The sequence below is a fragment of the Micromonospora sp. RL09-050-HVF-A genome (genome assembly GCF_019374995.1).
GTDB lineage: Bacteria > Actinomycetota > Actinomycetes > Mycobacteriales > Micromonosporaceae > Micromonospora > Micromonospora antibiotica.
In genome coordinates, this window is the sequence record NZ_JAGKQP010000002.1 from 6228927 (window position 1) to 6285867 (window position 56941).

Genomic DNA, 56941 nt, shown 5'->3' on the forward strand with positions numbered 1-56941 from the left:
TCTTCGAATCCGCGTTGACCCCGTTCTTCTTCAAGACGGTCATCATCATCTCCACCATCGGGCAGTTCTTCTGCGGGATGAGCTGCGTGACCTCGATGAGCCGGATGACGTACGCCTTCAGCCGCGACCGCGCGGTGCCCGGCTGGCGGCTGTGGTCGAAGGTCGACCGCAACGGCACCCCGGCCAACGCGATCATCGGGGCGACGCTGGCCGGCCTGGTGCTCACCCTGCCGGCGCTCTACCAGCGTGACGGCGTCCCGGTCGCCTTCTACGCGGTGGTGTCGGTGGCGGTGATCGGGCTCTACCTGTCCTTCGTCATCCCGATCGCGCTGCGGCTGCGCCTCGGCGACCGGTTCGAGCCAGGGCCGTGGACGCTCGGGCGCAAGTACAAGGTGTTCGGCTGGATCGCGGTGGTCGAGATCGTGATCATCTCGGTCTACTTCGTGCTGCCGATCGTGCCGGCCGGGGTGCCCGGCAACCCGGAGTTCAGCTGGTCGGCGGTGAACTACGCGCCGCTGGCCGTCGGCGGGGTGCTGCTCGGGGTCGGCATCTGGTGGTACGCCTCGGCCCGCACGTGGTTCACCGGCCCGCGCCGCACCGTCGACGTACCCGGGCCGGGGTCGCCTGCGGCGGTGGACGCCGCGCGGGCCGACGAGCCGGCCTGACCGCGACCGTCCGGGTCTTACGGTGGGCAGCCCCGGGCGGGGACCTCCTCCGAGGAGGGTCCCGCCCGGGGCTGCCCGGTCGCCTGCGGGCGTTTCCGCCGGTGCGGGGCAGGTCAGAGGTTGATGCTGTTGCTGAAGGTGAGCGGAATGAAGCTGGTCGGCCCGCCGTAGGTCCAGGTGATGTAGGCGTCCGCGCCCGTCTGGTACTGGCCGCTGGACCGAGGGTATTCGGTGTCGGCGGTCGTGGTGGTGGTGCTGTAGTTCGTGTGGGTGCCGTACGTGATCTGGGTGCCGTAGCGGAACAGGGCGACCTCGACCTGGGCCGCGTAGACGGGGTAGGTGCACCGGACCGTCGCGAGGCCCTCCTCGCCGCCACCGTACAGGCCGCCGTAGTAGATGAACGGGGTGCTCGGCGTCAGCGTGCAGGTGACGGTTATGGAACCGACGGTTCCCGTTATCGAGGTCGAGGCGAGCGTGCCGTAGGAATTCGCCGACCGGCCGGCGGATCCGCTGGAAAGGGGAATCAGGTGGCCGGTCGACTCGGCACCGGAGGCGGGTGCTGCCTGGGCCGGGGCGGCCACCGCGAGCATTACGGTGGACAGGGCGATCGCCACCAGGGCGGCGAAGGAGCGGGGCGTGCCACGCAGACGTACTCTCGTCATTACGCGTCCTTTGTGCGTCGTGATGGAGCAGTTCGGGCGGTGCGGAATTACCGTCGGGTGTCACCGGTGCGCCGACCAGCCGTTTTCCCGACGAACGCACCTGCGCATCGCGCGCACCCGCGCAGGTGGTCGACGGAAAAGACGGACGGGCCATTCGGGAAAGTGCCGAGCGTCGCACCCGATCGGTCAGATTCTGGCAACGCGGCGACTCTCCCGCAAGGTCACTGCGTGATTACGGATAGTTGTGTCGATGGTTTGTCCGAACGGATGAACGGCTTGTCGCCGCAGTTCTTTCCCGCGCGCGGAATAATTGTTTCCGGTGTGCCGCGCTTCTGCAATTCCCGTCCGGGTCGCCTGGCGTCGGGGCGCGGCGGGGAACACGAGGGCCGGCAGGAACGTCCTCACCGGACCGGTGCGTCCAGGTGCGGCCCCGGCCACCCGCCGGTGCGGCCGGCGACGTGACCCGGACCGGGTCGGCGGAACCCCGGGCGGGGGTTTGCCGGGACGCCCGAACGGGGCATTGACGGTGATCCGCTAGGCCCGGTAGACCTTGGTGATGGAGGCGCACGGATGAGGAAAGCCCCGCTCACGCTGGAACAGCTCCGGGTCGCCGTCGCCGATGGCGAGATCGACACGGTGGTGCTCGCCCTGACCGACATGCAGGGCCGCCTGCAGGGCAAACGGTTCCACGCCCCGTTCTTCCTCGACCAGGTGGTCGCCAACGGCAGCGAGGGCTGCAACTACCTGCTCGCCGTGGACGTCGACATGAACACCGTCGACGGGTACGCAATGTCGAGCTGGGAACGCGGCTACGGTGACTTCGCCATGCGCCCAGACCTGTCCACCCTGCGCCGGATGCCGTGGCAGCCGGGCAGCGTGCTGCTCCTGGCCGACCTGGAGTGGCTCGACGGTTCCGGCCCGGTGGTCGCCTCGCCCCGGCAGATCCTGCGCCGGCAGCTCGACCGGCTGGCCGACCACGGGCTGACCGCGTACGCCGGCACCGAGCTGGAGTTCGTCCTCTACCGCGACTCGTACGAGGAGGCGTGGCGGCGCGGTTACCGCGACCTCACCCCGGCCAACCAGTACAACGTCGACTACTCGCTGCTGGGCACCGCCCGGGTGGAGCCGCTGCTGCGGCGCATCCGCACCGAGATGGCCGGCGCGGGGCTGACCCCGGAGAGCGCCAAGGGCGAGTGCAACCTCGGCCAGCACGAGATCGCCTTCCGTTACGACGAGGCGGTGGCCTGCGCCGACCACCACGTGATCTACAAGAACGGGGCGAAGGAGATCGCCGCCCAGGAGGGCGTGTCGATCACGTTCATGGCCAAGCCCAACGCCCGGGAGGGCAACTCCTGCCACATCCACTTCTCGCTGCGTGACGTCGACGGCCGCTCGGCGATGCTCGGCGACGGGCCGGCGCAGCTCAGCGTCACCGGGCAGCGGGTGCTGGCGGGGCTGCTCGCCACCATGCGGGAGATGAGCGTGCTGTTCGCCCCCAACATCAACTCCTACAAGCGTTACCAGCCCGGCTCGTTCGCGCCGACCGCGCTGCGCTGGGGCACCGACAACCGCACCTGCGCGCTGCGGCTGGTCGGGCACGGGCAGGGGATGCGGGTGGAGAACCGGGTGCCCGGCGCGGACGTGAACCCGTACCTGGCGATCGCCGCCCTGGTCGCGGGGGCGGTGCACGGCATCGAGCAGGAGCTGGAGCTGGCCGACGAGTGCACCGGCAACGCCTACGACGACCCGGCCGCCGAACGCGTCCCACCCACCCTCCGCGACGCCCTGACCCTCTGGCAGAACTCCGACATCGCCCGCACCGCCTTCGGTGACGAGGTGCACGCCCACTACGCCAACCAGGCCCAGGTCGAGCTGGCCGCCTTCGACGCCGCCGTAACCGACTGGGAACTGACCCGTGGCTTCGAACGCCTCTGACCTCCACCCCCTGTCTGCGTCGATCTTGGAGTTGTGGTGGACGATGTGTGGCGGTATGTGGTCTGTGCGGGGCACCACAACTCCATGATCGACGGGGAAAGGGGTGGGGCGTGACGCAGGTGGTCGATCCGGCTAGTGGGGATGTGGTGGGGGAGGTGGCGGCCACCGGGCAGGGGGAGGTGGATGCGGCTATCTCGCGGGCGGCTGTTGCGTTCGAGGCGTGGCGTCAGGTTGCGCCGGGGGAGCGGGGGCGGGTTCTGCGGCGGTTCGCCGGGCTGGTGGACGCGCACCTGGAGGAGTTGGCCCAGCTGGAGGTGCGTAACTCCGGGCACACCATCGGTAATGCGCGGTGGGAGGCGGGCAACGTCCGTGACGTGCTCGACTACTACGCGGGGGCGCCGGAGCGGCTGACCGGGCAGCAGATCCCGGTGCCCGGCGGCTGGGACGTCACCTTCCACGAACCGCTCGGCGTGGTCGGGGTGATCGTGCCGTGGAACTTCCCGATGCCGATCGCCGCCTGGGGTTTCGCCCCCGCGCTGGCCGCCGGCAACACGGTCGTGCTCAAGCCCGCCGAGCTGACCCCGCTGACCGCGCTGCGGCTGGCGGAGTTGGGGCGCGAAGCCGGCCTGCCGGAGGGCGTGTTCACCGTGCTGCCCGGTCGCGGCGACGTGGTCGGCGAACGGTTCGTCACCCACCCGGCCGTGCGGAAGGTCTGCTTCACCGGCTCGACCGAGGTGGGCACCCGGATCATGGCCGGCTGCGCCGCCCAGGTGAAGCGGGTCACCCTGGAGCTGGGCGGCAAGAGCGCCAACCTGGTCTTCGCCGACGCCGACCTGGAGAAGGCGGCGGCCACCGCACCGTACGCCGTGTTCGACAACGCCGGGCAGGACTGCTGCGCCCGCTCCCGGATCCTGGTCCAGCGCCCGGTCTACGACCGGTTCCTGGAGTTGCTCGAACCAGCGGTGCAGGCGCTGCGGGTGGAGGACCCGGCCGCCGAGACCGCCGAGATGGGCCCGCTGATCTCCGCAGCCCACCGGGACCGGGTCGCCGGCTACGTCGACGGCGCGACTGTCGCGTTCACCGGCACCCGCCCCGACGGCCCCGGCTTCTGGCACGCGCCGACGGTGCTGCTCGCCGACTCCCCGGCCGACCGGCACTGGCGGGAGGAGATCTTCGGGCCGGTCGTCTCGGTGCTCCCCTTCGACGACGAGGCCGACGCGGTCCGGCTCGCCAACGACACCGAGTACGGCCTGTCCGGCTCGATCTGGACCCGGGACGTCGGGCGGGCGCTGCGGCTGGCCCGCGCGGTGCAGGCCGGCAACCTGAGCGTCAACTCGCACTCCTCGGTGCGCTACTGGACCCCGTTCGGTGGGATGAAGCGTTCCGGGCTCGGCCGTGAGCTGGGACCGGACGCGCTGCACGCCTTCACCGACGTCAAGAACGTCTTCATCAGCACAGAGGAGTGAGGCGCGTGCAGGGTCGGCTACAGGACCGGGTCGCCGTGGTGACCGGGGCGGGCAGCGGGATCGGGTTGGCCACCGTGCGGCGGTTCGCCGCCGAGGGGGCCCGGGTGGTCTGCGTCGACATCGACGACGAGGCCGGCGGGCGGGCCGCCGAGGAGGTCGGCGGCGAGTACGTGCACACCGACGTCGCCGACGAGGCGGCCGTCCGGGACCTCTTCGACGGGGTCGTGCAGCGGCACGGCCGCCTCGACGTGGCGTTCAACAACGCCGGCATCTCCCCGCCCGACGACGACTCCATCCTCGACACCGGCCTGGACGCCTGGGAACGGGTGCTGCGGGTCAACACCACGAGCGTCTACCTGTGCTGCAAGTACGCGATTGCGCACATGCGCCGGCAGGGCAAGGGCTCGATCATCAACACCGCCTCGTTCGTGGCGCTGATGGGGGCGGCCACCTCGCAGATCGCGTACACCGCGAGCAAGGGCGGGGTGCTGGCGATGACCCGGGAGCTGGGCGTGCAGTTCGCCCGGGAGGGCATCCGGGTCAACGCGCTCTGCCCCGGCCCGGTCGCGACCCCGCTGCTGATGGAGCTGTTCGCCGCCGACCCGGAGCGGGCCGCCCGTCGGCTGGTGCACGTGCCGATGGGCCGGTTCGGCGCACCGGAGGAGATCGCCGCCGCGGTGGCGTTCCTGGCCAGCGACGACGCGTCGTTCATGACCGCCGCGCAGTTCGTGGTCGACGGCGGCATCACCGGCGCGTACGTCACCCCGCTGTGAGCGGGCCGGCGGGTGGCGGCGCCGGGCCGTCCGGCCGGCGGGCGCGTCCGCTGATCGGCATCACCGGGTACGTCGAGCCGGCGAGCTGGGCCGTCTGGCGGGACGTGCCGGCGTCGTTGGTCCCGCAGGCGTACGTCCGCTCGGTGACCGCCGCCGGGGGTCGGGCCGTGGTGCTGCCCCCGGACGAGCTGGACGCCGACGTGGTGGACGTGCTCGACGGGTTGCTGCTGGCCGGCGGCGCGGACGTCGGCCCGCAGCGCTACGGCCAGCCGGTGGACCCGCGTACCGAGCCCCGCCCCGACCGGGACGCCGGGGAGTCGGCCCTGCTGGCTGCCGCCCTCGCCGTGGATCTGCCGGTGCTGGGGGTGTGCCGGGGCATGCAGTTGCTGGCCGTCGCGTACGGCGGGTCGTTGCACCAGCACCTGCCGGACGTGGTGGGTCACGACCGGCACCGCCCCGCCCCGGGGGTGTACGGGGCGCATCCGGTGCGGTTCGCGTCGGGGACCCGGACGGCGTCGGTGCTGGCCGGGGTGGACCGGGTCAACTCGTACCACCACCAGGCGGTGGCCGATCCGGGGCGGCTCACGGTCACCGGCTGGGCCGACGACGAGGTGGTGGAGGCGGTGGAGGACCCGGCGCGACGGTTTCTGCTCGGGGTGCAGTGGCATCCGGAGAACGACGACGACCCGCGCCCGGTTACCGCCCTGGTGAGGGCGGCCCGGGACCGCTGACGCTTCCTGCCAGGCGGGAAATCTGTCTCGAAATGCGGTCGGCGGCGGGAGGATGGCAGCATGGGGACCGTATATCCGGCGCTGGACGGGCGACTGCGGGAGTTCGTCGAGGCGCAGCCGATGTTCTTCGTCGCCACCGCGCCCACCGGCGGTGACGGGCACGTCAACCTCTCCCCCAAGGGCATGCGGGGCACCTTCGTCGTGCTCGGCCCGCACCGGGTGGCCTGGCTCGACTACCACGGCAGCGGCGCGGAGACGATCGCCCACCTGCGGGAAAACGGCCGGATCACGCTGATGTTCTGCGCCTTCGACGGCCCACCGAAGATCGTCCGACTGCACGGGCGGGGCGTCGCCACCCCGGTCACCGACCCCGACTTCGCGGCCCGGCTGGCCGACTTCCCCGAGCCGCCCGACGTGCACGCCGTCCGCGCGGTGATCGGGGTCACGGTGCAACGGGTCAGCGACTCCTGCGGCTACGCGGTGCCCCTGATGGACTATCGCGGCGACCGCGACCTGTTGCTCACGTCACACTCCCGACGGACCACCGAGGATCTGGTCACCTACCGCGCGACCAAGAACGCAGCCAGCATCGACGGACTCCCGGTCTTCTGAGCCCACCCCCTCACCGTGCGCTGTCGGGCAGATGACGGCAGGATGAGGCGAGAGTTACCAGCGTCCGTCCGAACCCGTGCGTTACGTTCCTGATCCGTCGGGGTAAAAGACGGACGCGACCGGCGTCAGCCGAGGCGTTCTGGGGGGCACGACCGGCCGAAGCAGGGGGCGCGGATGAGCTCGGCCCGTGGGGGCGAGGACGGACGAGGGCTGTCCGCCCTGTCCGCCGACCGCACACTCCCGCCCTGGCTGGCCGGGGCGTTCACGGCGGGCGGCGAGATGGGTCGCCGGCTGCGCGGGCACGACTGGGCGGACAACCCGATCGGCCCTCCGGACACCTGGCCGGCGGCGCTGAGCCACGCCATCGGCATGATGCTCTCCTCGCGGGCCCAGATCGTGCTGTTCTGGGGCCCCGACCAGCTGGCCTTCTACAACGACACCTACCGGCCCACCATCGGCGTCAAGCACCCGCAGGCGCTCGGCCGGCCGGCCCGGGAGCACTGGGCGGAGACCTGGGACGTGCTCGGCCCCCTGCTCGACGGGGTACGCCGCACCGGCGAGTCCTACCGGGGGGAGAACCACCCGTTCCTGCTCGACCGGCACGGCTTCGTCGAGCAGGTCTACTTCGACATCTCCTACGACCCGATCCGGGACGACGACGGCAGCGTCAACGGTGTCTTCTGCTTCGTCAACGAGACCACCGGGCGGGTCATCGGGGAACGCCGGCTGCGGGCCCTGGCCGAACTCGGCTCCCGGCTCGGCGCGGCGAGCAGCATGACCGAGCTGGGGCAGGCCACCGCCGCCGTGCTCGACGGGCACCGGGCCGACGTCCCGTTCGCCCTGATCTATCTCACCGACGAGACCGGTCGGCCGGTACCGGCCGGGGTCAGCGGCGTCGACCCGGACCAGGTGCCGGCCGAGTTGCCGACGGTGCTGTCCCGGGTCGCCGCCGGTGGGGCCGGCACCGAGATCGAGGTGGCCGACCTGTTCGGCGCGGTACCGGACGGCGTCTCCGACCGGGCCCTGGTGCTGCCGCTGACGGCCACCAGCGAGCCCGCCGGGGCACTGGTCGTCGGCCGTAGCTCCCGCCTGCCGTGCAACGACGAGTACCGCGACTTCGTCGGCCTGATCGCCGCGCAGGTGTCCCGGGTGGTCGGCCAGCAGCGGGCGTACGAGCAGGAGCGGGCGCGCGCCGCCGAACTGGCCGCGCTGGACCGCGCCAAGACCAACTTCTTCGCCAACGTCAGCCACGAGTTCCGTACCCCGCTGACCCTGGTCCTCGGCCCGCTGGAGGACATGCTGGCCGATCCGACGCTGCCCACGGCGCACCTCGACCGGCTGACCGTCATGCACCGCAACGCGCTGCGCCTGCTCAAGCTGGTCAACACGGTGCTCGACTTCTCCCGGCTGGAGTCCGGCCGGCTGGCCGCCCACTACCAGCCCACCGACCTCGCCGAATACACCTCCCGGCTGGCCAGCACCTTCCGCTCCGCGACCCAGCGGGCCGGGCTGCGGCTCGTGGTCGACTGCCCGCCGCTGCCCGCGCCGGTCTTCCTGGACCGTGACATGTGGGAAAAGATCGTCTTCAACCTGCTCTCCAACGCGCTGAAGTTCACCTTCGACGGCGAGATCCGGGTCCGGGTGGTCGCCGTCGCCGGCGCGGCGCGGCTGGAGGTGACCGACACCGGGGTCGGCATCGCCGCCGGGGAGGTCCCGCACGTCTTCGAGCGGTTCCACCGGGTGCCGGGGGTGCGCTCGCGTACCCACGAGGGCACCGGGATCGGCCTGGCCCTGGTGCGTGAACTGGTCGACATGCACGGCGGCGCGGTGGCCGCCACCAGCCGGGTCGACCACGGCACCACCTTCACCGTGACCGTCCCGTTCGGTTCGGCGCACCTGCCGCCCGACCGGGTCGCCTCCGCCGCGCCGCTGCCCACCACCGAGTCGTCACAGGCGTCGCTCTACGTCGCGGAGACCGCCCTGTGGACCGACGGGTCCGACCCGGCCGGCGACGGGCGGTCCGCCCCGGTCACCGGCGACCCGGGCCGGGCGGGCCGGGTCCTGCTCGCCGACGACAACGCCGACCTGCGCGAACACGTCACCCGGCTGCTCAGCCCCGAGTACGAGGTGGTGGCCGTACCGGACGGCGTGGTGGCCCTCCAGGAAGCCACCGGGAGCCCGTTCGACCTGGTGCTCACCGACGTGATGATGCCCCGGCTGGACGGTTTCGGCCTGGTCACCGCGTTGCGGGCCGACCCGCGCACCCGGCACGTGCCGATCGTGCTGCTCTCCGCGCGGGCCGGGTCCGCCGAAGCGGTCGCCGGCCTGTCGGTCGGGGCCGACGACTACCTCACCAAGCCGTTCTCCGGGGCGGAGCTGATCGCCCGGGTCCGGGCCAACGTCCAGCTGGGTCAGCTGCGGGGGCAGATCATCCGCCGGCTGCGGGCGCTCGCCGACGCCGCCGTGGCGGTCAACACCGCGAAGTCGACCGCCGAGGTGGTCCAGGTCGCCGCCCGGCATGCCCTGCGCCTGGCGGAGGCGGCCCGGGTGTCGGTCACCACGGTCACCGGCGCGCGGCACGAGGCCGACGGCGGCGGCACCGCGCCTGACCAGCCGTCCCAGGTGCTGCCGTTGACCGGCACCACCGGTGGGCAGCTCGGCGAGCTGCGGGTCTGGCGTCGCGAGGGCGACGGCACCGACCAGGCGGCCGTCGCGGAACTGGCCCGGCTGGTCGGGGTACGACTGGAGAACGCCCAGCTCTACGAGGCCGAACACCGGATCGCCACCACCCTGCAGCACAGCCTGCTGCCCCGCTCGCTGCCCCAACTGCCCGGAGCCGTGGTGGCCAGCCGCTACCTGCCCGGCAGCACCGACGTCGAGGTCGGCGGCGACTGGTACGACGTGATCGGCATCGGCGACGACGAGGTGGTGCTGGTCATCGGCGACGTGGTCGGCAAGGGGGTCGGGGCCGCCGCGGCGATGGGTCAGCTGCGCAACGGCCTGCGGGCGTACCTGCTGGAGGGCTACGACCCGGGGCAGTCGTTGACCCGGCTCAACCGGCTGGTCGGCTCGACCGAACGGCAGTCGTTCGCCACCGTGTTCTGCCTCTCCTTCTCTCCCCGCACCGGCCGGCTGCGGTACGCCAGCGCCGGTCATCCGTCCCCCCTGCTGATCCGAGGAGACGACGTGGCATTTCTGCACGAGCGGGCCCTGGGGCCGCCGATCGGTGCGATCGCCGGCACCGACTTCCGCACCGTCGAGGGTGAACTCGCCCCCGGCGGTCGGCTGTTGCTCTATACCGACGGGCTGATCGAGGACCGGCAGGCCGGCATCGACGCGGCGCTGGCCCAGCTGCGGGCGGACGCCGGCACCGGCGGTGAGCACGTCACCGACCTGGTGGACGCGGTGGTGCAACGGGTCGACGGGCGCAACCGGCACGACGACGTGGCGGTGCTGGCGCTGGAGGCCGCCGAGCTGAACCGCTTCACCCTGCGGCTGCCCGCCGACCCGACCCGGCTCAGCGTGCTGCGCAAGCGGCTGGAGGACTTCCTGGTGGCGCACGGCGTGGGGGAGAACGACCTGTTCGACCTGATCGTCGCCGTCTCCGAGGCCGCCGCCAACGCCATCGAGCACCCGGTCGCGCCGGTGGAGCCGACGATCGGGGTCGAGGTGTCGATCGTCGACCACACGGTGGTGGCGACGGTGCGGGACAGCGGTCGCTGGCGCGAGTCGACCGGGGCCGGGTTCCGGGGCCGGGGCCTCGCGTTGATCGAGGCGCTGGGCGAGCTGACGGTACGTCGTACCGCGGAGGGGACCGAGGTGTCGCTGCGCCGCCGGCTGGCCGACTGAGCCGGCCCGGCGCGGCCCCGGGTCAGACCGGGCGCAGCCACTCCTGGTCGCCGAGGCCGGAGATCTCCAACACCCGGTTGACCTGCCGGGACGGGAACACCGTCAGGGCACCGGGAAACCGGCGGGCGAGCTGGACCACCGCGTGGATGGCGGCGGAGTCGAAGAAGGTCACCGCGCGCAGATCCAGGGTGACCTGCCGGGCCGGCTCCCGCAGCGCGGTCTGCACCATCGTGTCGGCGGTGGCCATGTCGACCTCACCGGTCACCGTGACGTGGACGTGGTCACCTGCCAGCTCCGCGCTCGCGGAGAAAACGGGAGATACGCCCCCTAGATCCACGAAGCCACAATGGCACAGCCCGGTGGGCACGGCAACAACCGACGGGCCGGCCACGCCACGGCCCGCCGACCGCCCGGAGATAGGCTGTCGTCATGACCGTTCGTGCCCCGCTCACCCCAGGCACGCTCTCCCCCTGGCGAGCGGTCCCTGGCCACATCGCCCGACCGGAGTACGTGGGCAAGAAGCAACCCCGGCAGTGGCGCGGCTCGCACGTGCAGACCCCGCAGACCATCGAGAAGATGCGGGTCGCCGGCCGGTTGGCGGCGCAGGCCACCCAGCTCGCCGGTGAACACTGCAAGCCGGGGGTGACCACCGACGAGATCGACCGGGTGGTGCACGAGTTCCTCGTCGACCACGACGCCTACCCCTCGACGCTGGGCTACAAGGGCTTCCCCAAGTCCTGCTGCACCAGTGTCAACGAGGTCATCTGCCACGGCATCCCCGACTCCACCGTGCTCGCCGACGGCGACATCGTCAACGTCGACGTCACCGCCTACCTCGACGGGGTGCACGGCGACACCGACGCCACCTTCTGCGTCGGCGAGGTCAGCGAGGAGGCCCGGCTGCTTGTCGAACGCACCCACGAGGCGATGATGCGGGGCATCCGGGCGGTCCGCCCCGGCCGGCAGATCAACGTGATCGGCCGGGTCATCGAGTCGTACGCCAAGCGGTTCGGCTACGGGGTGGTGCGCGACTTCACCGGCCACGGCATCGGCGAGGCGTTCCACAGCGGCCTCTACGTGCCGCACTACGACAGCCCCCGGCCCACCGACATCATGGAGCCGGGGATGACCTTCACCGTCGAGCCGATGATCACCCTCGGCACCTACCAGTACGACATGTGGGACGACGGGTGGACTGTCGTCACCAAGGACCGGAAGTGGACGGCCCAGTTCGAACACACCATCGTCGTCACCGACGACGGTCACGAGATCCTCACCCTGCCGTGACCGACACCCCGGCCGCCCTGCGGGAGGCCCACCACGCGGACGTGTCCGGCGGGTGGCTGCGGCCTGCCGTCTTCGGTGCGATGGACGGGCTGGTCACCAACATCGCGCTGATCGCCGGCGTCGGCGGCGGCGGCGTCTCCGCGCACAGCATCGTGCTCACCGGCACCGCCGGCCTGGTCGCCGGCGCCATCTCGATGGGCCTGGGCGAATACACCAGCGTCCGCTCGGCCAACGAACAGGTCGCCGCCGAGGTGGCCAAGGAGCGCCGCGAGCTGGAACGCCACCCGGAGGCGGAGGCCCGCGAGCTGTCCGACGCCTGGGTGGCCCGGGGCCTGCCCCGCGACCTGGCGAACCAGGTCGCCGAGGCGGTACGCCGCAACCCGGAGGAGGCGCTGCGGGTGCACGTCCGGGAGGAGTTGGGCGTCGACCCCGACGAACAACCCAGCCCCTGGGCGGCGGCGATCTCGTCGTTCCTCTGCTTCTCCGTCGGCGCGCTGATCCCGCTGCTGAGCTACCTGCTCGGCTCCACCAGCCTCGCGTTGGCGCTCGCCGTCGGCGGGGTGGGGCTCTTCGTGGCCGGTGCGGTCGTGGCCCGGTTCACCCACCGCCCTTGGTGGGCGGGTGGGCTGCGGCAGCTGCTGCTGGGTGCGGCGGCGGCCGGCGCGACCTACCTGATCGGGATGCTCATCGGGGTCCAGGGCGGTCTCGGCTAGACCGTCGCCGCCGGCAGGGTCGCTCGTCGTGGCCGACCCGTTGATCCGCCGGTGCCCGGTGCCCGGTGCCCGGCCCGGTGCCCGGTGCCTGGCCCGGTGCCCGGTGCCCGGCCCGGTGCCCGGTGCCCGGCTCAGCGGGTGAGCAGGTCGTCCACCGTGCCGTCGACCGGGCGGCCCCGGGCGGCCAACTCCTCGGCCTGCCCGGTGAGCACCCGACCCACCTCGGTCATGTCCGCGCCGGCCAACCCGGTACGCCGCACCGCGTCACCCGGGTCCCGGAAGTAGGTGCGGCCGAGCAGGCCGCTGACCGTGGCCGCCGCCAACCGGGCCTCGCCCAGCATCACCAGCGCCTGATCGGTCTCGTACCACTCGGCGAGCCGGGCCGCCCGGGCGTGCGCCGCCCAACCCCGGAACCAGGCGTCCCGCGCGGCGGTGCTGAACTCCGCCGGCCGGGCCCGCGCCAACCGGCCCAGGTGCTCGTCGCGCAGGGTGCGCAGCCAGCCGGTCGGGTCGTACAGCGCGACGGTGGTGACGTAGCGGTCGGCGGTCAGCGGCCAGGCCGGGGTCAGCGTCCGGGCCCGCCGCAGGTGCTCGTCGGCGTCGGTGACGGTCAACTCGACCAGCACCCCGTCGATCCGTCGGGTCGACGTCGGCGGCCCACCGCCCACCCGGTAGGTGACCAGCAGCAGCCCGACCTCGGCGTCCCCACCGCCGTCGTCGTCGCCGTGCGCCAACGGCCCGTGCACGGCCACCGCGAGGACGTCCGCCGGGAAACGTCGCCGCGCCGCGTCGGCCGTCCGCCCGGCGACCTGCCAGCGCGGATCGTCCAGGTCCACCCCGGTCGCCGGCTCCGGCCCGGTCACGGCAGGTCGGCACCGGTCGGGACCAGCCGGAAGATGTGGATCTCCCGGCCACCGGCCCGCTGCACGTACGTGCGGTACGCCGGCCACTCGGTGACCAGCAACTGCCAGAGCCGCTCCCGCTCGGCCCCGGTGGCCAGATCGGCCCGCACGGTGAGCCGACGACCCTTGACGGCCACCTCCGCCCGGGGCCGGGCACGCAGGTTGAGCACCCAGCCCGGCTGGCGCGGCTGGCCCCAGTTGGAACCGATCACCACGAACCCCTCGCCGTCCGGCACATACAGCAGGGGGTTGCTGCGCGGCAGGCCGGAGCGGTGCCCGGTGGTCGTGATGATCAGCGAAGGGACCAGGCCCAGCGCCACCACCCGACCCCGGGTGAGCCGCCCGACCATCCGGTCGACGGGGACCAGCAGGCGCATGGTGGCACCGAACCACTCGTGGTGACCGAGCCGGCGGGTGAGGGTTCCGATGACGGGCACCCGGACAGTCTGCCTGGTCGACGCGGTGTCCGCACCCACCGACCCGGCCACCGGCTCCCGGCGGGCCGCTCAGTCCAACCGGCGTTCGACCGCGAGGCGGGACCGGGTCAACAGACCGGCACCGAGCATCGCCACCAGCGGCACCACCACCAGCACACCGAGGGTCTGCCAGGGCACCACCACCGGGTACGGCGACTGGGCCGGCCAGGTCTGCGCATACTGGCGGTTCATCGAGGTCAGGATGATCAGGGCGGAGCCCAGCCCGGCCGCGATGCCGAGCACCGAGCCGACCACGGCGATCACCCCGGCCTGGCAGAGGGACAGCACCCGGCGTACCCGGGGACTGGCCCCCACCGCGGCGAGCGTGGACAGGTCCCGGCGGCCCTCCGCCGCGGCGAGACCGGTTGCCACCCCGGCCGCGCCCAGGGTGATCATCCCGGCACCGGCGGCCAGCAACAGCAGCACCGGCCGCTGCTGCGAGCGGGGCGGACCCTGTTCGGTCTGCACCGACACCGGCAGCAACGGCCGCAGGGCGGTGACCACCCGGTCGAGCTGTGCGGTGGTCGGCGTGGTCCGGGTGTCGACGGCGAAACCGGCCGGCTCCGTGCGCAGGCCGACCCGGGCGGCGGCGGCGGGGGAGAGCACCATCCGGTCGACCGGCAGCCCGTCGCGCAGCAGGTGACCGGGGAGGGTGACGCTGGTCGCCACCGACGGGCGGGAGTCGCCGACCCACCGTTCGACCCGGACCGTCACCTGACCGTCGACCAGGTAACGGGGATCGGTCACCACCACGCCACCGGCGTGCAGCACGACGGCCGCCGCCGCCACCTCGGCCGCCGGCGCACCGCTGAGCACCCGCAGGACGGCGCCGTCGTCCACCATGGCGGGCAGGTAGAAGCCGCTGACGATGCGGACCGGCGGGACGCAGCGCGGGTCGGCCAGCGCCGCACGGCGGACCTCGGCCGTACCGTAGGACTCCGCGTCGTACGGGCAGGCCCGGTCCTCGGGCAGCACCGCCGTGACCGTGCAGTAGTCCTCCGGGCGTTGCGGGTCGACGCAGCTGGGCACCGCCACCGGCAGCACCGCGTCGGTGCCCAGCTCGGCCCGGACCCGCTCGGTGATCAGCGGTAACGGGGGCAGCGGGCCGGTGCCGTCCCGGTCGGCGCGCAGCAGCAACACCTGGCCCGGCGGCATCCCCGGTTGCCAGTCGGCCCGGTCGCGGGCGTCGTTGCTGGCCACGTAGACGCCCAGGGCGACGCTGCCGGCGACGGCGGCCATCACCGCGGAGATGGCCGGAGCGGCCGACGAGCGGTTGCGGCTGGCGTCGCGCAGCGCGATACGGGGCGCGGGCGGCAGCAGCGGACCGAGCCGGGCCAGCAGACCGATCAGTGCGGGCGTGCAGAAGACCAGGCCCAGCTCACCCAGGACCAACCCGGCGAGGATCACCGGGCTGTCGCCCCTCGCGGCACCCAGCGCGGCGGCCCCGCTGCCCAGCGCGGTCAGCGCCACCCCGAGGAGCAGCCAGCGGCGGCGGTGCGGGGGTGCGGTCCGGCGACCGGCCAACCCGGCCGCCACGTCCTGCCGGGCCGCGGCCAGCGCCGGGGCGAGCGCGGCCAACACCCCGGCCAGCACCGCGACCGCCGCGATCGCGACGAGCGCCGCCGGGAAGACCCGGTAGCCCCCGCTGCGCGCCCCCAGCAGGTGCTCCTCGACCAGCGACCGACCGGCGAGCGCGGCGGTGACCCCGAGCAGCAGCCCGCACGCCGCCCCGAGCCCACCGAGGACCACCCCGTCGGCGAGCACGATCCGCCGCAGGTGCACCGGGTCACCGCCGGCCACCGCGACCAGCGCCAGGTCCCGCCGCCGCCGCCGGACCCCCACCGCGAAGGCCGGGCCGACCAGCAGGACGACCTCCAGCAGACCGAGGCCGCCGACCAACACCGTGTTGCTCGCCAGCACCGGATCGGGCAGGTTGAGCGTCGACCCGTCGGGGGACCGGGCACCCGGCACCGGGTCCCGGGCGCTGACCAGGATGCCGTGCGCGTTGAGCCGGTCCACCAGCGCGGCGTCCAACGGGCCGGGAAGGTCGACCAGCCAGCTCTCGTCGTAGCTCCGCCCGTCCCGGGACGACCCGGTCGGCGTCAGGGCGGCGATCTCCCCGAGCTGGTCGGGAAACTCCACCACACCGACCACCCGCCACCGGCGGGTGCCGTCGGCCGCGTCGACCGACCCGCCCACCCGTACGCCCATCCGGGCGGCGGCCTGCGCGCTGACCGCGACCTCGTCGGGTGCGGTGGGGACCCGCCCGGACCGCAGGCGCACCATCGAGCGGGCCAGCGGGTCCGTCAGGTCCAACGCCCGCCCGTCGATGGTCCTGGTCCGGTCGCCGATCCGCACCTCGAACGGCACCCACCAGGTGACCCGGCTGGCCCGGCTGCCGGCCGGCAGGAGCGCCTCGACCTCCGCCCGACCCACCGGCCGTTCCCGGGCCACCAGGTCACCCGTGCGGGCCCAGTTCGTGTCCCCCCGGGAGTCCTGGTGGAGCGGGTTCTCCGCCACCCAGTGCAGCTCGACGTCGGCGGCACCGACCCGCTGGACGAAACTCTCCTCCGGGGTGAGCTCGGCCATGTCGTAGGTGACCGCGACGAAGCTCAGCACCAGTACCGGCAGCGCGATCATCGTCAGCACCAGCGCGGTGCGCCCCCGTGCCCGCCAGGCCTCCCGCCGGGCGATCCGCAGCGCGGCCCGCCAGGACCCGAGCGTCCCGGCGAGCCGACCGGGCAGTCCCACCGGGCCCCCCGCGTCGGGGTGGGCCGGCCGGGTCGCTCTGCCGGCTCCTGCCGGCCGGGCCGGGTCGTCGGGGTGAGCCGGGTTCTCGGGGTGAGCGGGCCCGGCCGGGTGAGCGGGGCGGGCCGGGCTGTCGGGGCGGGCCGGGTGAGTGGGGCGGGCCGGGTCGTCGGGCCGGGCCGGTGGGGTGCGGGCGGACAGGCCGTCGGGGCCGGAGGGTCCGTCCGGATGGGGCGGGGCGCTCACCGGCCGATTCCGGAGAGCAGGTGCTCGACCCCGGCCAACGGCGCGGTGGAGTCGACCATGACACCGTCGCGGAGGAAGACCACCCGGTCGGCCCAGCCCGCGTGCCGGGCCTCGTGGGTCACCAACACCCCGGCCGCCCCCGCGTCGACCCGGCGGCGCAGCAGGTGCAGCACGGCCTCCCCGGTCTGCGAGTCCAGGGCCCCGGTCGGCTCGTCGGCCAGCACCAACCGCCGCTCACCGACCAGCGCCCGCGCGATCGCCACCCGCTGCTGCTGCCCCCCGGACATCTGGTCGGGGAAGCGCGCACCGAGCCCGCCCAGGCCGACCTCCTCCAGTGCCGCCAGGGCCGCCCGCCGGGCCTGCCGTACGCCGACCCCGTCGAGTTCCAACGGGAGGGCCACGTTCTCCGCGGCGGTGAGGCTGCCGAGCAGGTTCAGATCCTGGAAGACGTAGCCGATCCGGCGACGGCGCAGCCGGGCCAGCCCCCGCCCGTCGAGCGTGCCGAGGGCCTCCCCCTCGACCAGTACCTCCCCGCCGGTCGGCCGGTCGAGCCCACCGGCCAGGGTGAGCAGGGTCGACTTGCCCGAGCCGGAGGGACCCATCACGGCCACCAGCTCGCCCGGTCGTACGGTGAGGCTCACCCCGCGCAGCGCGTGCACGGCGGCCTCCCCGCCCCCGTGGGTGCGGTGGACGTCGCGCAGTTCGAGCACCGCGCCGTCGTCCGGGCCGGTCACCGGTGTGCCTCCTCGTCGGCCCGCTCCACCACCTCCGGCGGTGACCCGCTGCGGGCTGTGGGGGCCGCCGGCCGATGCCGGACCAGGCTGGTCTCGCAGTGGTCGAGCCAGCGGATCTCCGCCTCGGCCTGGAACATCATCGCGTCCAGCACCAGTCGCCAGGGCAGGTCCTCCGGCCGGTCGCTGGTGTACTTGAGCCGGGTCAGCTCCTGCAACGTGCGCATGGTCGCGCCACGCTGGGTCTGCACCACCGCCCGCACGTCCACCCCGGGGGTGGTCAACGCCAGGGCCAGCTTGATGGACAGCTCGTCGCGGGGGCGGTCGTTGCGGCTGATCGGGGTGACGAACCACAGCGCCAGGTCCGCCCGCCCGGCGTCGGTGATCTCGTACGGCCGCTGCCCGCCCTCGTGCTCGGGCAGCGAGCGGACCAGGCCGTCGCGTTCCAGCCGGTTGAGGGTGGTGTAGACCTGACCGATGTTCAGCGGCCAGGTGGAGCCGGTCGACTCCTCGAACGCGGCCCGGAGCTGGTAGCCGTACATCTGGCCGCGCTCCAGCAGGGCGAGCAGGCCGTGACGGATGGACATGCGACGGAGTATGCATACCCCGTATGCGGACCGCAACCGCAGGGTACGGGCGGTGGGTCAGGTGGGACTGCCGGGGAACGGGACGGTCAGTGGGGTGAGGCCCGCGCTGCGCCGCCAGCGGGTGGCCCGTACCGCGCAGTCGGTCAGCGCGTTGAGCGCCCGGGTGCGGTCCGCGCCGGTGGTGACCGGCAGCGCCGCCCGCCAGAACGCCGCGGTGCGCTCCTCCACCTGCACCGCCAGCCGCAACGCGGCGGCCCGGTCGGTGACCGGGAACGGCAGGGCGTAGCCGGCCTGGTCGGGGGGGACGGTGCCGCCGGTGGCGCTGAGCTGGAGCACCAGCGCGTCGCGTCGGGACCGGTGGGCCGCCTCGGCGGTGCGGGCCGCCCGCCGGTCGGCGTCGGTGAGTCGTACCCCGATCGGGCCGTAGGCGTAGATCGCGGCGTACTCGGCGGCCAACGCCCCGGCGAGCGCGTCGCCGGGGGTGGCGGGGGCGGTGCGGCGGTTCACTTCAGTGCCTCCAGGTGGGTGGCCCGGGCGGCGGCGATCGAGCCGAGCAGTGCGGCCCGGTCACCCGGCGCGGCGGCGCATGCCTTGGCCGCGTTGTCCCGGCCGTTCTGCTCGGCGGTCCGCAACCCGGCCAGGAGGGCGCTGCGGGTGCCTTCCCCGGCGCTCGGAGCCGGTGTCGCCGGACCGGACGGCCCGGGGCGGCCGATCAGCCGGCGCAGCTCGTCGGCGTGCGCCGTGTGCGCGTCGGCGATCGGGGTGAGCCGGTCGGCGAGCCCCGGGTCGGCGGCGATCGCGGCCCGGTGCCGGGCGGCCAGTGCCCGGGCCTCGTCCGCCAGGGGTTCCAGCGGGTCGGGCGGCGGGCTGGGCTCGTCCCGGTCGAACAGCGCACAACCGGTCAGCGGCACCGTGGCGGCACCGACCGCCAGAAGTGCGCCGGAGCGCAGCACCGTACGTCGGGATTGCCCCGTTCCGTCGGGGTGTGTCGTCGTTCTGCCCGTGGCCACCGGACAAGTCAACACCATCCGCGCCGACCGCCGGGCGACCGCCGTCGGTGCGCCGCCGGGGCCGCCGTCCCGGCGGCGCGTTACGCTCTGCGCAGCCACCGGCGCTTCCGCCCCGGTGGCGTCCCGGCGTGCCGGTCCGACGACCGCAGCCGACCAGCAGAAGGGTGCCCAGATGACGCAGCGTGGCCGTGCCACCCGGCCGACGGCGCCGGCGGGACGATCCCGTCGCACCGACGGCGCCCGGGGCGGGGACCGTGCGGGCGCATCCCGGGGCGACCTGGCCGCCCGGCGTACCAGATTGCGCGACGTGATCGCGCCGGTGGTCACGGAGGCGGGCTACGACCTGGAGGACGTCTCCGTGTCCCGGGCCGGCCGGCGGCACGTGGTCCGGGTGATCGTGGACGCCGACGGCGGGATCAACCTGGACGCCGTCGCGGACGTCTCCCGGGTGGTCTCGGCGGCGTTGGACGCGGCCGAGGAGTCCGGCGGGGACATCGTGGCGGGGGAGTACCAGCTGGAGGTCAGCTCCCCCGGGGTGGACCGCCCGTTGACCCTGCCCCGGCACTGGCGACGCAACGCCGGCCGGCTGGTGAAGGTGACCGTCCGGGTCGAGCGGCCCGACGCGCAGCCCACGGTGGACCGTCAGGTCACCGGCCGGGTGGTGGCGGCCGACGACGAGCGTGTGGTGCTGGAGACCGAAGCCGGCCGGGCGGAACACCGCTACGCCGAGCTCGGCCCCGGCCGGGTGCAGGTCGAGTTCAACCGCCTCGACGAGATCGACGAGGCGGACGAGTTCGACGGCGCCGACGAAGACGACGAGATCGGCGACGACGAACACGCCGCCGACGATGACGACGATGATGTGGAGGACGAGGAGAGGTGAACATCGACCTCGCGGCGCTGCGCGCACTGGAGCGCGAGCGGGAGATCCCGTTCGACACGATCCTCGCGGCGATCGAGACCGCGTTGCTGACCGCCTACCGGCACACCGACGGCGCCGAGTCGCACGCCCGGGTGGAGATCGACCGTAAGAACGGGGCCGCCCAGGTCTACGCCCAGGAGCTGGACGACGACGGCAGCGTGGTGCGGGAGTGGGACGACACCCCGCACGACTTCGGCCGGATCGCGGCGATGACCGCCAAGCAGGTGATCCTCCAGCGGTTGCGGGAGGCCACCGACGAGGTGCACTTCGGTGAGTACGTCGGCCGCGACGGTGACCTGGTCACCGGAGTGGTGCAGGCGCACGAGGCGCGCAGCGAGAAGGGCATCGTCAGCGTCGACCTCGGCAAGCTGGAGGGTGTGCTGCCGCAGTCCGAGCAGGTGCCCGGCGAGCGTTACCACCACGGCGAGCGGATCCGCTGCGTGGTGGTGCACGTGACCAAGGGGATGCGTGGGCCGCAGATCACCCTGTCGCGGTCCCATCCGGCGCTGGTGAAGAAGCTCTTCGCGTTGGAGGTGCCGGAGATCGCCGACGGCACGGTGGAGATCGGGGCGATCGCCCGTGAGGCAGGTCACCGCACCAAGATCGCCGTGCGCTCCACCGTGCAGGGCGTGAACGCCAAGGGGGCCTGCATCGGCCCGATGGGCCAGCGGGTCCGCGCCGTGATGAGCGAGCTGCACGGCGAAAAGATCGACATCATCGACTGGTCGGACGACCCGGCGGCGTTCGTCGGCAACGCGCTCTCGCCGGCCAAGGCGCTGCGGGTCGAGGTGGTCGACCTGGCCACCCGGACGGCCCGGGTGACCGTCCCGGACTTCCAGCTCTCCCTCGCCATCGGGCGGGAGGGGCAGAACGCCCGGCTTGCTGCGCGTTTGACCGGTTGGCGGATCGACATCCGGTCGGACGCGGAGCAGGCGGGGCCCGGCGGTCGGGGCGGTGCCGAGTCCGTCTCGGAGCCGGGCGGAGCGATCTCGGGCGGCTAGGGGTAGACTTCTTCCAGTGGTACGACGCGCGCATCCGGAACGCACTTGTGTGGGTTGCCGGAAACGTGCGCCGGCCAGCGAACTGCTGCGGATCGTCGCGGTCGGTGACGAGGATGGTCACAGTCTCCGACCTGATCCGAGCCGCAGTCTGCCGGGTCGGGGAGCGAACATGCACCCGGATCCGGCCTGCTTCGCGCTGGCGGTGCGGCGTCGCGTCTTCGGGCGGGCGCTGCGACTCACCGAGGTCCCTGACCACGGTGCCGTCGCGGAGCACGTCGATGCGTCAACCACTACGTCCGGTCAACCCGACCGGGCGAGGGTCGCTAGCAAGGTAGGACGACCGACATGAGCACACGATGAAGTCCCTGAAATGACCAGGCTTCAAGTGCACGAGTGAGGTCGCTGCGGGTGCTGCCCGCACGACCTCGGAGTGAGGAGTGCAGTGGCAGGTAAGGCCCGCGTACACGAGCTTGCTAAGGAGCTCGGGGTCGAAAGCAAGACAGTGCTCGCCAAGCTGAAGGAAATGGGCGAGTTCGTGAAGTCCGCGTCCAGCACCGTCGAGGCGCCCGTCGCCCGACGTCTGCGTGGCGCATTCGTCGCGTCCGCCGGTGGTTCGTCGGCACCGTCCGCTCCGGCGGCGGCCCGAGCCCGGCACCGACCCCGACGCCGTCCCCGACCCCGGGCGCCCCCGGGTCTCGGCCCGGCCGATGCCGCCCCGGCGGCCGACCGCGCCGACCCCTGGACCGAAGCCCAAGGGCCCGGTCCCCGGCCCGCCGCAGCCGGTGACTCCGGTCGCCAAGCCGGCGAGCGCACACGACATCGAGGTGGCGGCCGCTGAAGCGCGCGCCGCCGCGCTGAAGGCCGAGCAGGAGGCGGCGGTCAAGGCCGCCCAGGCCGCCCGGCAGCAGCAGCGGGACAACGTCCGACGGGAGCCCCCGACCGAGGGTGGTCCCCGTCCGGGTCCGCGTCCCGGTCCGAACGCCGTACCGCCGCGTCCGGGTACCCCGGCCGCCGGTCGTCCGGGTGGCCCTCCGGCCGGCCCGGGTGCCCGTCCCGGCGGTCGTCCGCCGGCGCGCGGTGCCGGTAACAACCCGTTCGGCATCCAGGGTGGCCAGCAGCAGCGGCCCCCGGCCGCCGGTGGTGGCGGTCCCCGGCCGAGTCCGGCCGGCATGCCGCCGCGTCCGAGCCCGGCCTCGATGCCGCCGCGTCCGAGCCCGGCCTCGATGCCGAGCCAGCGGCCCACCACGGGTCGCCCCGGCGGCCCCGGTGGCGGTCGTGGTGGCCCCGGCGGCGGCGCCGGTCGTCCCGGTGGCGGTGGCGGTGGCTTCCGCCCCGGTGGCGGTGGCGGTGGCGGCGGCGGTGGCGGCTTCCGTGGCGGTCCCGGTGGCGGCGCTGGTGCCGGCGGCGGTGGCTACCGTGGTGGCCCCGGTGGCGGCGGTGGCGCTCCCGGCGGCGGTTTCCGCCCGGGTGCCCGGCCGGTGGCGGTGGTCGTCCCGGTGGCGGCGGTCGTGGCCGTGGCGGCGGCGCCGCGGGTGCCTTCGGGCGTCCGGGTGGTCGGCCGACCCGTGGTCGCAAGTCCAAGAAGCAGCGCAGACAGGAGTTCGACAACCTGTCGGCTCCGACCATGAGCTCGGGTGCCCCCCGGGGTCAGGGTCAGGTCGTCCGGCTCTCCCGTGGCGCCTCGTTGTCGGACTTCGCCGACAAGATCAACGCCAACCCGGGTTCGCTGGTCCAGGAGATGTTCAACCTGGGCGAGATGGTCACCGCGACCCAGTCCTGCTCGGACGAGACCCTGTTGCTGATCGGTGAGCACCTCGGTTTCGACGTGCAGATCGTCAGCCCGGAGGACGAGGACCGCGAGCTGCTCGCGCAGTTCAACATCGACCTCGACGCCGAGGTCGCGGAGGACCGGCTGGTCAGCCGTGCGCCGGTGGTGACCGTCATGGGTCACGTCGACCACGGTAAGACCAAGCTGCTCGACGCGATCCGCAAGGCGAACGTGGTGGCCGGCGAGGCGGGTGGCATCACCCAGCACATCGGCGCATACCAGGTCCACGTTCCGCACGAGGGCATCGACCGCGCGGTGACCTTCATCGACACCCCGGGCCACGAGGCGTTCACCGCCATGCGTGCCCGTGGTGCCCAGGTCACCGACATCGTGGTGCTGGTGGTGGCGGCCGACGACGGCGTCATGCCGCAGACGATCGAGGCGCTCAACCACGCCAAGGCGGCCGACGTGCCGATCGTGGTCGCGGTCAACAAGGTCGACAAGCCGGAGGCCAACCCGGACAAGGTCCGCCAGCAGCTGACCGAGTACGGTCTCGTCGCCGAGGAGTACGGCGGCGACACCATGTTCGTCAACGTGGCGGCCAAGCCGGGCATCGGCATCGACGAGCTGCTGGAGGCGGTCCTGCTGACCGCCGACGCGTCGCTGGAGCTGACCGCTCCGATCGACGGGCCGGCGCAGGGTGTGGCCATCGAGGCGCACCTGGACAAGGGTCGCGGTGCGGTGGCGACGGTGCTGGTGCAGAAGGGCACCCTGCGGGCGGGCGACTCGATCGTCGCCGGTGGGGCCCACGGCCGGGTCCGCGCCATGCTCGACGAGAACGGCAACCAGGTCGCCGAGGCCGGTCCGGCCCGTCCGGTCCTGGTGCTCGGTCTGACCGCGGTGCCGGGTGCGGGTGACACCTTCCTGGCCGCCGAGGACGACCGCACGGTGCGGCAGATCGCCGAGCAGCGGCAGGCACGACGGCGGGCGGCGTCCTTCGCCAACTCCCGCGGCCGGGCCACCCTCGAGACGCTCATGGAGCAGCTCAAGGAGGGCGAGAAGACCTCGCTCAACCTGGTGCTCAAGGGCGACGTCTCCGGTTCCGTGGAGGCCCTCGAGGACGCGCTGTTCAACCTCGACATCCCCGAGGAGGTCCAGCTCAGGATCATCCACCGGGGTGTGGGTGCGATCACCGAGAGCGACGTCATGCTCGCGAGCGCCTCGTCCGAGGCGGTCACGATCATCGGCTTCAACGTGCGGGCCGCCAACAAGGTCCGTGAGATCGCCGACCGCGAGGGCGTGGAGATCCGGTACTACACGGTCATCTACCAGGCCATCGAGGAGATCGACGCCGCGCTCAAGGGGCTGCTCAAGCCGGAGTACGAAGAGGTCGAGCTGGGCAGCGCGGAGATCCGCGACGTCTTCCGCTCGTCCAAGATCGGCAACATCTCCGGTTGTATCGTCCGGTCCGGCATCATCCGCCGCAACGCCAAGGCGCGGCTGCTGCGGGACGGGGCGGTCGTGGCGGACAACCTCACGATCAGCTCGCTCAAGCGGTTCAAGGACGACGCGACGGAGGTCCGCGAGGGCTTCGAGTGTGGTCTGACGCTGGCCGGTTTCAACAACGTCCAGGTCGGCGACACCATCGAAACCTTCGAGATGCGGGAGAAGCCGCGCGCCTGATCCGAGGCTGACAACAGTGCTCAAGGGGTTTACGCCACCCGGCGTAAACCCCTTGAGCATGTCCAGGGGGCTTCCGTAACGTCCTGGACGATGTATACCGGAACCGCACTCTTCGACCTGCTCCTGCCCGGCGACTCCCGTTCGCTCAAGGCCAAGCGCTCCTACGTCCGGCCCATCGTGGCCGCGCTGCGCCGCTTCGACGTGTCGGCGGCCGAGGTGGGCGCGCTCGACCTGCACGGTCGGGCCGAGATCGGGGTGGCCGTGGTGGCTGCCGAGGCGGCCCATGTCCGCGAGGTGCTCGATTCCTGCGAACGCCTCGTCGCCGGCCGCCCCGAACTGGACCTCCTCTCCGTCCGCCGCACCCTCCACACCCCCGAAGACTGACCCACCCCTCCCTCCCGCCCGGGCTCCCCACCCCCACCCGGGCTCCCTCCAGGCCCGCCTGTCCCCGGTGATCAAGAGGTTTGCGTCAGCTTTGATCTCCAGGCTGACGCAAACCTCTTGATCACCGGGGCGGGGCGGGGTGGGGCGGGGACGGGGTGGGGCGGGACGGGGTGGGGACGGGGCGGGGGTGGGGGCGGGGTGGGGCGGGCGGGTGGGGGTGGGGCGCGGGTAGTGTTCGAGATGTTGGGGTGGTTGGGTTCGGTGGGCTTCGGCGTCGCCGTTCCGGCTGCGGTGGGAACGCCCTGGAGGTGGGGGACATGTCTGATCCGGCCAAGGTTCGCCGGCACGCCGAGCGGATTCGCGAGCTGGTCGCTTCGGTGGTGCGGAGCCAGATCAAGGACCCCCGGCTCGGGATGATCACCATCACCGACGCCCGGATCACCGCCGACCTGCGCGACGCCACCGTCTTCTACACCGTGCTCGGCGACGCGACGGCCCAGGCCAGCACCGCCGCCGCGCTGGAGAGCGCGAAGGGGATGTTGCGCAGCACCGTCGGGAAGGCCCTGGGGCTGCGTCACTCGCCCTCGCTGACCTTCGTCCTCGACGACGTGCAGGACCAGGTCAAGCAGATCGACGACCTGCTCGCCCAGGCCCGGCACGCCGACGCCGAGGTGCAGCGGTTGGCCGCCCAGGCGAAGTACGCCGGTGACGCCCAGCCCTACCGGGTCGACGACGACGAGGACGATGACGTCGACGACGAAGCCGCCGACGCCGACGCCTCGACGACGGACCGGCGGTGACGGCCGCCCCGGACACGGCCGGTGAGCTCCGCGTCGGGTCGCCGTCCGCCGGCCCCGGCGAGGACGACTGGGCTGCCGCCGTCGCTGCGGTACGCGGCCTGCCGGCCGACGCCCGGGTGCTGCTGATCTGTCACGTCAACCCGGACGGCGACGCGCTGGGCAGCATGCTCGGCTTCGGGCTGGGACTGCGCCGGCTCGGCGTACGCCGGTTGCAGGCCACCTTCCCGGGGCCGCCCGAGGTGCCGGAGCCGTTCCGCTGGCTGCCCGGGATCGACCTGTTGGTGCCGGCCACCGAGGCGTACCCGGATCCGGATCTGGTGGTCTGTTTCGACGCCGCGAGTGAGTCGCGGCTCGGTGACCTGGTGGACCGGCTCGACACCGCCGGCACCTCGGTGGTCCTCGACCATCACGCCTCGAACACCGGCTTCGGTGCGGTGCACCTGGTGGACCCGACGGCTGCGGCCACCTCGGTCGTGGCCGAGCAGTTGCTCACCCGGCTCGACGTGCCGTTGGACGCGGAGATCGCGGCCGGCCTCTACGTCGCGTTGACCACCGACACCGGCTCGTTCCGGTACGCGGCGACGACGCCGGAGGTGCACCGGCTCGCCGCCCGGCTGCTCGCCACCGGCCTGCGCCCCGGTGACATCTCCCGCGAGGTCTTCGACACCCGGCCGTTCGGCGCGGTCCGGCTCTTCGGTGAGGTGCTGGGCCGGTCCCGGCTCGAACCGGAGGCCGCCGCCGGGCACGGTCTGGTCTGGACCCACGCCACCCTCGACGACCTGGACCGCCACGACCAGCGGCCGTACGTGCTGGAGTCGCTGATCGACTCGGTGCGCTGCACCGCCGAGGCGGACGTCGCGTGTGTGCTCAAGCAGGTCGGGCCGCACGCGTGGGCGGTGTCGATGCGCAGCAAGGGTGCGGTCGACGTCAGCGCGGTGGCGGTGGCGCTGGGTGGCGGAGGTCACCTGTTCGCCGCCGGATTCACCGGGCAGGGCGACGTCGACCAGGTCATCGCCCTGATCAGGGCGGAGTTGGGCGGGGCGTTGACCGCAGGTCACGGCGACGCCGACGGGTGTCGGTCTTCCCGCACGGGGTGAGCCCGGGGAGAATCGGACGATGGAGCAGCCGCACGAGATCGCCGTGGACGTCTCCCGCACCTGGGACCGGCCGGTGGTCACCGTGCCGGTGCTGGCCTGCCTCTCCCTGGTCGGCGGGCAGTTCCCGTCGTTTTCCGCCCAGGCCAACCTCTGGACGTTGGGCACCGGCGGCGCGCTGATCTGGCTCGGCCTCGGCAACCGGGTGCAGCGTCGGCCGGCACCACGCCGGTTGGGCCGGGGCACCGCCTGGTGGCTGCTCCCGGCGGCGCTGTTCGGGGTGCTGGAAGGCGCCACCTTCGTCATGGCGGTCGGGGACGAGTTCCCCACCCTGTCCCGGCTGGCCGACCCGCTGCTGGAGGACGAACTGGTCCGTTCGGCGGCCTGGTTCGCCTGGCTGGCCGCCTTCTGGGGGCTGGTGCGCCGGTGATGCGTACCCTCGCCATCAGTGGCTTCCTGACCTCCCTGGTGCTCTTCGCGGTGGTCGAGTGGGCCTCCCGCCGGGAGGGCTCCCGGATTCCGTCCCTGGGCGACGTCTGCGCCTACGTGATGCGGTACGAGGTGGGCCCGGTGCCGGTCGGCCGGATCGGGTTGTTCGGATTCTGGTGGTGGCTGGGCTGGCACTTCCTGGCCCGCTGAGCACCACCGTCCGCCGCCCGCCCGCCCTCCGCACATCTGTCGATGGGTCTCTTCGCCGGCACCCGCGCGACGTGTGTCCCTGCCGGCACGACGTGCGTCGCTGTCCGCGCGCGGCGGACCGTCCGTTTCCGGCCGCCCGGGGTGGCTGCCGTGGCGTCCAGATGACGGGAAGAGTGGACACCATGTGGAAAGTAAACGTTAACTTGGGAAAGGCCGACGTCGCGTCGCGACGCAGGTCGTGGGCGGTGGTGCCACACCCGGTGCCGCCTCCCTCCAGGGTCTGACCGACCCGGGCTCAACGCTGCCAGGCGAGCCGCTCCGGTGATCCCGGGCCGCCTTCCCGGCGCTCAGCAGGACCGCCCGTAGGGCCACCTGTTCCGGTGGTCCGCACCCTGGAAGGACACCGCCATGGCGACCAAGCCCAAGACCGAGACGACCGACGAGGCCCGCGAGCAGATGCGCCGCGCGCTGCAGACCTCGATGGACACCCGTCAGTGACGCTGCCGCCCCGGCGGTGACCCCACCGCCGGGCGGACTCTTCGCCCGCCCGGGCCCGCCCGGTCGAGTGGCACCGCCGTCCGTTGCCCGGGCCCGCCCGGCGCGGTGCCGGGGTGTCCGCCGGGCGGGTCCGAGGGGACGGGTGCCGGGGGCGGGTGCCGGGCCACCTCCGCCGGCCAGCCTTCGGTAAGTGTTGGCGGGGATTGCGTTCCTTACCGGCGGCGTGTCAGGATCGGCGGCGATGAGCCAGTCCACTCCTACCGCCACCGCGCTCGCCTCACCGCGCCGGATCGCCACCCTCGCCCTGCCCGCCCTGGTGGTGCTCGCGGCCGAGCCGCTCTACGTGCTGGTCGACACCGCCGTGGTGGGGCACCTGGGTCGGGTTCCGCTGGCCGCGCTCGCCGTCGGCGGCACGGTGCTGACCCTCACCGCCTGGCTCGGCACCGTGCTGGCGTACGGCATCACCGGGCGGGTGGCCCGACGGTTCGGTTCCGGTGACCGGGCCGCGGCGCTGGCCGAGGGCGTCCAGGCTTCCTGGCTGGCGCTCGGGGTGGGCGTCCTGCTGGCCGTCGGCATGCAGTTCGGCGGGGACGCGCTGGCGCGTACCCTCGCCGGTGGTGGTGGCGAGGTGGCCGACGCCGCCGGGCAGTGGCTGCGGATCGCGGCCCTCGGCGCACCCGGCCTGCTGCTGGCCGCCGCCGGCAACGGCTGGCTGCGCGGCATCCAGGACATCCGGCGGCCGCTGCTGTTCGTGCTCGGGCCCAACCTGCTCTCCGCGCTGCTCTGCCCGCTGCTGGTCTACCCCGCCGGGCTGGGCCTGCCCGGTTCGGCGGTGGCCAACGTGATCGCCCAGACCGTCTCGGGTGGCCTCTTCGTCGGCGCGCTGCTGCGGGAGCGGGCCGACCTGCGGCCCCGCCCGGCCCTGATCCGCCAGCAGCTGGTGCTCAGCCGGGACCTGCTCATCCGGGGGGTCGCCTTCCAGGCCAGCTTCCTGTCCGCCACCGCGGTCGCCGCCCGGTTCGGCGCCGCCGCCGTGGGTGCCCACCAGATCGCCCTGCAACTGTGGTTCTTCACCGCCCTGCTGCTCGACGCGCTGGCGATCGCCGCGCAGGCGTTGATCGGCGCCGCCCTGGGCGCGGGCGACGCCGCCGGGGCGCGCGCCCTGGCCCGGCGGTTCGCGCTGCTCGGTGGGGTGTGCGGGGTGGGCTTCGCGGTGCTCATCGCGGCCGGGGCCGGCGTCGTGCCGTCGCTGTTCAGTTCCGATCCCCAGGTGCGCGGCCAGGCGATGGTGGCCTGGCCGTGGTTCGCGGCGATGCAGCCGTTCGCCGGGGTGGTGTTCGCCCTCGACGGCGTGCTGATCGGTGCCGGCGACGTCCGCTACCTGCGCGACCTGACCGTCGTCGCGGCGCTCGGCGGTTTCCTGCCGTCGATCTGGTTCTCCTTCGCTTTCGACCTCGGGTTGGGGGGCATCTGGGCCGGCCTCACCCTGTTCGTGATCATCCGGCTCGTCGGGGTCCTGCTGCGGCTGCGTTCCGGCCGGTGGGCGGTGGTCGGCGCGGTGCGCTGACCCGCCACGGCCGGCTGGCCGTCCGGCATTGTGCCGTGCGGTGGCGGGCGGGGTGGACCCGTCTGGCAGGCTTGGCGGTCGTGAACGGTGACGGTCTGATCGTGGTCGACAAGCCCGGCGGCATGACGTCGCACGACGTGGTGGCACGCATCCGCCGGTTGGCCCGCACCCGCCGGGTCGGGCACGGCGGCACCCTCGACCCGATGGCCACCGGGGTGCTGGTGATCGGGGTGGGCCGGGCCACCCGGCTGCTGACGTACGTGATCGGGGCGGGCAAGAGCTACACCGCGACGGTCCGGCTCGGCCAGGCCACCGTCACCGACGACGCCGAGGGCGACGTGCTCACCGCCACGCCCGCCGGGGAGCTGACCGACGCCGCGATCCGGGCCGCGTTCGGGCCGTTGACCGGTGAGATCGACCAGGTGCCCAGCGCGGTCAGCGCCATCAAGATCAACGGGGAGCGGGCGTACAAGCGGGTCCGGGACGGCGAGAGCGTCGAGCTGCCCGCCCGCCGGGTCACCGTCTCCCGGCTGGACGTGTCGGCGATCCGGCGGGACACCCCGGACGTGGTCGACGTCGACGTCGACGTCGACTGCTCGTCCGGGACGTACATCCGGGCGCTGGCCCGCGACGCCGGCCGGTCACTCGGCGTCGGCGGGCACCTCACCGCGCTGCGGCGCACCGCTGTGGGCAGTTTCACCCTCGCCGAGTCGGCCACCCTCGAGACCCTGGAACAGCGCGCGCCCGAGGTGGTCAACCTGCCCCTCGACACCGCCGCCGACAGGTACTTCTCCCGTCGGGAGGCCACCGCCGACGAGGCGAAGGTGCTCTCCCACGGTGGGCCGCTCGACCCGGTCGGCATCGCCGGGCCGTACGCCGTCTTCGGACCGGACGGTGGCGTGATCGCTATCGTCAGCGAGCGGGACGGCCGGGCCCGCGCGGAGATCGTGCTCGCCCCGGCCTGACCGGGCCGCCGGCCGGTCCGGTCGGACGGTGCGGCGGGAGCGGGCGCGACAACGACGGCCGGGACGACCGGCGGGTGGGTACGGGTGGGAGCCGGTCAGTGGCGGAGCAGGGAAGGAGCGGCATGCAGCGGTGGCGGGGGTACGAGGCGGCACCCGGTGACTGGGGGCGGTCGGTCGTCACCATCGGCGTCTTCGACGGCGTGCACCAGGGACACCAGGCGACCATCGGACACGCCGTGGCGCGGGCCCGGGAACTGGGCGTCCGGTCGGTGGTGGTGACCTTCGACCCGCACCCGGCCGAGGTGGTCCGACCCGGATCGCATCCGGCCGTGCTCACCGAGCCCACCCGCAAGGCGGAGCTGATCGAGGCGCTCGGGGTCGACGTGCTCTGTGTGGTGCCGTTCACCGCCGAGCTGTCCCGGCTGCCGGCCGAGGCGTTCGTGCACGACATCCTGGTCGAACACCTGCACGCCATGCTGGTCGTGGTGGGGGACAACTTCCGCTTCGGGCACCGGGCCGCCGGGAACGTGGCGCTGCTCGAACAGCTCGGCGGGACCTTCGGCTTCGGGGTGGAGAACGCCCCGCTGGTCACCGCCGACGGCACGGTCTTCTCCTCGACGTACATCCGGGCCCGGATCGAGGCCGGGGACGTGGCGGCGGCGGCGGCCGTGCTCGGCCGGCCGCACCGGCTCGAAGGGGTCGTGGTGCTGGGTGACCAGCGTGGCCGGGAGCTGGGCTTCCCCACCGCCAACCTGCTCTGCCCGCCGCACACGGCGGTGCCCGCCGACGGGGTCTACGCCGGCTGGCTGGTGCGCCGGGGGACCGAGCGGCTGCCGGCGGCCATCTCGATCGGCACCAACCCGACGTTCGCCGGCCGGGAGCGCCGGGTCGAGGCGCACGTGTTGGACTTCGCCGGCGACCTGTACGGCGAGCGGGTCGCCCTCGACTTCGCCGCCCACCTGCGCGGCCAGATCCGGTACGACGCGATCGAACCGCTGCTCGTGCAGATGGCCGAGGACGTCGCGCGGACCCGGCTGGCGGTCGCCTGACCGGCCCGGCGGGCGGGGTGGGCGGGCCGCCGACGCCCGCCGCGTGGGCCTTGACCGGGCGCTTCCGCGACGGGCTGGTAGTGTGGCGGTGACGTCGGATGACCGACGCGGGGCCTCGCGTGCCTGCACGACGCCGCGGGTGCGAGGTTCGTCCGTCCCGGTCCGTTCGGACCCGAACGACGGACATCAGTTGTCAACCCACCGAAACAGGGAGAACATGGCGCTCGACCAGGAAGCCAAGGCCAAGATCCGCACGGAGTACGCGACCGCCGAGGGCGACACCGGTTCGCCGGAGGTCCAGGTCGCGGTCCTCACCAAGCGGATCGCGGAGCTGACCGAGCACCTGAAGGTGCACAAGCACGACCACCACAGCCGCCGGGGGCTGCTGCTGCTGGTCGGTCGGCGCCGTCGGCTGCTCAACTACGTCCAGAAGAAGGACATCAGTCGCTACCGGTCGCTGATCGAGCGGCTCGGCCTGCGCCGATGACGTGACGGGGGAGTGGCCACCGGGCCGCTCCCCCGCTCGGCACCACCAGAAGAAGAGGGCCGCGCGACCACCCGAGAGGGAGCCGGTCAGCGTACCGGTCTCCGGTAGTGGCCCCCGGGCATCCCGGCATCATGCCGGCCACCCGGGCGCTTCGATCGAAGACCGGCCGTCTGAGCAGCTCCGGTGTCGTGCGCCCACGACGCGAAGGAGTACCGCCGCACATGACCGAGACCAACCTCGGCACCGAATCCCGCACCGCCGTGATCGACAACGGGTCCTTCGGTACCCGCGAGATCACTTTCTCCACCGGTCGGCTGGCCCGCCAGGCCGCCGGTTCCGTCATCGCCCAGCTGGGCGAGACGGTCGTCCTCTCCGCCACTACCGCCGGTAAGCACCCGAAGGAGCAGTTCGACTTCTTCCCGCTGACCGTCGACGTCGAGGAGCGGATGTACGCCGCGGGCCGCATCCCCGGCTCGTTCTTCCGCCGTGAGGGTCGGCCCAGCGAGGACGCGATCCTCACCTGCCGGCTGATCGACCGGCCGCTGCGCCCGTCGTTCGTCAAGGGCCTGCGCAACGAGGTCCAGGTCGTCGAGACCGTCCTCGCGCTCGACCCGCAGCACCCGTACGACGTGGTGGCCATCAACGCGGCCTCGATGTCGACGAAGCTGTCCGGCCTGCCGTTCTCCGGCCCGATCGGGGCGACCCGGGTCGCGCACGTCGACGGCCAGTGGGTGGCCTTCCCGACCCTGGAGGAGCTGGCCCGCGCCACCTTCGACATGGTGGTGGCCGGCCGCACGCTCGACGACGGCGACGTCGCGATCATGATGGTCGAGGCCGAGGCGACGCCGAACGCCGTCGCCCTCATCGCGGGCGGCGCGACCGCCCCGACCGAGGAGATCGTCGCCAGCGGCCTGGAGGCCGCCAAGCCGGCGATCCGCGAGCTGTGCCGGGCGCAGAGCGAGCTGGCCGAGGTCGCCGCCAAGCCGGTCACCGAGTTCCCGGTCTTCCTGGACTACCAGGACGACATTTACCAGGCGGTGGCCGAGCTGGTCCGCGCCGAGGTGGCCGAGGCGCTCCAGATCGCCGGCAAGGCCGACCGCGAGGAGGCCCTGGACCGGATCAAGGCCAAGGTCGCCGAGGAGCTGGGCAGCCGGTTCGAGGGCCGGGAGAAGGAGCTGTCCGCGGCGTTCCGGTCGCTGACCAAGTCCGAGGTCCGCAACCGGGTGCTGCGCGAGCAGGTCCGCATCGACGGCCGGGGTCCGCGTGACATCCGGGCGCTCACCGCCGAGGTCGGCGTGCTGCCCCGGGTACACGGCTCCGCGCTGTTCGAGCGGGGCGAGACCCAGATCCTCGGGGTCACCACGCTGAACATGCTCCGGATGGAGCAGATGGTGGACACCCTCTCCCCGGAGAACCGCAAGCGTTACATGCACAACTACAACTTCCCGCCGTACTCGACCGGGGAGACCGGCCGGGTCGGCTCGCCGAAGCGGCGGGAGATCGGCCACGGCGCGCTGGCCGAGCGGGCCCTGCTGCCGGTGCTGCCGTCGCGCGAGGAGTTCCCGTACGCGATCCGCCAGGTGTCCGAGGCGCTCGGCTCCAACGGCTCGACGTCGATGGGTTCGGTCTGCGCCTCGACGTTGGCGCTGCTGTCGGCCGGTGTGCCGCTCAAGGCGCCGGTGGCCGGCATCGCGATGGGCCTCATCTCCGACGAGGTCGACGGCAAGACCCAGTACGTGACGCTGACCGACATCCTCGGTGCCGAGGACGCGTTCGGTGACATGGACTTCAAGGTCGCCGGCACGCCGGAGTTCGTCACCGCGCTCCAGCTCGACACCAAGCTCAACGGCATCCCGTCGGATGTGCTCGCCGCCGCGCTCCAGCAGGCGAACGAGGCCCGGCAGACCATCCTCGGCGTGATGCAGGCGGCGATCGAGGCCCCGGCCGAGATGTCGGACTACGCGCCGCGGGTCACCACCGTCAAGATCCCGGTGGACAAGATCGGCATGGTGATCGGCCCGAAGGGGCAGACCATCAACGCCATCCAGGACGAGACCGGCGCCGAGATCTCCATCGAGGACGACGGCACGATCTACGTCGGCGCGACCAACGGCCCGTCGGCGCAGGCCGCCGTGGACCGGATCAACGGGATCGCCAACCCGACCCTGCCCAAGGCCGGCGAGCGGTTCCTCGGCACGGTGGTCAAGACCGCCGCGTTCGGCGCGTTCATCTCGCTGCTGCCCGGCCGCGACGGCCTGCTGCACATCTCCAAGGTGGGCGACGGCAAGCGGGTCGAGCGGGTCGAGGACTTCCTCAACGTCGGCGACAGGGTCGAGGTGGAGATCGCGGACATCGACGCCCGCGGCAAGATCTACCTGGACAAGGTCCGGCCGGAGGGCGCCGAGGCGCCGGCCGCCGGTGAGGCCGGCGAGGCCGCCGGTGGCGACCGGCCGGCGGGTCGGGGCGGTGACCGGGGTCCGCGTGACCGTGGTGACCGTGGTGGCGACCGGGGCGGTCGTGCCCCGGAGCGTGGCGAGCGCGGCCCGGGTGGCGGCGAGGGTGGCGACGGCGGCGAGCGTCCGCGTCGGCGTACCCGGCACAGCTGAGCAGTGACCGGCCGGGTGACGACGACGTCGTCACCCGGCCGGTGTGTCTCCCTCCACCCCTCGTCGCACGGAGAGCAGGTTTGCGTGAGCCGTTCGCCGTTCCCCCCGGCTCGACGGCCGGTGGCCCCGCCTGACGTCCGCCGGCACGCCACCACCGGCCAGCCCGGCCGCGCCGATACGGCGTCCCGGGCGGTCACCCGCACGATCAGTGACGACCCGTTGGGTGGCACGGTGCGGCGGACCGTCATGCCGAGCGGGCTGCGGGTGCTCACCGAGGCGATCCCGACGATGCGCAGCGTCTCGTTCGGCATCTGGGTCACCGTCGGTTCGCGGGACGAGACCGGTCCGCAGGCCGGTGCGGCGCACTTCCTGGAGCACCTGCTGTTCAAGGGCACCCACAAGCGCACCGCCCTGGAGATCTCCTCCGAGATCGAGGCGGTGGGTGGCGAGACCAACGCCTTCACCACCAAGGAATACACCTGCTACTACGCGCGGGTCCTCGACGAGGACCTGCCGTTGGCCATCGACGTGATGTGCGACGCGGTCGCCGACTCGCTGCTGGAACCGGCCGACGTGGAGACCGAACGCGGGGTCATCCTCGAAGAGATCGCCATGCACGACGACGAGCCCGGCGACGAGGTGCACGACCTGTTCGCCCGCGCCGTCTACGGCGACCACCCCCTCGGCCGGTTGATCTCCGGCACCGAGGAGACGGTCACCCCGATGACCCGTAGGCAGATCCAGAGCTTCTACCGCCGCCGCTACACCGCGCCGCAGATCGTGATCGCCGCCGCCGGCAACCTCGACCACGCCGCCGTGGTCCGGCTGGTCCGCCAGGCGCTGCACGGCACCCCGCTGGACACCGACCCGGCCGAGCCGGGCACCCCCCGGCCGACCACCCCGACGGTACGCACGAAGCCGGCCACCGTCCTGGTCGAGCCGAAGGAGACCGAGCAGGCGCACGTCATCCTCGGCTGCCCCGGCATCGACCGGGTCGACGAGCGGCGATTCGCCCTCGGGGTGCTCAACAACGTCCTCGGCGGCGGGATGTCCAGCCGGCTGTTCCAGGAGATCCGGGAACGCCGTGGCCTGGCCTACTCGGTCTACTCCTACGCCAGCCAGTACGCCGACAGCGGCCTGTTCGCCGTCTACGCCGGCTGCGCGCCGGGCAAGGTCGACGAGGTGCTCCAGCTGACCCGCGCCGAGCTGGCCCGGGTGGCCGCCGACGGGCTCACCGAGGCGGAGGTGGCCCGGGGCAAGGGGATGAGCAAGGGTTCGTTCGTGCTGGGCCTGGAGGACACCGGTTCCCGGATGAGCCGGCTGGCCAAGGGCGAGCTGCTCTACGGCGATCTGATGCCGGTGGACGAGCTGCTGGCCCGGGTCGACGCGGTGACCGTGGCCGACGTGAACACCCTGGCCGCCGAGCTGCTGAGCCGGCCGATGTCGCTGGCGGTGGTCGGCCCGTTCGGGGAGCACGACTTCGCCGGCTGAGCCCGCCGCCGGCCGACCCGTTCCCGGCCGCGCGGTGCCGTGGGCGACGTCGGCCCGACCGGCCGGGCGTCCGGACGGGCACCGGCTCGCGGTCGGGTCCCGGCCGGGACCGGCCGGTGGGACGGTGGTGGTCCGACGGTGGCCCGCGTCCCGATTGGGATAGGTTGTGCCGCGTGACTGACGAGCAGGAGCAGGGCCGCGACGGGTCGATCCGGGTCGGTGTGCTGGGTGCCCGGGGCCGGATGGGCGCCGAGGTGTGCCGGGCGGTCGACGGGGCCGACGACCTGGCGCTGGTGGCGGCGGTCGACCAGGGCGACGAGTTGGCCGGGGCCGAGGCCGCCGAGGTGGTCGTCGACTTCACCACCCCGGACGTGGTCATGGACAACCTGCGCTGGTGCGTCGACCGGGGTGTGCACGCGGTGGTCGGCACCACCGGCTTCACCCGGGCGCGGCTGGAGCAGGTGCGCGGCTGGCTGGCCGACCGGCCCGACGTCGGGGTGGTGATCGCCCCCAACTTCGGCATCGGCGCGGTCCTGATGATGCAGTTCGCCGCCCGCGCGGCCCGGCACTTCGAGTCCGTGGAGATCATCGAGCAGCACCACCCACGCAAGCTCGACGCGCCGAGCGGCACCGCCACCCACACCGCCCGGCTGGTCGCGCAGGCCCGCGCCGAGGCCGGTCTCGGCCCGATGCCGGACGCCACCAAGGACGAGGTGCCGGGGGCGCGGGGCGCCGACATCGACGGGGTACGCGTGCACGCGGTCCGCGCCACCGGCCTGCTCGCCCACCAGGAGGTGCTGTTCGGCACTCTCGGCGAGACGCTGACCATCCGGCACGACTCGTACGACCGGGTGTCGTTCATGCCCGGGGTGCTGCTGGCAGTGCGGGCGGTCCGGCAGCGGCCCGGGCTGACCGTCGGCCTGGACGCCCTGCTCGACTAGCCTCACGTCACTCACTGCCCAGCCCAGCCCGCGTAGCTCAGCCGCGCAGCCCGCGTCTCGGCCGGCGTGTCCGGGCCTGATGTGGAGCGGCGGGGCACGCCGGGTGGGGGGCACGGACCGCGGGCGGAGCCGGGTGCCGTGGGTGGTGTCGGCCAATTCGTTTGGCGGTGCGCCGGGCCGGCCCTAGGCTGCCCCGGTGCTGGATTCCGGATTCACCGATCGGACCGGGCGGCGGGTCACCCTGCGTCCCGTGGACGACGACAACTGGCGGGCGGTGGCCGACCTGGCCCCCCGTGACGACCAACGCGACTGGGTGCCGGCACTGGCGGCCCGCTACCTGCTGCTGACCATGCGTTCCGACGTCTGGACGTCGTTGGCCGTGTACGCCGACGACGCCGTGGCCGGTCACGTCATGTGGGGCGTGGACGACGACGGGTCGCGGTGGATCGGTGGGATGGTGGTCGACGCCGCCGAGCAGGGCCGGGGGGTGGGCCGGGCCGCCGTGCGCACCCTCGCCGACTGGCTGGCCGGGCCGGACGCCACCCACCCCGTCCGGTTGTCGTACCACCCCGGCAACACGGCTGCCGCCGGGCTCTACACCTCGCTGGGTTTCGCCCCCACCGGCGTGATGGAGGACGACGAACTGGTCGCCGAGCTGCGCCGCTGACCCCGGCGGCGTCACTCCTGCTCGATCACCGACAGGATGTTGCCGGCCGGGTCGGTGAACCAGGCGATCGTCGGCCCGTTGTCACGCATGATCCCCCGGTCGTCCTGCGGCAACCCCGGGTAGCGCGCGAACCGCACCCCCCGGGCGGTCAGCTCGTCGACCGCCCGGTCGACGTCGGCCACCGGGAAGTTGAGCACCGTGAACGTGGCCGGCACGTGGTCGGCCTTGGGATAGACCACCACGTCCCGGTCGCCGGCCAGGTGCAGCATCAGCAGCCCACCGGGGCCGCCGAGCTGCGACACCCGCAGGTCGAGGGTGCCGGCGTAGAACTCCCGGGCCCGGTCGGTGTCGTCGGCCGAGAACCCGCTGAACGCCTTCGTGTCCCGGAACATGCCCGTCTCCCTCACCGTCGGTGGCACCCCGCCGCCTCCGGTCTACCAGGGTGGACCGACAGATTCGGCCGGTTCAGGGCGGGCCGACAGATTCGGCCGGTTCAGGGCGGGCCGACAGATTCGGCCGGTTCAGGGCGTGTCGGTCGACTCCGGCGCGGGTGTGTCGTCCGGTTCGGTGGGGACCGCGACGTGCAGCCGTACCTGGGGGACGAGCATGTCGTCGACGTCCAGCGCGCGGGCCGCGCCGTCCGGCTCCCACCCGGTGCTGGTGAGGAACTTACGGGTCGCCTCGTCGCCGTCGAACGCCCAGGCCACCGCGTGGGTGAACCCGTCGGCCCGCCAGCCGTCCACGGCGGCGGAGAGCAGCCGGCTGCCGTGCCCACGCCGCCCCCAGCGCGGCTCCACCAGCAGGTCGGTCACCGCGACCACCCCGGCGCCCAGCGCCGTGGCCGGCTCGCCCGGGGCGAGCGCCTCGGCGTCCGCCGGCCCGGAAGCCGCGAACCCCACCAGATAGGATTGCTCGGCCTGTTCCACGGCGACGAGCACCCGGTGCGCGGCCGAGGGCGGCTCCTGCACCGCCGCGCTCCACCGCCGGGCGAGCCACGCCTCGTCCAGGTTGTCGAGCACGTGCCGGGGCAGCAGCCGACGGTACGCGACCCGCCAGGTCGCGAGCTGCACACGGGCGATCTCGGCGGCGTCCTCCGGACGCGCCGGGCGGACGAACCCCAGAGCCATGGCACGAAAGCCTAGGCCACAGCGAGGGAGACGACGGTGGCGCAGGGGGCCAGGCGGACGACCGGGCAGGTCGTCGCGGTGGTGGTGCTCGCCGTCGCGGTGGCCGCCTTCCTCTCCGTGGCGGCCGTCCGGCACGGCTTCTTCGACCTGAAGGTCTACTACGGCGCGCTGACCTTCTGGGTGCACGACCACGGCGAGATCTACGACTACCTCAAGCCCGGCACCCAGTACGGTTTCACCTACCCGCCGTTCGCCGCGCTGGTGATGCTGCCGATGGCGTACCTGCCGTGGCCGGTGGCGATCACCGTCAGCGTGGCCGCCACGGTGGTGGTCAGCGCGGTGCTGGTCTGGTGGCTGCTCGACCCGGTCGCCAGGCGGGCCGGCTGGACCCGCTGGTTCGTCCTGGCGGTGGCGCTCTGTCTGGCCGCCGCGTTCGAGCCGATGCGCGAGACGGTCAACTTCGGCCAGGTCAACATGCTGCTGCTCTTCCTGGTGGCGGTGGACCTGCTGCGGCTGCTGCCGGCCGGCAACCGGTGGGCCGGGGTGGGCATCGGGCTGGCCACCGCGATCAAGCTGACCCCGGGCGTCTTCATCGTCTACCTGCTGATCACCAGGCGCTTCCGGGCCGCCGCCACCGCCGTCGCCGCCTCGGCCGCCGCCACGCTGCTCGCCGCCGCCCTCTTTCCCGACGCCACCCGGGAGTTCTGGACGTCGGCGCTGTGGAACACCGACCGGGTGGGCGAGCTGGCGTTCGTGTCCAACCAGTCGCTGCGCGGGGTGGTGGCCCGGCTGAACCCGGAGCATCCGAGCACCCTGGCCTGGTTGGCGCTGGTGCTGGTCACCCTGGCCGTCTGGGCCTGGCGCTGCCGGGCCGCCGTGGCGCTCGGCGACGAGGCCACCGGGCTGGCGTTGACCGGCGCGCTGATGTGCCTGGTCAGCCCGGTCACCTGGGTGCACCACCTGGTCTGGTTGATCCCGGCGCTGATCCTGCTGGTCGACAACGCCGTCGCCGCGCGTGCCGGCAGCCTGCGACGGCGGGCGCTGCTGGCCCTCGCGGTGGTCTGCTACCTGCTGCTGTGCAGCCGGATCGTCTGGGCCTGGGAGAAGGACTTCACCGGGGTCACCGGCTTCCTGGGCAGCAACACCTACGTCTGGATCAGCCTCGCGCTGCTGGCGCTGCTGCCGATCCGCACCTGGGCCGCCCCGGTCGGCGGCCGGCCGGGCGGCCCGTCGGGGCCGACCGGCCGGGATGGGACGACCCGGCCCGTCGGCCCGCCCGGTGCGGTGGTCCGGCCGGCCGGGTCAGCCGGGGAGCCGGCCGGTGTAACGCAGTTCGTCGAGGTGGACCGGGGGTCCGCCGCCGGCCAGCGGCACCCGGTAGCGGGACCGCTCACCGTCGGCTGACAGGCCGGCCCGCTCGTAGAACCGGCGGGCCCGGACGTTGTCGGCCAGCACCCACACCCGGTACTCCCGCCAGCCGTTGGCCGCCAGCCCGTCCCGGGCGGCGGCGAACAGCGCCTGCGCGGTGCCGTCACCCCAGCGCGCCGGCTCCACGTAGATCGCCAGAACCTCGCCGTACGTCGGGTCCAGGTCGCCCCGGTCCTGGTTGTTGCGGTACGGGCCGAAGGTGGTGAACCCGGACGGCACCCCGTCGACCTCGGCGAGCAGGGTGGTGAACGGGTGCTCCGGGTCGGCGGTGCCCACGTCCCGTCGGCGCTGCGCCCAGGCCACCGGGTTGAGCCGGACCAGCACCTCGGCCGGCATGATGCCGGCGTAACCGGCCTGCCAGCCGTGGATGTGCACCCGGGCGATCGCCTCGGCGTCGTCCGGCTCCTCGCGACGGATGGTGAGCATGTGTCCGTTCTATGCCTCGACGGGCGGTCGGTCCAGCGTCCGCTCCGGTGTCGTACCGTTGGTCTAGGGTCGTCGGCGATGGTCGCACCGGAATCGCTCTCGCTCGCCCAGGCCCGGCGGCTGACGCTCGCCGCCCAGGGGTTCGCCGACCCGACGCCCACCGGGGCACCCACCCGCCGGCACCTGCGCCGGGTGCTCGACCGGGTCGGGTTGATCCAGATGGATTCGGTCAACGTGCTGCAACGCGCGCACTACCTGCCGCTCTACAGCCGGCTCGGGCCCTATCCGACCGCCCTGCTCGACACCGCCGCCTACCGCCGCCCCCGGGAGCTGTTCGAATACTGGGGGCACGAGGCGTCCCTGGTGCCGGTGGGGCTGCACCCCGCGCTGCGCTGGCGGATGGCCAAGGCCCGCGACGACGCCTGGGGCGGGATGCGGCGGATCGCCGAGGAGCAGCCCGACCTGGTCGCCTGGGTCCGTGACGAGGTCGCCGCGCGGGGGCCGCTGACCGCCGCCGAGATCGAGCACGACGCGCCCCGGGAGACCGGCCACTGGGGCTGGAACTGGTCGGCGGTGAAGCGGGCCCTGGAGTTCCTCTTCTGGGCCGGCGAGGTCACCGCCGCCGACCGGACGCCCTCCTTCGCCCGCCGCTACGACCTGCCCGAACGGGTGCTGCCGACGGCCGTGCTCGACGCGCCCACGCCGACCGACGCCGAGGCGTACCGGACCCTGGTCGCGGTGGCCGCCCGGTCGCTGGGGGTGGCCGCCGAGCCGGAGCTGCGGGACTACTTCCGGCTCCCGCTGGCCGGTGCCCGGCAGGCCGTCGCCGAGCTGGTCGAGGCCGGTGAGCTGGTGCCGGTGACGGTGCAGGGGTGGCGGCAGCCGGCCTGGCGGCACGTCGACGCCCGGCTGCCCCGCTGGGTCCGGGGCAACACCCTGGTCAGCCCGTTCGACCCGCTGGTCTGGGAGCGGGCCCGCACCGAACGGCTGTTCGGCTTCGCCTACCGGATCGAGATCTACGTGCCGGCCGCGCAGCGGGTGCACGGCTACTACGTGCTGCCGTTCCTGCAGGGGGAGCGGTTCACCGCCCGGGTCGACCTCAAGGCCGACCGCAAGGCCGGGGTGCTGCTGGTGCCGGCGGCCTGGCAGGAGCCCGGCGTCGACCCGGGGGAGACCGCCGTCGCGCTCGCCGCCGAGCTGCGTCGGCTCGCCGGTTGGCTCGGCCTGGACGCGGTCGCCCCACCTGCGGCGGGTGACCTGGCCGCCCCGCTGGCCGCCGCGTTGCGCAGCCTCACCGGTGTACCGTGAGGCCGTGACGAGCGTTGACGGGCCGACCGGGCCGAGCCGGTCGGGGCAGGGCACCGATCCGACGTCGACCGGTTCCGCGCCGGCCGGCACCACCCACACGCTGAGCGACCCGTACCCCGTGGGCACGCCAACCGGTCCGTACCCCGTCGGCACGCCGACCGACCCGGCCGCCGTCCACGGGCACCCGCACCCGGGGGTGGGCGGAAACGTCGAGGGGCTGCCCCCCGGCTCCTGGTCGGCGGGGCCGCCGGTGGCGTGGCAGCAGCCCGAGCCGGACCGGCTCACCCGCTTCGTGCTCCGGCTGCACGCCCGTTCGCCGCGCTGGGCGGCCCCGCTGGCCGCCCTGGGCTGCGTCGGCGCCGGGATGGCGTACGCGCTGGTCAGTGACCCGACCACCAGTGACCCGGACGCCCCGCCGAGCTGCCTGCTCAAGCTGACCACCGGGCTGGACTGTCCGGGTTGCGGGGGCACCCGCGCGCTGTGGTACCTCCTGCACGCCGACCTGCCCGCCGCCGCCCGGCACCACGTCGTCTTCGTCTTCGCGGTGCCCTTCCTGGCCTACCTCTTCGTCGCCTGGGCCGGTAAGCAGGCGTTCGGGTGGCGGCTGCCCGAGCTGCGGCTCAGCTCCCCGGTGATCGGCGGGTTCCTCGCCGTCTGGCTGGCCTTCTCGGTGCTGCGCAACCTGCCCTGGCCCCCGTTCACCGCCCTCTACGTCTGACCCGGCCGCGCCGGGCAGCCCCCGTCGCCAGCCCGACCGTGACACACCGGGGCGGGCGGTCGGCTGCGACGACGTCACCCGGTGGCCCCGGTGCGAGACCTTGGCCACCCGCCGGCCGCCCGGAACCCGCACCATCGGTGATCGCGCTGGTCAGGGGCGGCGGCCCGGGTTTCCCCGCAGCCCACCCGGCCACTACAGTCGCAGGAATGCCGGAGATGGTGCAGCCCCAGGTGCAGCTGATCGCGTGGACCCAGTTCCAGGCCCCCGACGACGTGCCGTGGTCGACCGACGCCGAGGGCGGCCAGGCGCTCGCCGAGTTCGCCGGCCGGGCCTGCTACCAGAGCTGGAAGAAGCCGAACCCGGCGACCGCCACCAACGCCGGCTACCTGGCGCACATCCTGGAGGTCGGGCACCTGTCGGTGCTGGAGCACGGCAGCGTGACCTTCTACTTCACCGGGGTGTCCCGCTCGTTCACCCACGAGCTGATCCGGCACCGGCACTTCTCCTACTCCCAGCTCTCCCAGCGCTACGTCCCGGAGCGGGACGCGGCGATGGTCGAGCCGGCGGTGATCGCCGACGACCCGGAGCTGCACAAGCGGTTCGTCGAGGCGGCCGAGGCGAGCGTCCGGGCGTACACCGAGCTGCTGGAGGGGCTGGAGCAGCGGTTCGCCGACGAACCCAACCCGACGCTGCGCCGCAAGCAGGCCCGGCAGGCGGCCCGGGCGGTGCTGCCCAACGCCACCGAGACCCGGATCGTGGTCACCGGCAACTACCGCGCCTGGCGGCACTTCATCGGGATGCGGGCCACCGAACACGCCGACGTGGAGATCCGTGAGCTCGCCGTGGAGTGCCTGCGGCAGCTCCAGCGGGTGGCCCCGAACGTGTTCGCCGACTTCGCCGTCACCACCCTGCCCGACGGCACCGAGGTGGCGACGAGCCCGCACGCACAGCTGTCCTGAGCCCTTCCCCACCGGACGTCCGGTGCTCGTCCGCTAGGTTGTGAGCATGACGCACGACCACCCTGCCACCCCCGACCGGGGCCTGTCGCGCCCGTTCGGGCGACTGCTCACCGCGATGGTGACCCCGTTCACCGCCGATGGCTCCCTGTATCTCGACGGCGCCGTCCAGCTGGCGACGTACCTCGTCGACGAGCAGGGCAACGACGCGCTGGTGATCAACGGCACCACCGGCGAGTCACCGACCACCACGGACGCGGAGAAGGACGCCCTGCTCCGGGCGGTGGTGGAGGCGGTCGGCGACCGGGCCCAGGTGGTGGCCGGCGTCGGCACCAACGACACCCGACACACCATCGAGCTGGCCGCCGCGGCGGAGAAGGCCGGCGCGCACGGCCTGCTGGTGGTGACGCCGTACTACAACAAGCCGCCGCAGCGGGGCCTGCTGCGGCACTTCACCGCGGTCGCCGACGGCACCAGCCTGCCGATCATGCTCTACGACGTGCCACACCGCACCGGGTTGGCCGTCGAGACCGAGACGCTGGTGCGGCTGGCCGAACACGAACGGATCGTCGCGGTCAAGGACGCCAAGGGTGACCTGACCGCCACCAGTTGGGTGACCAGCCGCACCGACCTCGCCTTCTACAGCGGCGAGGACTCGCTCACCCTGCCTACCCTGGCGATCGGCGGGGTCGGCCTGGTCGGCACCTCGACCCACTTCACCGGCGCGCTCGTCAAGCAGATGATCGAGGCGTACGACGCGGGCGACTCCGGCACGGCACTGACCCTGCACCGGCGGCTGATGCCGCTGCTCACCGGGATCTTCCGCAGCCCGGGCACCATCCTGGTGAAGGCGGGCCTGAACGTGTCGGGCCTGCCCGCCGGGCCGGTGCGGCCGCCGCTGGCGGACGCCACCGACGACGAACTGGCCCTGCTGCGCGCGGACTGCGCGGCGGCGGGCCTGGACCTGCCCGAATGACCGAACGACACGACGGACGCCGGGTTACGGCGTCGCAGAATGAGGTGGACGCGTGACCGAGGCGCAATTCGAGGGTGAACTGCCCCCGCCGCTGCCCGAGGGCGGGCTGCGGATCATCCCGCTCGGCGGACTCGGTGCCATCGGTCGGAACATGACCGTCTTCGAGTACGACGGCAAGCTGCTCATCGTCGACTGTGGGGTGCTCTTCCCCGACGTCGAGCAGCCCGGCGTGGACCTGATCCTGCCCGACTTCGGGCCGATCCTGGACCGGCTGGCCGACGTGCAGGCGATCGTGCTGACCCATGGCCACGAGGACCACATCGGCGCGGTGCCGTACCTGCTCGCCCACAAGCCGGACATCCCCCTGGTCGGCTCCCAGTTCACCCTCGCCCTGGTCGAGGCGAAGCTGGCCGAGCGGCGGATCCAGCCCTACACGCTCACCGTCCGGGAGGGCGGCCGGGAGCGGCTGGGCCCGTTCGAGTGCGAATTCTTCGCAGTCAACCACTCGATCCCGGACGCGCTCGCGGTGGCCGTGCGTACCCCGGCGGGCCTGGTGCTGCACACCGGTGACTTCAAGATGGACCAGCTCCCGCTGGACGGCCGGATCACCGACCTGGCCGGCTTCGCCCGGCTCGGTGCGGAGGGTGTCGACCTGCTCCTGTCGGACTCCACCAACGCCGAGATCCCCGGTTTCGTCACCCCGGAACGGGAGATCGGGCCGGTGCTCGACTCGATCTTCGCGAAGGCGAAGGGGCGGATCATCGTCGCCTCGTTCGCCTCGCACGTGCACCGGGTGCAGCAGGTCTTCGACTCGGCGCTGGAGCACGGCCGCAAGGTGGCGCTGATCGGCCGGTCGATGGTCCGCAACATGGGCATCGCCCGCGACCTCGGCCTGCTCAACATCCCGGCCGGCCTGGTCATCGGGATCGAGGAGGCCACCACGCTGCCGCCCGACCAGATCGTGCTGATGTCCACCGGTTCGCAGGGTGAGCCGATGAGCGCCCTGGGCCGGATGGCCAGCGGCGACCACCGGCACATCACCATCGCCCCCGGCGACACCGTCGTGCTCGCCTCGTCGCTGGTCCCCGGCAACGAGACCTCGGTCTACCGGGTGATCAACCGGCTGGCCCGGGCCGGCGCGGTGGTGGTGCACAAGGACGTCGCCAAGGTGCACGTCTCCGGGCACGCCCCCGCCGGTGAACTGCTCTACCTGCTCAACGTGGTGCGGCCGAGCAACCTGATGCCGGTGCACGGCGAGTGGCGGCACCTGCGGGCGCACGCGCGGCTCGGCATCGAGTCCGGCGTCGCCCCGGACCGGGTGGTGATCTGCGAGGACGGCGACGTCGTCGACCTGGTCGAGGGCCGGGCCAGTGTGGTCGGGCACGTGAAGAGCCGTTACGTCTACGTCGACGGTCTGGCCGTGGGCGACGTCAGCGAGTCGCTGCTCACCGAGCGGCGGATCCTCGGCGACGGCGGTTTCATCGCCACCACAGTGGTGGTCGACTCGGTCACCGGCAAGGTGGTCGCCGGCCCGACCCTGTCGGCGAAGGGCTTCTCCGAGGACCCGGCCGCGTTCAACCCGGTGATCCCGCTGGTCACCGAGGCGCTGAACCGGGCCGCCGCGGACGGCATCACCGATCCGCACCAGCTTCAGCAGATCGTCCGACGCACCGTGGGGCGGTGGGTCAACGACGCGTACCGCCGCCGTCCGATGATCGTCCCGACCGTGGTCGAGGTCTGAGCGGGTTCCCCACCCGGACGCCGTGGGCCGGCCACCGTCGTGACGACGGTGGCCGGCCCGTTTGCCGGTGGGCTCAGCGGTGGCGCAGGGTGGCCACGATCAGGTTGGGGTCGGTCGCGGTGACGTAGGCGGCGCTGGCCACCAGGACCGTGTGCCCGCGTACGGCCACCGAGGTCGGGTTCTGGAGCCCGTCTGCACCGGTCAGCAGGGTCCGGGTCCGCCCGTCGTGGTCGATGCCGACCACCGTGTTGGGCCCGTTGAGGGCGGCGACGACCCGGCCGTCGGGGGCGAAGGCGAAGTCGTCGATGCCGACCAGCCCGGTCGCCCTGACCTCGACGGCACCCGGCCGGCCCGCCCGCAGCGGAATCCGCAGCAGGGTGCCCTGGTCCAGGTTGGTCGCCCAGACCGCGCCACCCCGGACCTTGACGCCGTTGACGCCGAGGAAACCGGTCGGGGCGAGCGCGGACGCCGACGACCAGACCCGGGCGGGACCACCGGCCAGCGGGACGGTCGAGATGGTGCCGCGCACCGAGTCGGTGACGTAGAACGTCCGGCTCGTCGGGTCGAGCGCCAGCCCGTTCGGCAGCCCGTCGGCCGGTAGCGCGGCGATCCGCCGGGGCGTCTGACCCGGCGGAATCCGGTACAGACCCGTGCTGGCGGCGTCGCCGCTGGCGTACAGGACATAGATCGTGCCGTCGTCGGTGCGGACGATGCCGCTGGTCAGGGCGAAACCGAGCACGGGGGTGGCGACGCCGCCGTCGGCCGGCGCGGCCAGGGTGGCCAGCACCCGGGTCCGGCCGGCCGGGTCGACGGCGGCGACCTGCCGGGCCGCCGCGAACGTGAGGTAGGCCGTGCCGTCGGGGCCCAGGGTGATGTTCTCCGGCAGTTGCCCCCGCGTCAGGTCGAAGTGGACCGCGATCCGTGCCGCCGGGGCCGACCGGGCCGGGGTGACGGCGGAGGCCGGGACGCCCGCCGACGCCGGGACCGCCGACGGTACGGCCAGGGCGCCGGCCGCCGCGGCGGCCACCGCGAGGGTGAGGATTCTTCTGCGCATGGTTCGTCCTTCTGGTGAGGGGCCCGGGAGTGGGCCCGGTTTCGGGCGCGGACGGTCCGGCACCTGGTCAGGTGCCCTCGTCTCGCGGTGTCGGCGCAGCGTCGACCGGCCGGCTCACGCCGGCCCGCCGGTGCGGGTGGGGCAGCAGAGCCGCTCTGCTGCCCGGGTGGGGCGCGGGGTCAGCCGGGCGCGGGCAACGGCTGCCGGTCGGCGGCCCGGCCGGTGACCGCCGTGTGCACGAGCAGCGTCATCGCCGCCTGGGACGGGGAGCCCGGCGCGGTGGTGGCGACGACCAGCACCTGGTCGTCCTCGGTCCGCAGGGTCTGCTGGGTGACGGCCAGCACGCCCACCACCGGGTGTCGCATCTCGTAGCCGGCGTGGCCGCCGGCCTTGACCCGGTGGTCGGCCCACGCGGCGGCGAACTCGGGGCTGCGTACCGCCAGCTCGCCGACCAGCGCGGCGAGCAACGGGTCCGCCGGGTGCTGCCCGGAGGTCGCCCGCAGGGTCGCCACCACGGCTCGTGCCTTGGCCGGCCAGTCGACGTACAGGTCACGGGTGTGCGCGTCGAGGAAGATCAGCCGCGCCATGTTCGGCCGCCGGTCCGGCCGGTCCACCGCCGCCGGCTCCAGGTGCCCGGCGAAGAGGGCGTGCCCGGCGACGTTCCAGGCCAGCACGTCGAGGCGACGGCCGAGCACCAGCACGGGTACGTCGCCGAGTGCGGCGACCAGTTGCCGCACGGTCGGATCGACCCGCTCCGGCGGCGGCCGGCGGGTGACCGGGCGGCGGCCACCGGCGGCCAGCCCGGACAGGTGGCGGCGTTCGGCGTCGTCGAGGCGCAGGGCCCGGCTGAGCGCGTCCAGCACCTCGGGGGAGGCGTTGGTGGCCAGGCCCTGCTCCAACCGGGCGTAGTAGGAGGCGCTGACCCCGGCCAGCAGGGCGAGCTCCTCCCGGCGCAGCCCCGGGACCCGTCGCCGTCCGCCGTAGGTGACCACCCCGGCTTCCTCGGGGCTGAGCCGGGAGCGGCGCGAGCGGAGGAACTCGCCGAGCTGTCCTGATGCCTGCATGACTCCCAGTATTGGCGGCGGCCACCCGGCCAACCACACCCTGTCAGGGGTAGCCAGGACGCCCGACTGCGTGACGGAATGGACACGTTCCGTCGATAAGTGTGGATCGGCTCATCCGGGCGGTACCCGTTTCCGTACCCCATCGCGGCGGGCGTACCCCGCGTCGGCCGGGAGGAGCATGACGGATGGACCGCAGACGGATGACAGCGATCGGCGTCGTGCTGGCGGCAGCGGGACTGACGGCGGCGGTCACCCTGCCGTCGTTCGCCGGGGACCAGGGCACGCCGAACGCCGGTGGGACCGGCCCGAAGGCCACCGGCGGGGTGGCTCCGGAGGTGGTGGACGCGCTCAGCCGTGACCTGCGGATCAGCCGGGACCAGGCGGTCCGGCGGTTGACCGCCGAGCAGCAGGCCACCGGGCGGTTGGCCCGGCTGCGGGCCGCCCTCGGCAACGACTACGGCGGGGCGTGGCTCAGCGACGACGGCTCCACCCTCAACGTGGCGGTCGCCGACCCGGCGCAGGCGCAGCGGGTCCGGGCCGCCGGTGCGGTGCCCAAGCCGGTGGACCGCGCGGTCACCGAGCTGGACGCGGCCAAGAGCCGGCTCGACTCGGTGGGTCGGCAGGCGTCCCCGGCGATCACCGGCTGGTACGTCGACGTCGCCACCAACTCCGTGGTGGTGCTCGCCCAGCCGGGTGCCGAGTCGCGGGCCCGCCGGTGGGCGGCGGGCAGCGGGGCCCCGGCCGGGGCGGTCCGGATCACCACCTCACGGGAGCAGCCGCGTCCACTGTTCGACCTGGTCGGCGGGGACCCGTTCTTCATCAACGACGTGGGCCGATGCTCGATCGGTTTCTCGGTGGTGGGCGGCTTCGTCACCGCCGGGCACTGTGGGCGGGTCGGCGACCGGACGACCGGCTTCAACCAGGCCCAGCAGGGCGTCTTCGCGGCGTCGTCGTTCCCCGGGGACGACTGGGCGGTCGTGCGCACGAACGGCCAGTGGACCCCGCAGGGGGTGGTCAACGACTTCAACGGCGGCGTGGTGCCGGTCAACGGTTCCACCGAGATGCCGGCCGGCGCGTCGATCTGCCGTTCCGGCTCCACCACGGGGGCCCGCTGCGGTGTCGTCCAGGCCCGCAACGCCACCGTGAACTATCCGGAGGGGACGGTCACCGGGCTGACCCGCACCGACGTGTGCGCCGAACCGGGTGACTCCGGCGGTTCGTGGATCTCCGGCGACCAGGCGCAGGGCGTCACCTCCGGCGGTTCCGGTGACTGCACCGTCGGCGGGGTCACCTTCTTCCAGCCGGTCAACGAGATCCTGGAGCGCAACAACCTGACCCTGGTGACCGCCGACGGCCGGCAGGACGCGCAGCCGCAGACCACCACCCGGATGCGGGCGCGGACCGCCGGGTCGGCGCGCTGACCGCACCACCCGCCGCGCCCCGCCCCCTGCCGCTGTCGACAGGCTGCGCCGGGGCCTCCGGTACCGCGACCCCCGACCCCCACCGCCCGGTGGTCGGGGGTCGCGCCGCGTCCGGGCCGCCCGGGCGGCGGCACGGCGCTGGGCTGTTCGGGGGCTGGGCTGTTCGGCGCCGGGCGGGTCAGGGCAGGGCGGCGACGGCCCTGGCGTACGCGACGCCGGTGCTCACCGCCGCGTCGACCAGGATGCCGAGCTGCGTCGGGGCCACCCCGTGCGCCAGGTCGGTGGTGACGTCGCCGGCCAGCACCAGCTCACCGCCGGGCAGCTCGTGCACGTACGCCTTCGGCAGCAGCCGGTCGTGGTTCCAGGCGTTGCAGAACTCGTACGCCTCGGCGAGCCGTCCCGCCGCCAGCCGCCGGGCCGCCACCACCCGGGCGTGCAGGATCTCCCCGTGCCCGCCCAACAGGCGGAACTGCACCACCGCCTCGTCCCAGCGGCCCACCACCACGCCTGCGGCGTCCACCGCGTACACGTCGCCCCGGACGTCCAGCACGGCGGTGAGCTGCGTCAGGCTCAGCGGGGCGGGCTCCTCGGCCGAGGGCAGGAACGGTTCGTCGTCGGGTTCGTCGACGCCGTCCGGCTCGGGCAGGGGCACCGGGTCACCGGTCGGTCGTCCGGCCAGCCAGGCGGCGATCCGGCCGGCGTGGTGGCCGGTGCCGTTGCGGGCGTCGAAGCTGCCCGCCAACCGGGTCGCCTCGGCGGACAGGTCGGTGCCGAGGGTCGCCACGTCCAGCTCGGCGGCGGGCCGGTCGCCGTGGCCGGGACGGCGTACCCGTCGACCGTCCCGGCCGGCCTCGACGGCGAGCGCGCAGACCAGCGCCCCGGCGGCGGCGAACTCCATCGCCGACAGGTCGTCGTAGGGGTGGTCCAGCCGGGGCAACTGCTCGGCGAGGATGTCCAGGGCCCGGTCCGGGTGCCCGGCCAACGCGCAGAACCGCAACTGCGCGGCCAGGTACGGCAACGCCGCCCGCTCCCGCCGGTGCCGCCGGTACGCCCGCAGGTGCGCCGTCGCGGCCCGTGCGGTCGCCCCGGTGCGCAGCCACGGCAGCAGCCCCACCGCGAGGGCCCGTTCCGGCTGGTCGGTGCAGTCGACCCCACCGTCGAGCGCGGGGCGCAGCGTGTCCAGTGCGGCCCGGTCGTCGCCCCAACCGGCGAGCAGGTCGGCGCGGCGTACCAGCAGGCAGCCGGGGCAACCGGCCTCCGGGTCCGCCTCGGCGGCCGTCCACCGCTCGTACCACTGGCGGGCGGTCGGCTCGTCGCCGCGGTGGTCGGCGAGCCGGCAGCGCAGCTGGGCGACCACACCCGCGTCCTCGCCGACCCGCCGGGCCAGCGCGTCGAGGAACGACTGCGCCTGGTCCAGCCCGATCCGGGGGGTGCCGATCGCCGCCTCCACCGCCTGCCGCAGGTGCCGCCGCAGCAGCTCCGCGTCGCCGGGCCGGCCGTCGAGCAGGTCGGGGGAGCCGTCGACGGCGGCCAGCAGGCGGCGTACCGGCTCGATGATCCGCCACCGCCCGCCGTGCCGCAGGTAGGCCGCCACCAGCGCGAACCGGGCGTCCAGGGCGGAGTGCGGGTCGCCGAGCGCGTCGGCGCGGGCGGCGATCCGGTCGAGTTCGGCCAGCCGGGCCTCGCCGTCGGGCAGATCCGCGGCCCCGGCGAGCGCGGACGCCAGGGCGGGATCGCGGCGGGCGGGTGGCCGGTCCGCCCCGGGGCGGAACCCGGCGGTCATCCGGGCGTCCCCCCGGGCAGCAGGCCGACGGCGGCGGCGAGCCGGCAGCCGGCGGTGATGCCGCAGTCGAGCAACTGGTCGAGCTGGTGCGGGGTGACCCCCCGTTCCAGGTCGGTGACCACCTCACCGCAGACCTGGGCCCGGCCGTCGTCGCCGACGTGCACGAACGCCTTGGGCCAGAACTGGTCGTGGTTCCACGTGTTGCAGAACGTGTAGAGCGCCGGCACGTGGTCGATGCCGAAGGTAGGTGCCGTCACGGTGCGGATCTGGAGCAGTTCGTCGAGGGTGCCCCGGCGCAGGAACCAGATCAGGCTGTCGTCCCAGCGGCCCACCAGCTCCCCGTCGTCGTCGGTGACCACGGCGTACCCCCGGTGGGCCAGCACGGCGGCGACCAGGTCGGCGGTCAGCGGACGCAGGGCCTGCGGGTGACCCGCCAGCGGGTCCGGACGGTCCGCGAAAGCAGGCGACGCCATCGGGCATCCCTTCTGAGGCGAATAACACGTCTGCGGGCGTGGTACGCGCTGCGACGCGCGGACACGACCCGGAAAAGCGGCGGTCTGCCGGGTAACGCCGTTACGGTGACTCTATGGCGGGCCGTACCTCTCAGGCGAGTCGGCGACGCGGCGCGTCGCCGCGCGGTACCACGAACAGTCGTGCCCGTCAGCCGGCGAAGAAGACCACCCGGGCGACGGCGCGACGGCGCCCGGCCCCCGGCCCGCTCCGGCGGCCTACCTGGGTCGTGCCGTCGGGGCACTGTGGATGGGTCTGGCGCACGGGGTCGGGTGGGGGTTCCGGGCCGCCGGTCGGCAGGCGGCCTCGGCCCGGGAGCTGGACCCGGAGCACCGCCGTGACGGTGCCGGGCTGCTGCTGTTCGGCCTGGCCATCCTCAGCGCGGTGGCGATCTGGTTTTCCGGCGCAGGCCCGTTCGGTGCGCGCCTGGCCGACACCGTGCGCCTGTTCCTGGGCGCGATCGCGGTGGTGGTGCCGGTGCTGCTGATGATCGGCGCGTGGCGGCTGATGCGTACCCCGGTGGACCCGGAGCACCGGGGGCGTGGCCTGATCGGCTGGGGTTCCATGCTGGTCGCCACGGCGGCGATGCTGCACATCGGACAGAATCCGGTCGACCCGGTGCAGCGCGACTACGCCGGTGGCCTGGTCGGCGCCGGGGTCGGCGACCTGCTGGAGCGGGGGGTCACCGCGTGGGTGGCCATGCCGCTGCTGATCCTGCTGCTCGTCTTCGGCCTGCTGGTGGTCACCGCCACCCCGATCAACAAGATCCCGGAGCGGCTCGGTCTGCTCGCCGGCACGCTGGTCGCCCCGCCCGACGCCCCGGCGGAGGACGAGGAGCAGGAGACGGCGGTCGCCCCGAAGCCGGCCCGCCGCCGGCCGGCCCGCAAGGCCGCCCCACCGCCGGTAGACCCGGACGACTTCGCCGACGTCGGCCCGGAGGTGGACCTCCAGGAGACGATCGTGCTGCCCCGCCGGCCGGCGAGCCGGGTGCCGGCCAGCCGCAAGCCGGTGGAGCCGCCGGAGCACTCCGCCCCGCCCACCCGGGCCGAGCAGCTCGCGCTGACCGGGCTGGCCGGCGACTATGTGCTGCCGCCGGCCAACATGCTCACCGGTGGCGCGGCCCCGAAGACCCGCAGCAAGGCCAACGACGAGGTGATCGCCGCGCTGACCGGCGTCTTCGACCAGTTCGGGGTGGACGCCGAGGTCACCGGCTTCACCCGGGGCCCGACCGTCACCCGTTACGAGGTCGAGCTGGGCCACGGGGTCAAGGTCGAGCGGATCACCCAGCTTTCCCGCAACATCGCGTACGCGGTGAAGTCGCCCGACGTGCGGATCCTCAGCCCCATCCCGGGCAAGAGCGCGGTCGGGGTGGAGATCCCCAACACCGACCCGGAGAACGTCGCCCTCGGTGACGTGCTGCGCTCCCGGGCCGCCACCAGCGACCACCACCCGATGGTGGTCGCCCTCGGCAAGGACATCGAGGGTGGCTTCGTGGTGGCCAACCTCGCGAAGATGCCGCACATCCTGATCGCGGGGGCCACCGGAGCCGGGAAATCCAGTTGTCTTAATACATTGTTGGTGTCCATTCTGACCCGGGCCACGCCGGACGAGGTGCGGCTGCTGCTGATCGACCCGAAGCGGGTCGAGATGACCGGGTACGAGGGCATCCCGCACCTGGTCACCCCGATCGTGACCAACCCCAAGAAGGCTGCCGACTCGCTGGAGTGGGTCGTCCGCGAGATGGACATGCGCTACGACGACCTGGCCGCCAACGGGGTCCGGCACGTCGACGACTTCAACCGCAAGGTACGCAACGGCGAGATCAAGGCCCCGCCGGGCAGCGAGCGGGAGATGCGGCCGTACCCGTACCTGCTGGTGATCGTGGACGAGCTGGCCGACCTGATGATGGTCGCCCCGCGCGACGTGGAGGACTCGGTCGTCCGGATCACCCAGCTGGCCCGCGCCGCCGGCATCCACCTGGTGCTGGCCACCCAGCGGCCGAGCGTCGACGTGGTGACCGGTCTGATCAAGGCGAACGTGCCGTCCCGGCTGGCGTTCGCCACCTCGTCGCTTGCCGACTCCCGGGTCATCCTCGACCAGCCGGGCGCGGAGAAGCTGCTCGGCCGGGGCGACGGGCTGTTCCTGCCGATGGGCGCGTCCAAGCCGGTCCGCATCCAGGGCGCCTGGGTGACCGAGCGCGAGATCGCCGACGTGGTGAAGTTCTGCAAGGACCAGCGGGAGCCGGAGTTCCGCTCCGACGTGCTGGCCCCGGCGCAGGAGAGCAAGAAGAAGATCGACGAGGACATCGGCGACGACCTGGACCTGCTGGTGCAGGCGGTCGAGCTGGTGGTGACCTCGCAGTTCGGCTCGACCTCGATGCTCCAGCGCAAGCTGCGGGTGGGCTTCGCCAAGGCGGGTCGGCTGATGGACCTGATGGAGACCCGGGGGGTGGTCGGCCCGTCCGAGGGCTCCAAGGCCCGCGACGTGCTGGTCAAGCCGGACGAGTTGGAAGAGGTCCTCGACGGCCTGCGCGGCGACGTGGACTGACCTGCGCGGGGCCGGTCGGTGCGACGGTCCCACCGGTCGGGTCCGCAACGGACCGTGACCGTGAGCGTGCGACGGTTCGTGGGCGTGGACGGACCGTCGCCGTGCGATGGACCGTGGACGTGCGACGGGCCCGCCGGGATGCCGGCGGGCCCGTTCGCGGGAAGGCGTCAGTCAGCTGTTCATCATGGCGCTGACGATCACCAGGCTGAGGATGATGGCCACCACGTTAGCGGCGGCGGCGTACCAGCCCAGCGGCTTGTCGCCGAGCACCGCACCGACGATGCCGAGCACCAGGCCGATGACACCGAAGATGACCGGGGCGATCAGCAACGCGACGACGGCGAAGACGAACGCCAGGATGGTGCAGATGCGGGCGGCGTTGGTACGCGGGCGGGCGGGTGCGTGGGTGTCGGCCATGACGTCCTCCGTGGTCGGGAACATGAGTGCTGTGGTGATCGATCACTACCCACACCGGACGGAAACTACGCACCCGGCGGCGATATCCCACCCGGCCCGCTGTGGTGCCGGCGCGGAAATTCCGGTCGATCCGGCCGGCCGGTGTGGCAGCATCACCCGGTGCCGGCATCCCGTCGTGACCTGTTGCGGTCGCAGTTCGATCTGACCTGGTCCCTGTTCGAGTACCACCTGGAGCGCCTGGAGGCGGCGGACCTGCTCTGGGAACCCGTGCCGTACTGCTGGACGATGCGCCCGGATGCCGACGGCGGATGGACGCCGGACTGGGCGGACGTCGAGCCCGACCCGGTCCCGGTCCCGACGATCGGGTGGATCACCTGGCACATCGGCTGGTGGTGGACGGTCGCTGCCGACCATGCGCGGGGGCGCAGGCCGCGGGAACGTGACGAGATCGGTTGGCCCGGTGACCGGGACCGGACGGTGGCGTGGCTGGGTGACCTCCGTACCGCATGGTTGGCGGTGTTCGACCAGCTCAGCGACGTCGACCTCGATGCGACCGCGTCGTTCCCGTGGCGGGACGACCCCGCGTACACCGTGGCCCACATGATTGCCTGGGTGAACGCCGAGCTGATGAAGAACGTCGCCGAGGTCGGCCAACTCCGGTTGTTGCGGCACGCGAGCCGGCCCTGACCCGTCGGCCGGTCCCGGGGAGCGGGCTCGGCAGCCGGGACCGGCCGTCCACCGGCAGCCGGCCCGGCCGCGGGCGTGGGGCGGCTCAGTGGAAGAGCTTGAGGCCGACCACGCCGGCCACCACCAGCAGCAGGCTGAGCAGTCGGGGCAGGCTCGTCGACTCGCCGAGGGCCACCATGCCGACCAGTGCGGTGCCGACGGCCCCGATGCCGACCCAGACCGCGTAGCCGGTGCCGACGGGGATGTCGCGCAGCGCGTACGCCAGGCCGGCCATGCTGGCGACCAGGGTGACCGCGAAGACGGCCGAGGGGAGCGGTCGGGTGAATCCGGCGCTGCGGTCGAGGGAGACCGCCCACGCGGTCTCCAGGAGTCCGGAGAGCACCAGCACGATCCAGGCCATCGGGCATCACCTCGGGGGTGCGGGTCCCGGACCGGCCGGGACGAGTCGGTTGGTCACGGGGCGTCTTGGCCTGACCGGGTACGCCCACGACTCGTCCGGGGTGGCTGCGGGCCGGTAGGAGCCGCGGCACCGACCTGCCCACGCGGCCACCACGACCGACGCTAGCACCGCCGGCCGACGGGGTGGGGTGATCCTCCCCACCACACCTTGAGTTGAAGTCAGCTTGAGGTTGCAGCATGGGAACATGACGCTGCTCTTCGACGACCGGCAGGTCGCCGCCACCCTGGACGCGCCGACCACCGTCGCGGCGATGCGGGACGCCCTGCTGGCCGCCCACGCCGGCCGGCTCGTCGCCCCACCCCGGGCGTCCGCACCGCTGGCCGGCGGGCGGATGGTGCTCACCGCCGGGCAGCTCACCGACGA

Annotated in this window: 52 protein-coding genes, 2 pseudogenes and 1 riboswitch (2 of these 55 only partly in view); of the genes and pseudogenes, 36 read left to right on the plus strand and 18 right to left on the minus strand. The window is 73.4% G+C overall.

Annotation, left to right across the window (positions count from 1 at the left end; genetic code table 11):
* Window positions 1-665, plus strand: the final stretch of a protein-coding gene (locus J7462_RS27640; RefSeq protein ID WP_308291052.1) for an amino acid permease. The gene continues 979 nt to the left of window position 1, outside the view; 665 of the gene's 1644 nt are visible here — the last part of the coding sequence; its start codon lies beyond the left edge, outside the window; its stop codon occupies window positions 663-665.
* 113 nt (window positions 666-778) lie between these two features.
* Here the strand turns inward: J7462_RS27640 and J7462_RS27645 are convergent, their stop codons facing one another.
* Window positions 779-1327, minus strand: coding sequence for a hypothetical protein (locus J7462_RS27645; RefSeq protein WP_219468429.1), 549 nt, complete (start codon window positions 1325-1327; stop codon window positions 779-781).
* A gap of 570 nt (window positions 1328-1897) precedes the next feature.
* On the opposite strand from J7462_RS27645, the gene J7462_RS27650 reads away from it, so the two are divergent.
* The 6 genes from J7462_RS27650 (at window position 1898) to J7462_RS27675 (ending at window position 10693) form a co-directional block, all read left to right on the plus strand.
* A complete protein-coding gene (locus J7462_RS27650; RefSeq protein ID WP_219468431.1) occupies window positions 1898-3262 on the plus strand; it encodes a glutamine synthetase family protein in 1365 nt (454 codons plus the stop codon).
* Window positions 3263-3381: 119 nt separating this feature from the next.
* Window positions 3382-4728 carry an aldehyde dehydrogenase family protein gene (locus tag J7462_RS27655; protein ID WP_308291133.1) on the plus strand — a complete coding sequence of 449 codons (1347 nt, stop codon included), beginning with the start codon at window positions 3382-3384 and terminating at the stop codon, window positions 4726-4728.
* A gap of 5 nt (window positions 4729-4733) precedes the next feature.
* Window positions 4734-5501 (plus strand): 3-oxoacyl-ACP reductase, encoded by a 768-nt coding sequence (locus J7462_RS27660; protein ID WP_219468438.1) that lies wholly within the window; start codon window positions 4734-4736, stop codon window positions 5499-5501.
* Complete coding sequence (locus J7462_RS27665) at window positions 5498-6232, plus strand: gamma-glutamyl-gamma-aminobutyrate hydrolase family protein (protein ID WP_308291053.1); 735 nt, start codon at window positions 5498-5500, stop codon at window positions 6230-6232. Before J7462_RS27660 ends, J7462_RS27665 begins: the two co-directional genes overlap by 4 nt.
* A 60-nt stretch (window positions 6233-6292) precedes the next feature.
* Window positions 6293-6844 (plus strand): pyridoxamine 5'-phosphate oxidase family protein, encoded by a 552-nt coding sequence (locus tag J7462_RS27670; RefSeq protein ID WP_219468441.1) that lies wholly within the window; start codon window positions 6293-6295, stop codon window positions 6842-6844.
* A gap of 174 nt (window positions 6845-7018) precedes the next feature.
* Window positions 7019-10693, plus strand: a complete 3675-nt coding sequence (locus J7462_RS27675; RefSeq protein ID WP_219468443.1) for a SpoIIE family protein phosphatase — start codon at window positions 7019-7021, stop codon at window positions 10691-10693.
* Between the two features lie 22 nt (window positions 10694-10715).
* On the opposite strand, the gene J7462_RS27680 is transcribed toward J7462_RS27675, so the two are convergent.
* Window positions 10716-11030, minus strand: a complete 315-nt coding sequence (locus J7462_RS27680) for an STAS domain-containing protein (protein ID WP_219468445.1) — start codon at window positions 11028-11030, stop codon at window positions 10716-10718.
* Window positions 11031-11122: 92 nt separating this feature from the next.
* On the opposite strand from J7462_RS27680, the gene map reads away from it, so the two are divergent.
* Together map and J7462_RS27690 are read left to right on the plus strand one after the other, a co-directional pair.
* Window positions 11123-11980: a type I methionyl aminopeptidase gene (map, locus tag J7462_RS27685; protein ID WP_219468448.1), complete on the plus strand. Its 858-nt coding sequence runs from the start codon at window positions 11123-11125 to the stop codon at window positions 11978-11980.
* A complete protein-coding gene (locus J7462_RS27690) occupies window positions 11977-12693 on the plus strand; it encodes a VIT1/CCC1 transporter family protein (protein ID WP_208569298.1) in 717 nt (238 codons plus the stop codon). The genes map and J7462_RS27690 overlap by 4 nt, the downstream gene beginning before the upstream one ends.
* Window positions 12694-12824: 131 nt before the next feature.
* On the opposite strand, the gene J7462_RS27695 is transcribed toward J7462_RS27690, so the two are convergent.
* The 7 genes from J7462_RS27695 to J7462_RS27725 form a co-directional block, all read right to left on the minus strand.
* Window positions 12825-13556 carry a nucleotidyltransferase domain-containing protein gene (locus J7462_RS27695; protein WP_308291054.1) on the minus strand — a complete coding sequence of 244 codons (732 nt, stop codon included), beginning with the start codon at window positions 13554-13556 and terminating at the stop codon, window positions 12825-12827.
* Complete coding sequence (locus tag J7462_RS27700; RefSeq protein WP_208569299.1) at window positions 13553-14032, minus strand: nitroreductase family deazaflavin-dependent oxidoreductase; 480 nt, start codon at window positions 14030-14032, stop codon at window positions 13553-13555. The genes J7462_RS27695 and J7462_RS27700 overlap by 4 nt, the downstream gene beginning before the upstream one ends.
* A 69-nt stretch (window positions 14033-14101) precedes the next feature.
* Window positions 14102-16822, minus strand: coding sequence for an ABC transporter permease (locus J7462_RS27705; RefSeq protein WP_308291055.1), 2721 nt, complete (start codon window positions 16820-16822; stop codon window positions 14102-14104).
* Between the two features lie 239 nt (window positions 16823-17061).
* Window positions 17062-17799, minus strand: coding sequence for an ABC transporter ATP-binding protein (locus J7462_RS27710; RefSeq protein WP_208569300.1), 738 nt, complete (start codon window positions 17797-17799; stop codon window positions 17062-17064).
* The gene (locus tag J7462_RS27715; protein WP_088645558.1) at window positions 17796-18383 is read right to left on the minus strand and encodes a PadR family transcriptional regulator; all 588 of its coding nucleotides are present in this window, start codon (window positions 18381-18383) and stop codon (window positions 17796-17798) included. The genes J7462_RS27710 and J7462_RS27715 overlap by 4 nt, the downstream gene beginning before the upstream one ends.
* Window positions 18384-18440: 57 nt before the next feature.
* Entirely contained in the window at window positions 18441-18890 is a 450-nt protein-coding gene (locus J7462_RS27720; protein WP_208569301.1) for a ferritin-like domain-containing protein, read from the minus strand.
* Window positions 18887-19336, minus strand: a complete 450-nt coding sequence (locus tag J7462_RS27725) for a hypothetical protein (RefSeq protein ID WP_219470773.1) — start codon at window positions 19334-19336, stop codon at window positions 18887-18889. Before J7462_RS27725 ends, J7462_RS27720 begins: the two co-directional genes overlap by 4 nt.
* A 229-nt stretch (window positions 19337-19565) precedes the next feature.
* Here J7462_RS27725 and rimP point away from each other — a divergent pair, with 229 nt between their 5' ends.
* The 17 genes and pseudogenes from rimP to J7462_RS27810 all read left to right on the plus strand — a co-directional run bounded on the left by rimP (window position 19566) and on the right by J7462_RS27810 (window position 37955).
* Window positions 19566-20276 carry a ribosome maturation factor RimP gene (gene rimP, locus J7462_RS27730; protein WP_219468451.1) on the plus strand — a complete coding sequence of 237 codons (711 nt, stop codon included), beginning with the start codon at window positions 19566-19568 and terminating at the stop codon, window positions 20274-20276.
* Window positions 20273-21316 carry a transcription termination factor NusA gene (gene nusA / locus J7462_RS27735; RefSeq protein WP_208569304.1) on the plus strand — a complete coding sequence of 348 codons (1044 nt, stop codon included), beginning with the start codon at window positions 20273-20275 and terminating at the stop codon, window positions 21314-21316. The genes rimP and nusA overlap by 4 nt, the downstream gene beginning before the upstream one ends.
* 16 nt (window positions 21317-21332) lie before the next feature.
* Window positions 21333-21665 carry a YlxR family protein gene (locus J7462_RS27740; protein ID WP_208569305.1) on the plus strand — a complete coding sequence of 111 codons (333 nt, stop codon included), beginning with the start codon at window positions 21333-21335 and terminating at the stop codon, window positions 21663-21665.
* Between the two features lie 93 nt (window positions 21666-21758).
* Window positions 21759-24767 (plus strand): annotated as a pseudogene (gene infB / locus J7462_RS27745) (translation initiation factor IF-2).
* Window positions 24768-24857: 90 nt separating this feature from the next.
* Window positions 24858-25151: a DUF503 domain-containing protein gene (locus J7462_RS27750; protein WP_219468453.1), complete on the plus strand. Its 294-nt coding sequence runs from the start codon at window positions 24858-24860 to the stop codon at window positions 25149-25151.
* A gap of 317 nt (window positions 25152-25468) precedes the next feature.
* Window positions 25469-25951: a 30S ribosome-binding factor RbfA gene (gene rbfA, locus J7462_RS27755; RefSeq protein ID WP_219468455.1), complete on the plus strand. Its 483-nt coding sequence runs from the start codon at window positions 25469-25471 to the stop codon at window positions 25949-25951.
* Window positions 25948-27048: a bifunctional oligoribonuclease/PAP phosphatase NrnA gene (locus J7462_RS27760; RefSeq protein ID WP_219468458.1), complete on the plus strand. Its 1101-nt coding sequence runs from the start codon at window positions 25948-25950 to the stop codon at window positions 27046-27048. Before rbfA ends, J7462_RS27760 begins: the two co-directional genes overlap by 4 nt.
* A gap of 19 nt (window positions 27049-27067) precedes the next feature.
* Entirely contained in the window at window positions 27068-27475 is a 408-nt protein-coding gene (locus J7462_RS27765; RefSeq protein ID WP_219468461.1) for a hypothetical protein, read from the plus strand.
* Window positions 27475-27684, plus strand: coding sequence for a DUF6186 family protein (locus J7462_RS27770; RefSeq protein ID WP_208569311.1), 210 nt, complete (start codon window positions 27475-27477; stop codon window positions 27682-27684). Before J7462_RS27765 ends, J7462_RS27770 begins: the two co-directional genes overlap by 1 nt.
* 739 nt (window positions 27685-28423) lie before the next feature.
* Complete coding sequence (locus tag J7462_RS27775) at window positions 28424-29749, plus strand: MATE family efflux transporter (RefSeq protein ID WP_208569312.1); 1326 nt, start codon at window positions 28424-28426, stop codon at window positions 29747-29749.
* Between the two features lie 80 nt (window positions 29750-29829).
* On the plus strand, window positions 29830-30714 hold the full coding sequence (gene truB / locus J7462_RS27780; protein ID WP_219468467.1) for a tRNA pseudouridine(55) synthase TruB: 885 nt from the start codon (window positions 29830-29832) through the stop codon (window positions 30712-30714).
* Window positions 30715-30836: 122 nt separating this feature from the next.
* Window positions 30837-31763 (plus strand): bifunctional riboflavin kinase/FAD synthetase, encoded by a 927-nt coding sequence (locus J7462_RS27785; protein WP_208569314.1) that lies wholly within the window; start codon window positions 30837-30839, stop codon window positions 31761-31763.
* Window positions 31764-31980: 217 nt separating this feature from the next.
* The gene (gene rpsO / locus J7462_RS27790) at window positions 31981-32250 is read left to right on the plus strand and encodes a 30S ribosomal protein S15 (protein ID WP_091246098.1); all 270 of its coding nucleotides are present in this window, start codon (window positions 31981-31983) and stop codon (window positions 32248-32250) included.
* Between the two features lie 221 nt (window positions 32251-32471).
* On the plus strand, window positions 32472-34856 hold the full coding sequence (locus J7462_RS27795; RefSeq protein WP_219468470.1) for a polyribonucleotide nucleotidyltransferase: 2385 nt from the start codon (window positions 32472-32474) through the stop codon (window positions 34854-34856).
* Between the two features lie 120 nt (window positions 34857-34976).
* Window positions 34977-36347: a M16 family metallopeptidase gene (locus J7462_RS27800; RefSeq protein ID WP_374197593.1), complete on the plus strand. Its 1371-nt coding sequence runs from the start codon at window positions 34977-34979 to the stop codon at window positions 36345-36347.
* A 173-nt stretch (window positions 36348-36520) separates the two neighbouring features.
* Window positions 36521-37288 (plus strand): 4-hydroxy-tetrahydrodipicolinate reductase, encoded by a 768-nt coding sequence (dapB, locus tag J7462_RS27805; RefSeq protein WP_219468473.1) that lies wholly within the window; start codon window positions 36521-36523, stop codon window positions 37286-37288.
* Window positions 37289-37484: 196 nt separating this feature from the next.
* On the plus strand, window positions 37485-37955 hold the full coding sequence (locus J7462_RS27810; RefSeq protein ID WP_219468476.1) for a GNAT family N-acetyltransferase: 471 nt from the start codon (window positions 37485-37487) through the stop codon (window positions 37953-37955).
* An 11-nt stretch (window positions 37956-37966) separates the two neighbouring features.
* Here J7462_RS27810 and J7462_RS27815 read toward each other — a convergent pair whose 3' ends face one another.
* Together J7462_RS27815 and J7462_RS27820 are read right to left on the minus strand one after the other, a co-directional pair.
* A complete protein-coding gene (locus tag J7462_RS27815; protein WP_219468478.1) occupies window positions 37967-38347 on the minus strand; it encodes a VOC family protein in 381 nt (126 codons plus the stop codon).
* Between the two features lie 129 nt (window positions 38348-38476).
* On the minus strand, window positions 38477-39082 hold the full coding sequence (locus J7462_RS27820; protein WP_219468480.1) for a GNAT family N-acetyltransferase: 606 nt from the start codon (window positions 39080-39082) through the stop codon (window positions 38477-38479).
* A 36-nt stretch (window positions 39083-39118) separates the two neighbouring features.
* On the opposite strand from J7462_RS27820, the gene J7462_RS27825 reads away from it, so the two are divergent.
* A complete protein-coding gene (locus J7462_RS27825; RefSeq protein WP_219468485.1) occupies window positions 39119-40486 on the plus strand; it encodes a glycosyltransferase 87 family protein in 1368 nt (455 codons plus the stop codon).
* On the opposite strand, the gene J7462_RS27830 is transcribed toward J7462_RS27825, so the two are convergent.
* Window positions 40385-40936, minus strand: coding sequence for a GNAT family N-acetyltransferase (locus J7462_RS27830; RefSeq protein ID WP_219468488.1), 552 nt, complete (start codon window positions 40934-40936; stop codon window positions 40385-40387). The two genes, J7462_RS27825 and J7462_RS27830, sit on opposite strands and share 102 nt — an antisense overlap.
* 78 nt (window positions 40937-41014) lie before the next feature.
* Here J7462_RS27830 and J7462_RS27835 point away from each other — a divergent pair, with 78 nt between their 5' ends.
* The 5 genes from J7462_RS27835 (at window position 41015) to J7462_RS27855 (ending at window position 46635) form a co-directional block, all read left to right on the plus strand.
* A complete protein-coding gene (locus tag J7462_RS27835; protein ID WP_219468493.1) occupies window positions 41015-42244 on the plus strand; it encodes a winged helix-turn-helix domain-containing protein in 1230 nt (409 codons plus the stop codon).
* 4 nt (window positions 42245-42248) lie between these two features.
* Window positions 42249-42962, plus strand: coding sequence for a DUF2752 domain-containing protein (locus J7462_RS27840; RefSeq protein WP_219468496.1), 714 nt, complete (start codon window positions 42249-42251; stop codon window positions 42960-42962).
* A 215-nt stretch (window positions 42963-43177) separates the two neighbouring features.
* On the plus strand, window positions 43178-43921 hold the full coding sequence (gene thyX, locus J7462_RS27845) for an FAD-dependent thymidylate synthase (RefSeq protein WP_208569371.1): 744 nt from the start codon (window positions 43178-43180) through the stop codon (window positions 43919-43921).
* Between the two features lie 46 nt (window positions 43922-43967).
* Window positions 43968-44894 (plus strand): 4-hydroxy-tetrahydrodipicolinate synthase, encoded by a 927-nt coding sequence (gene dapA, locus J7462_RS27850; RefSeq protein WP_219468498.1) that lies wholly within the window; start codon window positions 43968-43970, stop codon window positions 44892-44894.
* Window positions 44895-44946: 52 nt separating this feature from the next.
* Window positions 44947-46635 (plus strand): ribonuclease J, encoded by a 1689-nt coding sequence (locus tag J7462_RS27855; RefSeq protein WP_145918435.1) that lies wholly within the window; start codon window positions 44947-44949, stop codon window positions 46633-46635.
* 73 nt (window positions 46636-46708) lie between these two features.
* On the opposite strand, the gene J7462_RS27860 is transcribed toward J7462_RS27855, so the two are convergent.
* Entirely contained in the window at window positions 46709-47689 is a 981-nt protein-coding gene (locus tag J7462_RS27860) for an SMP-30/gluconolactonase/LRE family protein (RefSeq protein ID WP_219468500.1), read from the minus strand.
* 179 nt (window positions 47690-47868) lie between these two features.
* The gene (locus J7462_RS27865) at window positions 47869-48753 is read right to left on the minus strand and encodes a helix-turn-helix domain-containing protein (protein ID WP_219468503.1); all 885 of its coding nucleotides are present in this window, start codon (window positions 48751-48753) and stop codon (window positions 47869-47871) included.
* Window positions 48754-48938: 185 nt separating this feature from the next.
* Here J7462_RS27865 and J7462_RS27870 point away from each other — a divergent pair, with 185 nt between their 5' ends.
* Window positions 48939-50174, plus strand: a complete 1236-nt coding sequence (locus J7462_RS27870) for a S1 family peptidase (RefSeq protein WP_219468506.1) — start codon at window positions 48939-48941, stop codon at window positions 50172-50174.
* Window positions 50175-50352: 178 nt separating this feature from the next.
* On the opposite strand, the gene J7462_RS27875 is transcribed toward J7462_RS27870, so the two are convergent.
* Entirely contained in the window at window positions 50353-51957 is a 1605-nt protein-coding gene (locus J7462_RS27875; protein ID WP_219468508.1) for a YbjN domain-containing protein, read from the minus strand.
* Window positions 51954-52430 carry a YbjN domain-containing protein gene (locus J7462_RS27880; protein WP_219468512.1) on the minus strand — a complete coding sequence of 159 codons (477 nt, stop codon included), beginning with the start codon at window positions 52428-52430 and terminating at the stop codon, window positions 51954-51956. Before J7462_RS27880 ends, J7462_RS27875 begins: the two co-directional genes overlap by 4 nt.
* Window positions 52431-52543: 113 nt before the next feature.
* On the opposite strand from J7462_RS27880, the pseudogene J7462_RS27885 reads away from it, so the two are divergent.
* A pseudogene (locus J7462_RS27885) lies at window positions 52544-55014 on the plus strand (DNA translocase FtsK 4TM domain-containing protein).
* A 171-nt stretch (window positions 55015-55185) separates the two neighbouring features.
* Here the strand turns inward: J7462_RS27885 and J7462_RS27890 are convergent.
* Window positions 55186-55431: a hypothetical protein gene (locus tag J7462_RS27890; RefSeq protein ID WP_208569332.1), complete on the minus strand. Its 246-nt coding sequence runs from the start codon at window positions 55429-55431 to the stop codon at window positions 55186-55188.
* A 159-nt stretch (window positions 55432-55590) separates the two neighbouring features.
* On the opposite strand from J7462_RS27890, the gene J7462_RS27895 reads away from it, so the two are divergent.
* The gene (locus tag J7462_RS27895; protein WP_219468516.1) at window positions 55591-56118 is read left to right on the plus strand and encodes a DinB family protein; all 528 of its coding nucleotides are present in this window, start codon (window positions 55591-55593) and stop codon (window positions 56116-56118) included.
* 85 nt (window positions 56119-56203) lie between these two features.
* On the opposite strand, the gene J7462_RS27900 is transcribed toward J7462_RS27895, so the two are convergent.
* Window positions 56204-56518: a multidrug efflux SMR transporter gene (locus tag J7462_RS27900; protein ID WP_219468518.1), complete on the minus strand. Its 315-nt coding sequence runs from the start codon at window positions 56516-56518 to the stop codon at window positions 56204-56206.
* 54 nt (window positions 56519-56572) lie between these two features.
* A riboswitch (guanidine-III (ykkC-III) riboswitch) is annotated at window positions 56573-56636 on the minus strand.
* A 126-nt stretch (window positions 56637-56762) separates the two neighbouring features.
* Here J7462_RS27900 and J7462_RS27905 point away from each other — a divergent pair.
* Window positions 56763-56941 carry the start of an ornithine cyclodeaminase family protein gene (locus J7462_RS27905; protein ID WP_219468521.1) on the plus strand. The gene runs 745 nt beyond the window's last position, so 179 of the gene's 924 nt are visible here — the first part of the coding sequence; its start codon is at window positions 56763-56765; its stop codon lies beyond the right edge, outside the window.

What these genes read in the sequence shown, in the direction of transcription:
- J7462_RS27645 (WP_219468429.1), bottom strand. Translation starts at nt 1,327, where the DNA reads ATGACGAGAGTACGTCTGCGTGGCACGCCCCGCTCCTTCGCCGCCCTG.
- J7462_RS27650 (WP_219468431.1), top strand. Translation starts at nt 1,898, where the DNA reads ATGAGGAAAGCCCCGCTCACGCTGGAACAGCTCCGGGTCGCCGTCGCC.
- J7462_RS27670 (WP_219468441.1), top strand. Translation starts at nt 6,293, where the DNA reads ATGGGGACCGTATATCCGGCGCTGGACGGGCGACTGCGGGAGTTCGTC.
- J7462_RS27675 (WP_219468443.1), top strand. Translation starts at nt 7,019, where the DNA reads ATGAGCTCGGCCCGTGGGGGCGAGGACGGACGAGGGCTGTCCGCCCTG.
- map (WP_219468448.1), top strand. Translation starts at nt 11,123, where the DNA reads ATGACCGTTCGTGCCCCGCTCACCCCAGGCACGCTCTCCCCCTGGCGA.
- J7462_RS27715 (WP_088645558.1), bottom strand. Translation starts at nt 18,383, where the DNA reads ATGTCCATCCGTCACGGCCTGCTCGCCCTGCTGGAGCGCGGCCAGATG.
- rimP (WP_219468451.1), top strand. Translation starts at nt 19,566, where the DNA reads ATGACGCAGCGTGGCCGTGCCACCCGGCCGACGGCGCCGGCGGGACGA.
- J7462_RS27750 (WP_219468453.1), top strand. Translation starts at nt 24,858, where the DNA reads ATGTATACCGGAACCGCACTCTTCGACCTGCTCCTGCCCGGCGACTCC.
- rbfA (WP_219468455.1), top strand. Translation starts at nt 25,469, where the DNA reads ATGTCTGATCCGGCCAAGGTTCGCCGGCACGCCGAGCGGATTCGCGAG.
- J7462_RS27765 (WP_219468461.1), top strand. Translation starts at nt 27,068, where the DNA reads ATGGAGCAGCCGCACGAGATCGCCGTGGACGTCTCCCGCACCTGGGAC.
- J7462_RS27770 (WP_208569311.1), top strand. Translation starts at nt 27,475, where the DNA reads ATGCGTACCCTCGCCATCAGTGGCTTCCTGACCTCCCTGGTGCTCTTC.
- J7462_RS27775 (WP_208569312.1), top strand. Translation starts at nt 28,424, where the DNA reads ATGAGCCAGTCCACTCCTACCGCCACCGCGCTCGCCTCACCGCGCCGG.
- J7462_RS27785 (WP_208569314.1), top strand. Translation starts at nt 30,837, where the DNA reads ATGCAGCGGTGGCGGGGGTACGAGGCGGCACCCGGTGACTGGGGGCGG.
- rpsO (WP_091246098.1), top strand. Translation starts at nt 31,981, where the DNA reads ATGGCGCTCGACCAGGAAGCCAAGGCCAAGATCCGCACGGAGTACGCG.
- J7462_RS27795 (WP_219468470.1), top strand. Translation starts at nt 32,472, where the DNA reads ATGACCGAGACCAACCTCGGCACCGAATCCCGCACCGCCGTGATCGAC.
- J7462_RS27815 (WP_219468478.1), bottom strand. Translation starts at nt 38,347, where the DNA reads ATGTTCCGGGACACGAAGGCGTTCAGCGGGTTCTCGGCCGACGACACC.
- J7462_RS27820 (WP_219468480.1), bottom strand. Translation starts at nt 39,082, where the DNA reads ATGGCTCTGGGGTTCGTCCGCCCGGCGCGTCCGGAGGACGCCGCCGAG.
- J7462_RS27830 (WP_219468488.1), bottom strand. Translation starts at nt 40,936, where the DNA reads ATGCTCACCATCCGTCGCGAGGAGCCGGACGACGCCGAGGCGATCGCC.
- J7462_RS27835 (WP_219468493.1), top strand. Translation starts at nt 41,015, where the DNA reads ATGGTCGCACCGGAATCGCTCTCGCTCGCCCAGGCCCGGCGGCTGACG.
- thyX (WP_208569371.1), top strand. Translation starts at nt 43,178, where the DNA reads ATGGTGCAGCCCCAGGTGCAGCTGATCGCGTGGACCCAGTTCCAGGCC.
- dapA (WP_219468498.1), top strand. Translation starts at nt 43,968, where the DNA reads ATGACGCACGACCACCCTGCCACCCCCGACCGGGGCCTGTCGCGCCCG.
- J7462_RS27860 (WP_219468500.1), bottom strand. Translation starts at nt 47,689, where the DNA reads ATGCGCAGAAGAATCCTCACCCTCGCGGTGGCCGCCGCGGCGGCCGGC.
- J7462_RS27865 (WP_219468503.1), bottom strand. Translation starts at nt 48,753, where the DNA reads ATGCAGGCATCAGGACAGCTCGGCGAGTTCCTCCGCTCGCGCCGCTCC.
- J7462_RS27870 (WP_219468506.1), top strand. Translation starts at nt 48,939, where the DNA reads ATGGACCGCAGACGGATGACAGCGATCGGCGTCGTGCTGGCGGCAGCG.
- J7462_RS27875 (WP_219468508.1), bottom strand. Translation starts at nt 51,957, where the DNA reads ATGACCGCCGGGTTCCGCCCCGGGGCGGACCGGCCACCCGCCCGCCGC.
- J7462_RS27880 (WP_219468512.1), bottom strand. Translation starts at nt 52,430, where the DNA reads ATGGCGTCGCCTGCTTTCGCGGACCGTCCGGACCCGCTGGCGGGTCAC.
- J7462_RS27890 (WP_208569332.1), bottom strand. Translation starts at nt 55,431, where the DNA reads ATGGCCGACACCCACGCACCCGCCCGCCCGCGTACCAACGCCGCCCGC.
- J7462_RS27900 (WP_219468518.1), bottom strand. Translation starts at nt 56,518, where the DNA reads ATGGCCTGGATCGTGCTGGTGCTCTCCGGACTCCTGGAGACCGCGTGG.